The organism is Streptomyces sp. NPDC002463 (assembly GCF_042889835.1).
Classification (GTDB): Bacteria; Actinomycetota; Actinomycetes; order Streptomycetales; family Streptomycetaceae; genus Streptomyces; species Streptomyces nymphaeiformis.
On record NZ_JBIARL010000002.1, the window covers coordinates 52925 to 106869 of the forward strand.

58 protein-coding genes and 1 other RNA gene (1 of these 59 cut by a window edge) are annotated in these 53945 nt (G+C 73.3%); 29 read left to right on the plus strand and 30 right to left on the minus strand.

Annotated elements, in window-relative coordinates; all coding sequences use genetic code 11:
- Positions 1-61 precede the first annotated feature (61 nt).
- Positions 62-1966, plus strand: a complete 1905-nt coding sequence (locus tag ACFYX3_RS05360; RefSeq protein ID WP_389008301.1) for a hypothetical protein — start codon at positions 62-64, stop codon at positions 1964-1966.
- On the opposite strand, the gene ACFYX3_RS05365 is transcribed toward ACFYX3_RS05360, so the two are convergent.
- Both ACFYX3_RS05365 and ACFYX3_RS05370 read right to left on the minus strand, forming a co-directional pair.
- Positions 1963-2598 carry a class I SAM-dependent methyltransferase gene (locus ACFYX3_RS05365; RefSeq protein ID WP_382661229.1) on the minus strand — a complete coding sequence of 212 codons (636 nt, stop codon included), beginning with the start codon at positions 2596-2598 and terminating at the stop codon, positions 1963-1965. The genes ACFYX3_RS05360 and ACFYX3_RS05365 overlap by 4 nt on opposite strands.
- Before the next feature lie 46 nt (positions 2599-2644).
- Positions 2645-3001 carry an ATP-binding protein gene (locus ACFYX3_RS05370; protein ID WP_389008306.1) on the minus strand — a complete coding sequence of 119 codons (357 nt, stop codon included), beginning with the start codon at positions 2999-3001 and terminating at the stop codon, positions 2645-2647.
- Positions 3002-3136: 135 nt separating this feature from the next.
- On the opposite strand from ACFYX3_RS05370, the gene ACFYX3_RS05375 reads away from it, so the two are divergent.
- From ACFYX3_RS05375 to ACFYX3_RS05385, 3 genes are read left to right on the plus strand one after another with little or no spacing between them, the layout of a single operon-like run.
- On the plus strand, positions 3137-3976 hold the full coding sequence (locus tag ACFYX3_RS05375) for a Scr1 family TA system antitoxin-like transcriptional regulator (protein ID WP_389008309.1): 840 nt from the start codon (positions 3137-3139) through the stop codon (positions 3974-3976).
- Positions 3945-4145, plus strand: coding sequence for a DUF397 domain-containing protein (locus tag ACFYX3_RS05380; RefSeq protein WP_389008313.1), 201 nt, complete (start codon positions 3945-3947; stop codon positions 4143-4145). Before ACFYX3_RS05375 ends, ACFYX3_RS05380 begins: the two co-directional genes overlap by 32 nt.
- A 20-nt stretch (positions 4146-4165) precedes the next feature.
- A complete protein-coding gene (locus ACFYX3_RS05385; protein WP_389008315.1) occupies positions 4166-4561 on the plus strand; it encodes a hypothetical protein in 396 nt (131 codons plus the stop codon).
- On the opposite strand, the gene ACFYX3_RS05390 is transcribed toward ACFYX3_RS05385, so the two are convergent.
- The 5 genes from ACFYX3_RS05390 to ACFYX3_RS05410 form a co-directional block, all read right to left on the minus strand.
- The gene (locus ACFYX3_RS05390; protein ID WP_389008318.1) at positions 4548-5369 is read right to left on the minus strand and encodes a hypothetical protein; all 822 of its coding nucleotides are present in this window, start codon (positions 5367-5369) and stop codon (positions 4548-4550) included. The genes ACFYX3_RS05385 and ACFYX3_RS05390 overlap by 14 nt on opposite strands.
- Positions 5370-5401: 32 nt before the next feature.
- The gene (locus ACFYX3_RS05395; protein ID WP_389008321.1) at positions 5402-6007 is read right to left on the minus strand and encodes a DUF1349 domain-containing protein; all 606 of its coding nucleotides are present in this window, start codon (positions 6005-6007) and stop codon (positions 5402-5404) included.
- Between the two features lie 113 nt (positions 6008-6120).
- A complete protein-coding gene (locus ACFYX3_RS05400) occupies positions 6121-6558 on the minus strand; it encodes a hypothetical protein (protein ID WP_389008324.1) in 438 nt (145 codons plus the stop codon).
- A 59-nt stretch (positions 6559-6617) separates the two neighbouring features.
- On the minus strand, positions 6618-7022 hold the full coding sequence (locus ACFYX3_RS05405; protein WP_382661221.1) for a DUF4259 domain-containing protein: 405 nt from the start codon (positions 7020-7022) through the stop codon (positions 6618-6620).
- A gap of 225 nt (positions 7023-7247) precedes the next feature.
- Complete coding sequence (locus ACFYX3_RS05410; RefSeq protein WP_389008328.1) at positions 7248-8132, minus strand: NmrA/HSCARG family protein; 885 nt, start codon at positions 8130-8132, stop codon at positions 7248-7250.
- A 143-nt stretch (positions 8133-8275) separates the two neighbouring features.
- Between ACFYX3_RS05410 and ACFYX3_RS05415 the strand changes: the two genes are divergently transcribed.
- From ACFYX3_RS05415 to ACFYX3_RS05425, 3 genes are all read left to right on the plus strand, one after another.
- Positions 8276-10468 carry an acyl-CoA dehydrogenase gene (locus ACFYX3_RS05415; RefSeq protein ID WP_389008331.1) on the plus strand — a complete coding sequence of 731 codons (2193 nt, stop codon included), beginning with the start codon at positions 8276-8278 and terminating at the stop codon, positions 10466-10468.
- A 12-nt stretch (positions 10469-10480) separates the two neighbouring features.
- Positions 10481-11677 (plus strand): lipid-transfer protein, encoded by a 1197-nt coding sequence (locus ACFYX3_RS05420; protein WP_389008334.1) that lies wholly within the window; start codon positions 10481-10483, stop codon positions 11675-11677.
- Between the two features lie 72 nt (positions 11678-11749).
- On the plus strand, positions 11750-13183 hold the full coding sequence (locus ACFYX3_RS05425) for an MFS transporter (RefSeq protein ID WP_389008337.1): 1434 nt from the start codon (positions 11750-11752) through the stop codon (positions 13181-13183).
- Between the two features lie 31 nt (positions 13184-13214).
- Here ACFYX3_RS05425 and ACFYX3_RS05430 read toward each other — a convergent pair whose 3' ends face one another.
- Genes ACFYX3_RS05430 through ACFYX3_RS05445 form a run of 4 tightly spaced genes read right to left on the minus strand, consistent with a single transcriptional unit; the run spans position 13215 to position 16669 of the window.
- On the minus strand, positions 13215-13820 hold the full coding sequence (locus ACFYX3_RS05430) for a response regulator (RefSeq protein ID WP_376589092.1): 606 nt from the start codon (positions 13818-13820) through the stop codon (positions 13215-13217).
- Positions 13817-14977 (minus strand): sensor histidine kinase, encoded by a 1161-nt coding sequence (locus ACFYX3_RS05435; RefSeq protein ID WP_389008341.1) that lies wholly within the window; start codon positions 14975-14977, stop codon positions 13817-13819. Before ACFYX3_RS05435 ends, ACFYX3_RS05430 begins: the two co-directional genes overlap by 4 nt.
- 10 nt (positions 14978-14987) lie before the next feature.
- A complete protein-coding gene (locus tag ACFYX3_RS05440) occupies positions 14988-15707 on the minus strand; it encodes an ABC transporter permease (RefSeq protein WP_382661214.1) in 720 nt (239 codons plus the stop codon).
- Positions 15704-16669: an ATP-binding cassette domain-containing protein gene (locus ACFYX3_RS05445; protein ID WP_389008346.1), complete on the minus strand. Its 966-nt coding sequence runs from the start codon at positions 16667-16669 to the stop codon at positions 15704-15706. Before ACFYX3_RS05445 ends, ACFYX3_RS05440 begins: the two co-directional genes overlap by 4 nt.
- Positions 16670-16963: 294 nt before the next feature.
- Here ACFYX3_RS05445 and ACFYX3_RS05450 point away from each other — a divergent pair, with 294 nt between their 5' ends.
- From ACFYX3_RS05450 to ACFYX3_RS05460, 3 genes are read left to right on the plus strand one after another with little or no spacing between them, the layout of a single operon-like run.
- Complete coding sequence (locus tag ACFYX3_RS05450) at positions 16964-17818, plus strand: MaoC/PaaZ C-terminal domain-containing protein (protein WP_389008349.1); 855 nt, start codon at positions 16964-16966, stop codon at positions 17816-17818.
- Between the two features lie 33 nt (positions 17819-17851).
- Positions 17852-18928 carry a Zn-dependent alcohol dehydrogenase gene (locus ACFYX3_RS05455; protein ID WP_389008352.1) on the plus strand — a complete coding sequence of 359 codons (1077 nt, stop codon included), beginning with the start codon at positions 17852-17854 and terminating at the stop codon, positions 18926-18928.
- A 16-nt stretch (positions 18929-18944) separates the two neighbouring features.
- Entirely contained in the window at positions 18945-19886 is a 942-nt protein-coding gene (locus tag ACFYX3_RS05460) for a 3-oxoacyl-ACP reductase (RefSeq protein WP_389008355.1), read from the plus strand.
- Between the two features lie 80 nt (positions 19887-19966).
- Here the strand turns inward: ACFYX3_RS05460 and ACFYX3_RS05465 are convergent, their stop codons facing one another.
- Complete coding sequence (locus ACFYX3_RS05465; protein WP_352024811.1) at positions 19967-20089, minus strand: hypothetical protein; 123 nt, start codon at positions 20087-20089, stop codon at positions 19967-19969.
- A gap of 47 nt (positions 20090-20136) precedes the next feature.
- Positions 20137-21273 (minus strand): hypothetical protein, encoded by a 1137-nt coding sequence (locus ACFYX3_RS05470; protein WP_389008359.1) that lies wholly within the window; start codon positions 21271-21273, stop codon positions 20137-20139.
- A 263-nt stretch (positions 21274-21536) separates the two neighbouring features.
- Here ACFYX3_RS05470 and ACFYX3_RS05475 point away from each other — a divergent pair, with 263 nt between their 5' ends.
- The 5 genes from ACFYX3_RS05475 (at position 21537) to ACFYX3_RS05495 (ending at position 26586) form a co-directional block, all read left to right on the plus strand.
- A complete protein-coding gene (locus ACFYX3_RS05475; protein WP_389008362.1) occupies positions 21537-22571 on the plus strand; it encodes an ABC transporter substrate-binding protein in 1035 nt (344 codons plus the stop codon).
- Positions 22572-22646: 75 nt separating this feature from the next.
- Positions 22647-23465, plus strand: a complete 819-nt coding sequence (locus ACFYX3_RS05480; RefSeq protein ID WP_389008365.1) for a Nif3-like dinuclear metal center hexameric protein — start codon at positions 22647-22649, stop codon at positions 23463-23465.
- Positions 23462-24205: a zinc ribbon domain-containing protein gene (locus tag ACFYX3_RS05485; RefSeq protein ID WP_389009430.1), complete on the plus strand. Its 744-nt coding sequence runs from the start codon at positions 23462-23464 to the stop codon at positions 24203-24205. The genes ACFYX3_RS05480 and ACFYX3_RS05485 overlap by 4 nt, the downstream gene beginning before the upstream one ends.
- Entirely contained in the window at positions 24205-25737 is a 1533-nt protein-coding gene (locus ACFYX3_RS05490) for a bifunctional RNase H/acid phosphatase (RefSeq protein WP_389008368.1), read from the plus strand. The genes ACFYX3_RS05485 and ACFYX3_RS05490 overlap by 1 nt, the downstream gene beginning before the upstream one ends.
- Before the next feature lie 51 nt (positions 25738-25788).
- Positions 25789-26586 carry a GNAT family N-acetyltransferase gene (locus ACFYX3_RS05495; RefSeq protein ID WP_389008371.1) on the plus strand — a complete coding sequence of 266 codons (798 nt, stop codon included), beginning with the start codon at positions 25789-25791 and terminating at the stop codon, positions 26584-26586.
- On the opposite strand, the gene eda is transcribed toward ACFYX3_RS05495, so the two are convergent.
- Both eda and yaaA read right to left on the minus strand, forming a co-directional pair.
- Positions 26576-27220 (minus strand): bifunctional 4-hydroxy-2-oxoglutarate aldolase/2-dehydro-3-deoxy-phosphogluconate aldolase, encoded by a 645-nt coding sequence (eda, locus tag ACFYX3_RS05500; RefSeq protein WP_389008374.1) that lies wholly within the window; start codon positions 27218-27220, stop codon positions 26576-26578. The genes ACFYX3_RS05495 and eda overlap by 11 nt on opposite strands.
- Before the next feature lie 66 nt (positions 27221-27286).
- The gene (gene yaaA, locus ACFYX3_RS05505; protein WP_389008377.1) at positions 27287-28054 is read right to left on the minus strand and encodes a peroxide stress protein YaaA; all 768 of its coding nucleotides are present in this window, start codon (positions 28052-28054) and stop codon (positions 27287-27289) included.
- A gap of 141 nt (positions 28055-28195) precedes the next feature.
- Between yaaA and ACFYX3_RS05510 the strand changes: the two genes are divergently transcribed.
- Entirely contained in the window at positions 28196-29638 is a 1443-nt protein-coding gene (locus tag ACFYX3_RS05510; protein ID WP_389008380.1) for an RNB domain-containing ribonuclease, read from the plus strand.
- On the opposite strand, the gene ACFYX3_RS05515 is transcribed toward ACFYX3_RS05510, so the two are convergent.
- Positions 29583-30434, minus strand: a complete 852-nt coding sequence (locus ACFYX3_RS05515; RefSeq protein WP_389008383.1) for a hypothetical protein — start codon at positions 30432-30434, stop codon at positions 29583-29585. The genes ACFYX3_RS05510 and ACFYX3_RS05515 overlap by 56 nt on opposite strands.
- Before the next feature lie 4 nt (positions 30435-30438).
- Positions 30439-31194: a MerR family transcriptional regulator gene (locus ACFYX3_RS05520; protein ID WP_389008386.1), complete on the minus strand. Its 756-nt coding sequence runs from the start codon at positions 31192-31194 to the stop codon at positions 30439-30441.
- 111 nt (positions 31195-31305) lie between these two features.
- Here ACFYX3_RS05520 and rnpB point away from each other — a divergent pair.
- Positions 31306-31703: RNase P RNA component class A (gene rnpB / locus ACFYX3_RS05525), an RNA gene on the plus strand.
- Between the two features lie 72 nt (positions 31704-31775).
- On the opposite strand, the gene ACFYX3_RS05530 is transcribed toward rnpB, so the two are convergent.
- The gene (locus ACFYX3_RS05530; RefSeq protein WP_389008389.1) at positions 31776-32291 is read right to left on the minus strand and encodes a DUF1203 domain-containing protein; all 516 of its coding nucleotides are present in this window, start codon (positions 32289-32291) and stop codon (positions 31776-31778) included.
- Positions 32292-32451: 160 nt separating this feature from the next.
- Here ACFYX3_RS05530 and ACFYX3_RS05535 point away from each other — a divergent pair, with 160 nt between their 5' ends.
- Together ACFYX3_RS05535 and ACFYX3_RS05540 are read left to right on the plus strand one after the other, a co-directional pair.
- A complete protein-coding gene (locus ACFYX3_RS05535; RefSeq protein ID WP_389008392.1) occupies positions 32452-33462 on the plus strand; it encodes an excalibur calcium-binding domain-containing protein in 1011 nt (336 codons plus the stop codon).
- 70 nt (positions 33463-33532) lie between these two features.
- On the plus strand, positions 33533-33856 hold the full coding sequence (locus tag ACFYX3_RS05540; protein WP_389008395.1) for a nuclear transport factor 2 family protein: 324 nt from the start codon (positions 33533-33535) through the stop codon (positions 33854-33856).
- A 16-nt stretch (positions 33857-33872) separates the two neighbouring features.
- Here the strand turns inward: ACFYX3_RS05540 and ACFYX3_RS05545 are convergent, their stop codons facing one another.
- Complete coding sequence (locus tag ACFYX3_RS05545) at positions 33873-34649, minus strand: SDR family oxidoreductase (protein WP_389008398.1); 777 nt, start codon at positions 34647-34649, stop codon at positions 33873-33875.
- A gap of 102 nt (positions 34650-34751) precedes the next feature.
- Between ACFYX3_RS05545 and ACFYX3_RS05550 the strand changes: the two genes are divergently transcribed.
- On the plus strand, positions 34752-36383 hold the full coding sequence (locus ACFYX3_RS05550) for an alkaline phosphatase D family protein (RefSeq protein WP_389008401.1): 1632 nt from the start codon (positions 34752-34754) through the stop codon (positions 36381-36383).
- Here the strand turns inward: ACFYX3_RS05550 and ACFYX3_RS05555 are convergent.
- Positions 36370-37377 (minus strand): Gfo/Idh/MocA family protein, encoded by a 1008-nt coding sequence (locus tag ACFYX3_RS05555; protein WP_389008404.1) that lies wholly within the window; start codon positions 37375-37377, stop codon positions 36370-36372. The two genes, ACFYX3_RS05550 and ACFYX3_RS05555, sit on opposite strands and share 14 nt — an antisense overlap.
- Positions 37378-37453: 76 nt before the next feature.
- Here ACFYX3_RS05555 and ACFYX3_RS05560 point away from each other — a divergent pair, with 76 nt between their 5' ends.
- On the plus strand, positions 37454-38734 hold the full coding sequence (locus tag ACFYX3_RS05560) for a Bcr/CflA family multidrug efflux MFS transporter (RefSeq protein WP_389009433.1): 1281 nt from the start codon (positions 37454-37456) through the stop codon (positions 38732-38734).
- 9 nt (positions 38735-38743) lie between these two features.
- Positions 38744-39727 (plus strand): small ribosomal subunit Rsm22 family protein, encoded by a 984-nt coding sequence (locus tag ACFYX3_RS05565; RefSeq protein ID WP_389008407.1) that lies wholly within the window; start codon positions 38744-38746, stop codon positions 39725-39727.
- Here the strand turns inward: ACFYX3_RS05565 and ddaH are convergent.
- Positions 39724-40554 (minus strand): dimethylargininase, encoded by an 831-nt coding sequence (gene ddaH, locus ACFYX3_RS05570; protein ID WP_389008411.1) that lies wholly within the window; start codon positions 40552-40554, stop codon positions 39724-39726. The genes ACFYX3_RS05565 and ddaH overlap by 4 nt on opposite strands.
- A gap of 153 nt (positions 40555-40707) precedes the next feature.
- Here ddaH and ACFYX3_RS05575 point away from each other — a divergent pair, with 153 nt between their 5' ends.
- A complete protein-coding gene (locus ACFYX3_RS05575) occupies positions 40708-41340 on the plus strand; it encodes a TetR/AcrR family transcriptional regulator (protein WP_389008414.1) in 633 nt (210 codons plus the stop codon).
- Positions 41341-41465: 125 nt separating this feature from the next.
- A complete protein-coding gene (locus ACFYX3_RS05580) occupies positions 41466-42245 on the plus strand; it encodes a bifunctional DNA primase/polymerase (protein ID WP_389008417.1) in 780 nt (259 codons plus the stop codon).
- Positions 42246-42260: 15 nt separating this feature from the next.
- Here the strand turns inward: ACFYX3_RS05580 and ACFYX3_RS05585 are convergent, their stop codons facing one another.
- From ACFYX3_RS05585 to efeO, 4 genes are read right to left on the minus strand one after another with little or no spacing between them, the layout of a single operon-like run.
- The gene (locus tag ACFYX3_RS05585; RefSeq protein WP_389008420.1) at positions 42261-43238 is read right to left on the minus strand and encodes a hypothetical protein; all 978 of its coding nucleotides are present in this window, start codon (positions 43236-43238) and stop codon (positions 42261-42263) included.
- A gap of 16 nt (positions 43239-43254) precedes the next feature.
- Positions 43255-44124, minus strand: coding sequence for an iron uptake transporter permease EfeU (gene efeU, locus ACFYX3_RS05590; RefSeq protein WP_389008423.1), 870 nt, complete (start codon positions 44122-44124; stop codon positions 43255-43257).
- Between the two features lie 18 nt (positions 44125-44142).
- Positions 44143-45417 carry an iron uptake transporter deferrochelatase/peroxidase subunit gene (gene efeB / locus ACFYX3_RS05595; RefSeq protein ID WP_382661188.1) on the minus strand — a complete coding sequence of 425 codons (1275 nt, stop codon included), beginning with the start codon at positions 45415-45417 and terminating at the stop codon, positions 44143-44145.
- A gap of 14 nt (positions 45418-45431) precedes the next feature.
- Complete coding sequence (gene efeO, locus ACFYX3_RS05600; protein WP_389008427.1) at positions 45432-46586, minus strand: iron uptake system protein EfeO; 1155 nt, start codon at positions 46584-46586, stop codon at positions 45432-45434.
- 267 nt (positions 46587-46853) lie between these two features.
- On the opposite strand from efeO, the gene ACFYX3_RS05605 reads away from it, so the two are divergent.
- On the plus strand, positions 46854-47522 hold the full coding sequence (locus tag ACFYX3_RS05605) for a PhzF family phenazine biosynthesis protein (protein WP_389008430.1): 669 nt from the start codon (positions 46854-46856) through the stop codon (positions 47520-47522).
- Positions 47523-47529: 7 nt separating this feature from the next.
- Here the strand turns inward: ACFYX3_RS05605 and ACFYX3_RS05610 are convergent, their stop codons facing one another.
- Positions 47530-48180: a heme oxygenase (biliverdin-producing) gene (locus ACFYX3_RS05610; RefSeq protein WP_389008433.1), complete on the minus strand. Its 651-nt coding sequence runs from the start codon at positions 48178-48180 to the stop codon at positions 47530-47532.
- A 114-nt stretch (positions 48181-48294) separates the two neighbouring features.
- Positions 48295-49152 (minus strand): type I methionyl aminopeptidase, encoded by an 858-nt coding sequence (gene map / locus ACFYX3_RS05615; protein WP_116161309.1) that lies wholly within the window; start codon positions 49150-49152, stop codon positions 48295-48297.
- Positions 49153-49213: 61 nt separating this feature from the next.
- On the opposite strand from map, the gene ACFYX3_RS05620 reads away from it, so the two are divergent.
- The gene (locus ACFYX3_RS05620) at positions 49214-49447 is read left to right on the plus strand and encodes a hypothetical protein (protein WP_116161310.1); all 234 of its coding nucleotides are present in this window, start codon (positions 49214-49216) and stop codon (positions 49445-49447) included.
- Between the two features lie 27 nt (positions 49448-49474).
- Here ACFYX3_RS05620 and ACFYX3_RS05625 read toward each other — a convergent pair whose 3' ends face one another.
- Complete coding sequence (locus ACFYX3_RS05625; protein ID WP_389008437.1) at positions 49475-50779, minus strand: MFS transporter; 1305 nt, start codon at positions 50777-50779, stop codon at positions 49475-49477.
- 66 nt (positions 50780-50845) lie between these two features.
- A complete protein-coding gene (locus ACFYX3_RS05630; RefSeq protein WP_389008440.1) occupies positions 50846-51448 on the minus strand; it encodes a hypothetical protein in 603 nt (200 codons plus the stop codon).
- Positions 51449-51566: 118 nt separating this feature from the next.
- Here ACFYX3_RS05630 and npdG point away from each other — a divergent pair, with 118 nt between their 5' ends.
- Entirely contained in the window at positions 51567-52265 is a 699-nt protein-coding gene (npdG, locus tag ACFYX3_RS05635; protein WP_352024784.1) for an NADPH-dependent F420 reductase, read from the plus strand.
- A gap of 77 nt (positions 52266-52342) precedes the next feature.
- A complete protein-coding gene (locus ACFYX3_RS05640) occupies positions 52343-52525 on the plus strand; it encodes a hypothetical protein (RefSeq protein WP_116161314.1) in 183 nt (60 codons plus the stop codon).
- Here ACFYX3_RS05640 and ACFYX3_RS05645 read toward each other — a convergent pair.
- The gene (locus ACFYX3_RS05645) at positions 52522-53316 is read right to left on the minus strand and encodes a site-2 protease family protein (protein WP_382661182.1); all 795 of its coding nucleotides are present in this window, start codon (positions 53314-53316) and stop codon (positions 52522-52524) included. The two genes, ACFYX3_RS05640 and ACFYX3_RS05645, sit on opposite strands and share 4 nt — an antisense overlap.
- 192 nt (positions 53317-53508) lie before the next feature.
- Here ACFYX3_RS05645 and ACFYX3_RS05650 point away from each other — a divergent pair, with 192 nt between their 5' ends.
- Positions 53509-53945, plus strand: partial view of a BTAD domain-containing putative transcriptional regulator gene (locus tag ACFYX3_RS05650; protein ID WP_389008445.1) — the start only. 2941 nt of this gene lie beyond the right edge of the window; only the first 437 of its 3378 coding nucleotides appear in the window; its start codon is at positions 53509-53511; its stop codon lies beyond the right edge, outside the window.

Here is a 53945-nt window from a genome sequence, read left to right on the forward strand (position 1 = left end):
GCCGGGGGACGGGGGCTTGGGGAAGGGGGGCGGGGCGCCGGGACCGGGCGGGCGCCCCGATGTGACGTCCGCTGCTTCTCCGGGTGCCTCGTCGGGCGCGCCCGAGCCGCCCTGGGCCCCTCCGGCGCCCGCGAGTCCGGCCGCCCCGGGCGCGGGGACGCCCACGCCGGCCTTCGGGCCGCCACCCGGGGGCCCGCAGGTTCCACAGGATCTGCCCACGACGACGCCGGCCGCCGCGGCGGCCGGTACCCCGCCCGGCACTCCGCCCGAGCCCGCGCCGACTGCGCGGGACCTGCCCACCGCCCAGCTCGCCGCCGCGTCCGGGGCCCCGTCCGGGCCCGCCGTCGCGCCCGGGTGGGCCGGGGCCGGGACCGGGCCGCCGCCGCCCGGTGCGCCGCCCGGGTTCGGGCCGCCGGGGTACGGGCCTCCGCCGTACGGGCCGCCGCCCGGGCACGGCCCCGCGCAGCCGCCCGGCGACGCCAACCCGGCTCAGGCCGCCATGATCGGCCTGCTCAACCTCTCCTGCCTCGGTCTCGGCTACGTCCTCCTGCGCAACTGGATCGGCGCCGCGCTCTGCTGGCTCGCCACCGCCGTCCTGCTCGTGGCCGCACTCCCCGCCGACGTCGACGGCGTGCCGTTCGCCCTCCTCGTCGGCTACGGCGTCTTCCTGCTCGCCGTCGCCGCCGACGGCGCCCGCCGCGGACTGCGCGCCACGCTCCGGATCGGCGCCTCCTTCCGCCGCCTGGCACTGCCGCTCGCGCTCGTCCTGCTCGCCGCGCCCGCCGGAGGCTCCCTCGCGTACGGCGCGGCCCGCGACGAGGCGAAGGAGCAGGCGATGCTGGAACTGCTCGCGGCGGCGGACGCGCTGGTGAAGTCCGCCGACGGCCTCGCCTTCGACAAGGCCGAGCCGACCTTCCGCCAGGCGCTCAGCGCCTATGAGGACCTCGGCACGAAGCACGCCGGCTCACGGGCCGGGAAGCTCGTCCCCGACCGCCTCGACGCGTACTACAGGACGGTCTCCGCCCCGTACGGGAAGAAGCAGTACTGCGCGGCCATAGCGCCGCTCAAGCACCTGCGGGAGCTCCCCGCCACCGTGGACAAGGGGCTGCTCGGCTCCCGGCCCGCCAAGACCGACGAGCCGCTGGCCGAGTCGCTCTACCAGTGCGGCACGGCGGCGCTGGGCGTGCAGACGGCGAACCCGCCGGCGAGCGAGAGCCTCAACGACCTCCTCGGCACCTTCCCGCAGTCCGCCCAGGCGACCCGCGTCGAACCGGCCGTCCGGGCGGCGATCAGGACGCGGACGACCGCCCTCGGCGGCTCCGAGCCCTGCGACGCCACCGACCAGCTGCGCGCGCTCCGCTCCTCGCTCGACGCCATGCCGGACCCGTCCCTCGAAGGTGCGGCGAAGGAGGCGGCGGCGGCCGTCCAGAGGGGTGACTTCGCCTGCGGGACGGACCACTTCAAGGACAAGGAGTTCGACACGGCGGCCACGGTCATGACCGACTACGCCAAGGCGTACCCGAACAGCCCGCAGGCCGCCCACGCCCGCGCGATCGCCATCGCCGCCGAGATCGCCGAGGAGGAGCCGGAGGCCGGCCGGCGCCTGCCGCCGGCCGACGTCCCCGGCGGCGCCCGGATGGTCATGGTGGTCAGCAACGACGGCCCCGGCGAGGTCGAGCTCCTCTACACGGGCCCGATGACCGGCAAGGTCACCCTCAAGTCGTGCGGGACCTGCAAGAAGTACCAGACCCCGCTGCTGGTGAACTCCCCGAAGATCAAGGCCTGCACGGGGCCGTCCTCGAAGTACCCGAAGGCGACCCTGCTGCTGCCCGCCGGCGACTACCACTTCCTCCAGAAGCGGTCGGCCACCGGCACGTCGACGGCGGGCGACACCAAGTCGAGCAAGGCGAAGATCGAAGAGGGCTACAGCTACACGAACTGCCTGTACGTGACCTCGCTGTTCTAGGCGCCCCGGCGGCGCAGCACCCGCAGCGAGTCGGTGACCGAGACCTCCTCGAAGTCACCCGACTCCAGGGCGCGCAGGTAGATCCGGTACGGCGCCTGACCGCCGTCCTCCGGGTTCGGGAAGACGTCGTGGATGACGAGCAGGCCCCCGGGGGCGACCTTGGGGGCCCAGCCCTCGTAGTCGTTCGTGGCGTGCTCGTCCGTGTGCCCGCCGTCGATGAACACGAAGCCGAGCTGCCCGCCCCACACCTTCGCGACCTGCGGCGAGCGCCCGACGACGGCGATCACGTGCTCTTCGAGCCCCGCCTTGTGGAGCGTCCGGCGGAAGGTGGGCAGGGTGTCCATCAACCCCACCTCGGGGTCGACCACGGTCGTGTCGTGGTACTCCCACCCCGGCTGCTGCTCCTCGCTGCCCCGGTGGTGGTCCACGGTCACCGCGACCGTCCCGGCCTGCCGGGCCACGTCGGCGAGCAGGATCGTCGACCGCCCGCAGTACGTCCCGACCTCCAGGAGCGGCAGCCCGAGCTTGGCCGCCTCGGCGGCGGCCTCGTACAGCGCAAGCCCCTCCCCGGCGGGCATGAAGCCCTTCGCGGCCTCGAAGGCGGCAAGAATCTCGGGCGCGGGCACGGACATGGTCACTCCTACTGGCGGGTACGCGGCTACGAGCGCCCATCGTGCCCTACGCGTCGCACGCGAACCACACCGTCTTCCCGTCCACCCGCTCCTCGACCCCCCACCGGTCGGTCACGGCCTCCACCAGCACGAGCCCCCGGCCCCGCTCGTCCAGCGGATCGGCGGCCTTCGCGATCAGCGCCCCGGGGACCCCGTCCGCGACCTCGACCCGAAGCCCCTCCGGCTCCCGCAGCATCAGCACGTGACACCGCCGGCCCGGCACGTGCCGGACGACGTTGGCGACGAGCTCGGTGAGCGCGAGGGCCGCCGGGTCGGCGAGGTGGTCGAGCCCCCACCGCGTGAGGAACATGCGCAGGATGCGGCGCATGTGACCGGCAGAGTGCTCACCGACGGTGAACCCCATGCGGTAGCTGTGGGTAACTTCCGCAGGGCAGAGGTCAGTTGCGTCATTCATGTCATCAGGGTGGAGTCTCTTCGTTACGCTCGGCTACGGACTGAACGCAACGCCTCAGCGCGTGAGCTTGGGGGTGACCTCGCCGTGGTCAACATCCGCAACCTGGATCCGAGCGCCTCGCCGCTGGACTACTACGGTTCGGAACTCCGCCGCCTGAGGGAGGAGGCCGGGCTCAACCAGCCGCAGCTCGGCAAGATCCTCTTCTGTACGGCCTCCCTGATCGGCCAGATCGAGACGGCGAAGAAGGTCCCGACGCGGGAGTTCTCCGAACGCCTTGACGCGGCGCTGATGACGAGCGGCTCGTTCTCACGGCTGGTGGGGCTGGTCCTGCGCAGCCAGCTCCCGACGTGGTTCCAGGCGTACGCGGAGATGGAGGCGCGGGCGACGTACCTGTCGACGTTCCAGGCGCAGCTGGTGTACGGCCTGCTCCAGACGGAGGAGTACGCCCGGGCGGTCCTGGGCGTGGAGAACCCGGACCGGCTCGACGAGATGGTGGCGGCCCGGATGGACCGTCAGCGGATCCTGGGGCGGGAGCACCCGCCGGTGCTGTGCGTGGTGCTGGACGAGGGCGTGCTGCACCGGCAGATCGGTAGTGCCGAGGTCATGCGGAACCAACTGGCCCATTTGTTGGGCTTCCGCGACCACCCGTGGGTGCAGGTGCAGATACTTCCGTTCGAGGTCGGTCAGCACCCGGGGCTGCTGGGTTCGTTCACCCTTCTGCGCTTCGACGAAGACCCCGACATCTTCTACACCGAGAGCTATGACTCGGGTCATATGACCGCTCATTCCCAAGTGATCAGGGAGCGGTCCGTCAGCTACGCTCGATTGCAGGCCTCGGCCCTCTCCCGGGAGGGCTCGGCGGCGCTGATCGAACGCGTGACGAGGGAGCGGTATGGACACCAGCCAGGACCTGCGGTGGCGTAAGTCGTCCTACAGCGGCCCCAACGGCGGCGAGTGCATCGAGGTCGCCGACCTCGCCGCCCACATCGCCGTCCGGGACTCCAAGAACCCCGAAGGCCCCGTCTTCCTCGCCGCCCCCGCCGCCTTCACGGCCTTCGTGAACGCCGCCGCCCAGGGGCGTATCGGCCGCTGACCGTGGCGACCCTCATAGGGATGGTGATCCTCGCCGTCGTCCTGCCGACATGGGCGGTGATCACCTACGTCGGGCTGGTCCGGGCCAGGCGGGCCGAAGGCCTCCCCCGCCCGCCCCGCCCCCGTCGCTCACCCGCCAGGAAGGCCGCCTGGATCGCCGGGCTCGCCTACCTCGCGGGCGGCGCGCTGCACCTGTACGGCCTGTCGTACCTGCCGTCCCTCTTCCCGGAAGACGCTTGCTGGTTCAACGCGGGGGCGAAGGTCTACCCGGACTCCAGCAGCGCGCTGCCCGTCAGCCTGGTGTGCCAGGGGGAGGAGATCGTCCCGTGGTGGGTGAACCCGGGACTGCTGGTCCTGGCCGTCACCGCCGTCTCCGCGACCGTCTCCGCAGTCGTCCTCCGGTTCAGGCGCCGGTAGAGGACAGGCGGAGGGTCCAGGTCTCGACCGTGTACTTCGCCGGGTCGGCCGCGTGCGGCTCCGCGATGCTCGCGACGATCCTGCCCTCCCGGTCCTGGTGCAGGGTCCGTATCGCCCGGCCGTCGCCGACGTCCTTCAGCTTTGCGAGGACGGTCGTGCCGAGGTCCCGTCCCACCGCCCGGAGCACCCCGCCGTCGAGCACCAGCACGGTCCCGTCCGGGAGGACGACCGGCTTCGGCGGCTGCGGGTCGGACAGCCGGGGGCCGGGCGTGACGACGCCGCCTGGCAGGAGCCGTACGACCCGGTTCCTCGTCGGGACGTTCCGGTCCGCCTCCACGACCCGGACGCCGCTGCCGACGACGTAGTGCCCGTAGGAGGGCCACCGGTCGGTCTCGTCGCCGTCGCGGTCGTACTCCCGCGTCTCGAAGGTGCCGTAGCCCTCCAGGCCCACCAGGAACCGGCCGCCGCCGCGGGCCGCCCCGCGCGCCCCGCGCAGCTCGGCGACCAGCCGCCCGTCGGCGAGGTCGAGGAGGAGCGCCGGGCCGAGGTGGCCCCACGCCGTGTACTCCAGCGAGTCGGTGGTGACGAGGACCCGGCCGCCCGAGATGTGCGCCGCGTTCGGCCGCCCGGAGAAGGAGTGCGTCCACAGGGTGCGGCCGTCGGTGCCGACGCCGGTGACCGCACAGGTCCGGCCGTGGACGGCGGTCCCGTCCCGGCGGGCGAGCGGCGCGCCGGGACGGGGCCGCTCGTACGGAGGCAGGCCATCGGCCCGCCGATGGTCCAGGATCACCGCACGGATGCTCGACATGGCGGGAGCGTAGCCCCCGCCGGCCGCCGCCGTCAGCGCCCGTCGAAGAGGTGCGGCAAGGTGGTGGGGGAGAGGCGGAGCTCGTCGAAGTCGGCCCGGCAGCCCTCCCCGACGGGCGACTGGGCGCCGACACCGACCCGCACGGGGCCGGGGACCGACGCCGTCCCCAGCGCGAACTGCCGCACCAGACGCCAGGAGCGGCCGTCCTCGGAGGAGTGGAAGGTGAACCGCGCGCCCGTGCGGCTGATCCGCAGCCACAGGGCGTCGGCGGCGACCGGCCCGGCGAGCGCGTCGTCGGAACGCCCGCGCGTCACCACCGAGTAGACGCCCTGGGTGCCGTCCGGGGCCCGCTCGAAGGTGAGCTTCGCCCAGTGGTCGTCGTCGGCGTGAACGACCAGGCCGCCTGCGTCCCACGCGTCGCCGAAGCCGACCCGCAGCCGCGCCGACAACTGCCAGTCGCCGTCCGGCGGCACGGTCAGCGCGAGCGCCGCGTCCCGCCGCCGGGCGCCGTCCAGCGGATCGGTGAAGAGATCGGTGCGGGGAGCGGCGGTGACGGCCAGCACGCCGTCGGCCAGGGACCAGGACGCGGGGGCGGTCACCCACTCCAGGGAGAGGGGGAGAGCGCTTTCGGAGGGCATGACCCCATGATCGGGTCCGGACGGCGGCGGCGCCGCACCGGCGGAGCAGAATCCAACGATCTGCGGGGAAGTCCAAGCGGTCCGGGCCCGTAGCCCCCGCCCGCCGGACGTCCTCAGGGCAGGTCGTCGCGGCCCAGCCACGCCGGTCTGACCGGCACCCCGTCCGCGTACCGCTCGACGTCCGGCTCGGGTTCCGGCTCCATCGCCGCGGACTCCGGCCCCGGAGCCGGAGGTTCGGGCGCGGGCTCCGGTTCGGGCGCGGGCTTCGGCGCGGCGGAGTCCTCCAGCAGCTCCGCCACCGTGAACCGGGTGACGTACGACTGCCACGCTCCGTCCACGACGAGCAGGAACCCGTCGTCCTTCCGGAGGAGCCGACGGCGCTTGGGACTTCGGGGATGCTCCGGTGTGAAGCTTCGCGCCCGGCGCTCCAGCTCCTCCCACGCGTCCTCGCGCGACCCGGAGACGTGCGCCATCACGTAGGCCTCCGTGTGTTTGCGCTCCCCGAGCCCCACGGTCATCTCCATGACCAGCCCCCACGTCCGCACGTCCATGGAACCCCCGTTCTCGTACGTGTGTCTCCCTTCCACAGTAGGCGGACGGGGGCGGGTGCTCAGCCCCCGGCCAGCACGCCCCGCAGCTTCAGGACCCCTGCCTTCCACTCCTCGCCGTCCGACTCCTCCCAGAGCTCCAGGAGTTCGGACGGCTCGGTGAGGATGCGGTCCAGGGCCTCGACCGCCGCCGGGCGCAAGTCCGCCGGGAGTTCGGGCAGGGGCTTCTTCGGGCCGTACGAGGTGGTGACCGGGTCCCCGCCCGGGCACTGTGCCGCCACCAGGGCCGCCGACGCGATGGCCTCCACCGCGAAGTCCGAGTCGAGGTACTCCTCGCCCGTCGCGGTCACCTCGCGGAAGGTCGCGAGGAGCACCTCGGCCCGCTTCTCCTCCGGGGCTTCGTCCACCCGGTACGAGAAGTCGGCGGCGGTGTCGTTGTCGAAGGGGCCGATGTCCCAGGTGCCCATGGCGCGTGCTCGCTCTCTGGAGTCGTTCGGTTCTCCGAGATCGTGGCAGGTGCCACTGACAACGGGGTCGCTCAGTCGTCGACGCCCAGGTCGGTGCGCATGGATCTCTACTCGGCGACAGCGGCTGCGACCCCGGTCAGGCGGTGCTCGCCGTCGGGGGTGAGGGTGAGCCCGCCCGGGGCCGGGCGGGACGTCCAGTCGCCGGCGAGGACGGTGCCAGTCGCGTCAGTGGCGGGCCGGCTCGGGCTCGGCTGCCAGTACCGACGTCCAGTCCTGTGCCCCGGCCCAGTCGTCGAAACCCTGCCAGCCGACCTCGGGGAACTCGCGGCGCAGCCCGGCGACGTCGACGTCCAGACCGGTCGTGGTGAAGTACGCGAACATCGCGGCCAGGTCCGTGGACCGGGTGCGCACATGGGCGAGCGGGACCTCCTCGTACGCGATCGAGCGGCCGATGGCGGCGGCGAGTATGCCGGTCATCTCCCCGGGGGTGCGTTCGTCGGAGGCGATGTCGATGCGGCGGCCCGTGAAGTCCTCGCGGCGCGCGAGGGCGAGCGCGGCGAACGCGCCGATGTCCCGTGAGGAGATGAGGGAGAGCGGTCGGTCGGCCGGCATCGGCCAGGCGAAGGTTCCCTCGCGCAGTCCGTCGGCGGTCCAGCCGCCGGCGTAGTTGTCCATGAACGCCGCCGGGCCGATCACCGTCCAGGGCGTGCCGGAGGCGCGGAGGTGGTGCTCGACCGCACGCTTGCTCTCGTAGTGCGGGACTCCGGTGTCGCGGTCGGCGTGGGCGACGGACGTGAGGACGACATGGCCGAGCCGGGCTGCCGTCGCCGCGTCGACGAGGGACCTGCCCTGCCGGATCTCGGTCTCGACGCCTGCCTCGAAGGAGGTGACGGCGAAGAGGGAGTCGGCGCCGGCGAGGGCCGTGTCGAGGGAGGCGCGGTCGTCGAAGTCCGCATACCTCACCTCGGCTCCGAGGGCGCGAAGGGTGTCGGCGGCGGGCGCGTCGGGGTGGCGGGTGAGGGCGCGCACCCGGTGGCCTGCGGCGAGCAGGCTGCGGGCGGTGGCTCCGCCCTGGGCTCCGGTGGCTCCGGTGACGGCGACGGTGAGCATGGGTCCCCCTGAGGAATCGACTGCGTAGCGCATTCTCTGCGTCACACAGATGACTCTACATGCTTTTCTCTGCGTCGCGCAGCTTTCATCTCATCCGGTTTCTGACCTTCCGTCAGAATGGAACGTGTTCTAGTCTGCGGCGCATGGGCATCGCCATCACGCACGAACAGCGGGAGCTCGCCCGATCCGTCCGGGGCTGGCTCACCCGCGCCGTACCCCCCGAGGAAGTCCGCAAGCACCTGGACGTCCCCGACACCGCCACCGGACGGCCCCCGTACTGGGACGCCGCCGCCGAGCAGGGGATCCTCGGGCTGCACCTCCCCGAGGAGCACGGAGGCGGGGGCGGCGACCTCGGGGACCTCGCCGTCGTCGTGGAGGAGGCGGCGCGGGCCCTGCTGCCCGGGCCCTACCTGCCCTCCGTACTCGCCGCCGAACTCCTGCACCGGTGCGGGCGGCACGAGTCGGCCGGCACGCTCGCGCGGGGCGAGCGGATCGGAGCCGTCGCCCTCGGCGGCACCGGCACCCTCACCGCCGTCCGCACCGCGAGCGGCTGGCTCCTCGACGGCACCGCGCCCCCCGTCCTCGGCGGCGCCCAGGCCGACCTGGTGCTCCTCCGGGCCGCCACCGCCGACGGCTCCGTCTGGCTCGCCGCCGACACCGACGGCCTCGCCGTCCGGCCCCACGAGAGCGCCGACCCGACCCGGCCCACCGCCGAGATCACCGCCCGCGCCGTCCACGTCCCCGCCGAGCGCGCCCTCGACCTCGACGGCCCGAACGGCGAGGGGGCCGCCGCCGTCACCGCCCTCGTCCACGACCTCGCCGCCGTCCTCCTCGCCGCCGACGCCTGCGGCACCGCCGCCCGCGCCGTCGAGACCGCCGCCGAACACGCCCGCACCCGCGAGCAGTTCGGCCGGCCCATCGGACAGTTCCAGGGCGTCAAACACCTCTGCGCCGACATGCTCGTCCGGCTCGAACAGGCCCGCGCCCTCACCTGGGACGCCGCCCGCGCCTGCCACGACGAGGCCCGCTCCCTCACCGCCGCACTCGCCGCCGCCACCGCCCTCGACACCGCGTACACCTGCACCAAGGACTGCATCCAGATCCTCGGCGGCACCGGCTTCACCTGGGAGCACGACGCCCATCTGCTGCTGCGCCGCGCCCTCGTCGCCCGCCAGCTCCTCGGCACCGGCGACCACCACCGGCTCGCCGCCCTCCGGCACGCCGCCGCCGGCGTCCGGCGCGGCCTCCGCCTCGACCTGCCGCCCGAGGCCGACGCGTACCGCCGCGAGGCCCGCGAGGCCGTCGCTCCCGCCGCCGGGCTCGACCCGGCCGCCGCCCGGCGCGCCCTCGCTCCCACCGGCTACGCGGCCCCGCACCTCCCGGAGCCGTACGGGCTCGGCGCAGGCCCCCTCCAGCAGCTCGCCGTCCAACGGGAGCTGGACGAGGCCGGGATCGCCGTCTCCGGCCTCGGCATCGCCACCTGGGTGGTGCCGTCCCTGCTCGCCCACGGCACCCCCGCCCAGCAGGCCGAGCACCTCGCCCCGACCCTCCGCGGCGAGCGCCTCTGGTGCCAGCTCTTCTCCGAGCCCGGCGCCGGCTCCGACCTCGCCTCCCTCCGCACCCGGGCCGAGCGGACGGAGGACGGGCGCTGGCGGATCAACGGGCAGAAGGTGTGGACGAGCGCCGCCCAGTGGGCCCACCACGGCATCCTGCTCGCCCGTACCGACCCCACCGTCCCCAAGCACCAGGGGCTCACGTACTTCCTCGTCGACATGCGGAACACCCCCGGGATCGACGTCCGGCCGCTCAAGGAGATCACCGGGGACTCCCTCTTCAACGAGGTCTGGTTCGACGACGCGATCCTTCCCGCCGACGCCGTCGTCGGCGAGGTGAACGACGGCTGGCGGGTCGCCCGCAACACCCTCGGCAACGAACGCGTCCACATGGCCGACCAGGTCGCCTTCGACACCGGCCTCGAAGCGCTCATCGACCGGGCGGAGGCGGCCGACAGCTCCGTGCGCGTACGGATCGGAGCCCTGCTCGCCGAGGCGCACGCGCTCGCGTGCATCGGCCTGCGCACCACCCTGCTCCAGGTGTCCGGACTCGAGCCCGGCGCGGGCGCCAGCGTCCGCAAACTCGTCCAGACCCTCCACCAGCAGAAACTCGCCGAACTCACCCTCGAACTCCTCGGCCCCGAAGGGGCCGTGCGCGAGGGCCCCGGCGAACGGGCCGTCCACGGCCTGCTCATGTCCCGCTGCCTCACCATCGCGGGCGGGACCACACAGGTACAGCTCAATGTCGTCGCCGAGCGTCTGCTCGGCCTGCCGAGGGACTGAGGGGGACACGCGATGACCACCAAGGCGTACGTCGTCGGCGTCGGAATGACGAAGTTCGAGAAGCCGGAGACCCGGGACTGGCAGTACTGGGACATGGCGAAGGAGGCGGGCACCGCGGCCCTCGCCGACGCGGGCGTGCCCTACGCGCGCGTGGAGCAGGCCGCCGTCGGCTACTGCTTCCAGGCTTCCACCGCCGGCCAGCGTGCCGTGTACGAGCTCGGGCTCAGCGGCATCCCCGTCTACAACCTCAACAACAACTGCGCCACCGGCTCCACCGCCCTGACGACCGCGCGGCAGTTCGTCGAGGGCGGCATCGCCGACTGCGTCCTCGCCCTCGGTTTCGAGAAGATGAGCCGGGGTTCCCTGGGCGGGGGATCGGGCGCCGGGGACTTCGCGACCTCTCCCGTCGCCCGGCACTACGGCATCATGGCCGCCGCCCACGGCTTCGAGATGTCCCCGCCCACAGCCCAGATCTTCGGCAACGCGGCCCGGGAGCACATGGAGCGGTACGGGACGACCGAGGCGCAGCTCGCGGCCGTCGGCGCCAAGAACCACCGGCACTCGGCGAACAACCCGAACGCCCAGTTCCAGGACGTCTACACCGTCGAGGAGATCCTCGCCGCGAAGACCGTCCACCGGCCGCTCACCAAGCTCCAGTGCTCGCCCACCTCCGACGGCGCGGCCGCCGCCCTCGTCGTCTCCGAGCGCTTCGTGGACGAACACGGGCTGCGGGGGAGGGCGGTGGAGATCGCCGGCCAGGCGATGACCACCGACACCGAGGAGTCCTTCGCCTCCGGCTCCTGCATCGACGCCGTCGGCCGTCCGATGTCCCGGGCCGCGGCCCGTCTCGCGTACGAGCGCTCGGGCCTCGGCATCGAGGACGTGGACGTCGTCGAACTCCACGACTGCTTCTCCGTCAACGAACTGCTGACGTACGAGGCGCTCGGCATGTGCGAGGAGGGCGCCTCCGGCAAACTCGTCGAGTCCGGCGCCACCACGTACGGCGGGCGCTGGGTCGTGAACCCGTCCGGCGGCCTCATCTCCAAGGGTCACCCGCTCGGCGCGACCGGCCTCGCGCAGGCCGCCGAACTCGTGTGGCAGCTGCGCGGCGAGGCGGGGGCCCGGCAGGTGGCGGGGGCGCGGGTCGGACTCGCCCACAACATCGGCCTCGGCGGGGCGGCGGTGGTGACGCTGCTCCGGAAGGCGTAGCGCCACAGTCGTACGGGTCCTGGGGCTTTATCCCCATGTACGGGGCGGAGGCGGTCTGCGACCATCACACTCATGCCGCAGACCGACTCCGCCACGAGCACGTCCGACACCCCGTCCGTCCCCAGGAGCCGCGCCTGGACGGTCGTCCTGACCGCCAGCGCGGGGCAGTTCCTCGTCGTCCTCGACGTCTCCGTCGTGAACGTGGCGCTGCCGTCGATGCGGGCCGATCTCGGGCTCACGGCGGCCGGCCTGCAGTGGGTGATCAACGCGTACGCGATCGCCTTCGCCGGGTTCATGCTGCTCGGCGGGCGGGCCGCCGACCTGTACGGGCGGAAGGCGATGTTCCTGCTCGGGCTCGGTCTGTTCACCGCCGCCTCGGTGGCGGGCGGCCTCGCCCAGGAGGGCTGGCAGCTCGTCGCGGGCCGCGCGGTGCAGGGCCTCGGCGCGGCCGTGCTGTCCCCGGCGACGCTGACGCTGGTCACCGGTGCCGTCCCGGCGGGACCCGCCAGGACCCGGGCCATCGCCACCTGGACGGCGGTGGGCGCGGCCGGCGGAGCGGCGGGCGGCTTCGTCGGCGGGCTCCTCGTCGACCTGCTGTCCTGGCGCTGGGTCCTCCTCGTGAACGTCCCGATCGGGGCGCTCGTCCTGGTGGGCGCGGTGTTCTGGCTGCGCGAGAGCCGCACCGGCGGCGGCCGCCGCGTCGACCTGCCGGGCGCCGTCCTCGTCACGGCGGGCCTCGCCACCCTCGCGTACGGCATCGTCCAGACCGAGGCGGCGGGCTGGACCGACCCGGCGACGGTCCTGACGCTGCTCGGCGGCCTCGGGCTCCTCGCGGTCTTCGTGTTCGTCGAGTCCCGCGCGGCGACCCCGCTGATGCCGCTGAAGCTCTTCCGCACGCGGGCGGTGTCGGCGGCCAACGTGGGGATCCTGCTGTGCGGTTCGAGCTCCTTCGGCATGTGGTTCTTCATGACGACGTACGCGCAGAGCGTCCTCGGCTACAGCCCCCTGGAGGCCGGTCTGGCGCTCGTCCCCAGCTCCCTCAGCGTCGTCCTGGGCTCGAAACTGGCGCCGCGTCTGATGCCGTCCGTCGGCGCGCGGAACCTCGCGGTGACCGGGGCGCTCATCGGGGCCACCGGCTTCGCCTGGCAGTCCACGATGACCGCCGACGGCAGCTTCCTGACGACGATCCTGGGCCCGGGGATCCTGATGATGGGCGGCATCGGCCTGGCCACCACCCCGCTGTCCACCCTCGCCACCTCCAGCGCGGCCCCGGGCGACGCGGGCCTCGTCTCCGGCCTCGTCAACACCTCCCGCACCATGGGCGGGGCCCTCGGCATCGCGACCCTGACCACGATCGCGACGGCCGTCACGGGCCCGGCCGCAACCCCCACCGGCCTCACCACCGGCTACGCGGCGGCCTTCCGCGTCTCGACGGCGATCCTCGTGGGAGCGGCTCTGCTGATGCTGCTGTGGCTTCCGAAGGCTCACCCGAAGGCCCGGGCCTAGAGCCGGCCGTGCCGGACCCCCGCCACCCGGCTCACAACCACCCCTGCCGCCGAGCCGCCCGCACCGCCTCCATCCGGTTGCGGGTGCCCGTCTTGCCGATCGCGGACGAGAGGTAGTTCCGTACCGTCGACTCCGAGAGGTGGAGGGTGGCGGCGATGTCCGCGATCGTCGCGCCGTCCACCGAGGCCGCCAGGGCGTCGCGTTCGCGGCCCGTTAGGGGGTTCGGGCCCGCGCTGAGGGCCGCGGCCGCGAGGGCCGGGTCGATGACCGTCTCGCCGCGGAGGGCCTGGCGCACCGCCTCGGCCAGGTCCTCCACGGGGCCGTCCTTCACGAGGAAGCCCGCCGCGCCCGCCTCCATCGCCCGGCGCAGGTAGCCGGGGCGGCCGAAGGTGGTGAGGATGAGGACCCGGCAGTCGGGGACCTCGTCCCGCAGGTCCGCCGCCGCGTCGAGGCCCGAGCGGCCGGGCAGCTCGATGTCGAGGAGGGCCACGTCGGGCCGGGCGACCAGGGCCGCGTCGACGATCTCGTCCCCGCGGCCGACCTGGGCGACGACCTCGATGTCGTGCTCCATCCCGAGCAGCAGGGCCAGCGCCCCGCGCATCATGCCCTGGTCCTCGGCGAGCAGCAGTCTGATCATTCCGTGGGCTCCCCCTCGTGCGGTACGGGGGTCTCCACGGGGAGTTCCGCGGCGACCCGGAACCCGCCGCGCGGAGCCGGTCCCGAGTCAAGAGTGCCGCCTGCCGCGGTGACCCGCTCGCGCAGGCCGCGCAGGCCGCTCCCCGGGGTGCCGGCGGCCGGGCCGCGGCCGTCGTCCGTGACGGTGAGCCGGACCCGGTCGGCGGTGCCGGAGAGGTCGATCTCGCAGCGGGAGGCGCCGGAGTGGCGGACGGCGTTCGTCGCCGACTCCCGTACGACCCAGCTCAGGAGGGCTTCCGTCTGGGGTTCGAGGAGCGGGCCCGAGCGGCGTACGACCGGTTCGATGCCGGCCGAGGACAGGGCGTCCCTGGCCCGGTCCAGCTCGGTCGCGAGGCTGCCCTCGCGGTAGCCGGTCACCGCCTCCCTGATCTCGGTGAGCGCCTGACGGCCCACCGACTCGATGTCCGCGACCTGCGCCAGCGCCGCGTCCAGGTCGCGCGGGGCCAGCCGCCGGGCGGCCTCCGACTTCACCACGATCACCGACAGGGTGTGGCCGAGCAGGTCGTGCAGGTCGCGGGAGAACCGCAGCCGCTCCTTCTCGACGGCCGTCCTGGCCAGTTCCTCCCGGGTCGACCGCAGTTCCCGGACCGTCTCGTCGAGCGCGAGGAGCGTCGCCGTCACCAGGACCGAGATGAACGTGCCGTACACGACGCCGATGGAGCCCCAGTCGTCCTTCCACAGCGTCACCGCCCCGGTCGCGGCGACCAGCGGGAACGCGATCAGGGGCAGCAGCCTGCCCCGCCGGACCACCGCGCCGACCGCGAGGCCCAGGAGCGGGAAGAGGAGCAGCCACTCCCGGCCGTAGCCGATGGCGAGCGCGAAGGCGACCGCGCCGAGGGCGGCGAGGAGCACCCAGGTCGCGGGGGCCTCGCGGCGCCGGCGGTCGAACGCCCGGAAGACGATCGCGATGTACAGGGAGTTGAAGGCGAGGAGGCCGAGGCCGCCGATCAGCGGGTTCGGCGCCTCGCCCGTGATGAGGTGGGAGAGCGCGCCCAGGCCCATGAGGAGCCAGGGGAGGAGGCTCGCTCCGGTCGGCCCCCGGTCGTCCCTCCGCCACCGCAGTGCCTTCACGGGCCGCCCCCACGCGCTGTCGCTCATGTCCACCGTCCTACACCGTCCTCGCCGATCGGCGGTACGAGAACGCCGCGTACGTCCCGAACAGCGCGGCCCAGCCGACGAGGACCGCGAGGGTCGCCCACCCCGGAGCCGTGCCCTCCGCCATCGCCACGCCCAGCTCCGCGAAGCGGTTCGTGGGGGTGAAGCCGGAGACCGTCTGGAGCCAGCCGGGGAAGAGGGCGATCGGGAACCACAGGCCGCCGAGGACCGCGAGTCCCAGGTTGGAGGCGACGTTGACGACGCCGGTGGTCTGGGCCGTGAGCCGGTAGCCGTTGCCGATGCCGAGCAGGGTGAAGGGCAGTGAGCCGAGCCAGAGCGTCAGGGCCACCAGGGCCCACTGCCAGACGGCCATCCGGACGCCGTTGGCGAGGCCGCCCGCGAGCAGCACCCCCATGATGGCCGGGAGGACCACGACCGACCCGGTCAGCGCCCGGCCCGTCACCACCTGGCGGGGCGTCATGGGCGTGATCCGCAGCTGCCGCAGCCAGCCCGTGGACTTGTCCTCCGCCACGCCCGTACCGAGCGACAGGGCGGCGCCGAGCGCTCCGTACGCGGCCATGCCGACCATCGCGGCCTTCTTGTACGCGCTGTCGTCCACGCCGAGGTTGGTGAAGAGGAGGTACATCATGACCGGCACGCCGATCGTGGAGATGACGAAACCGACGTCGCGCAGGGTGCGGCGGACTTCGAGGCGTACGTACGCGGTGATCATCGGACCTGCTCCGAATTCTTGGCCGTCAGGGAGAGGAAGGCGTCGCTGAGGGAGATCGGGGTGACTTCGAGGGACCGGATCGCGTCCCGCTCCGCGAGCGCGCGGACCGTGCCGTCGGAGTCGTCGGTCCGCAGCCGGGCCCGGTCGCCCCGCACCTCGTACGCGCTGACGCCCGGCAGCAGGCCCAGCCACTCCGTCGGGCCGCCCGCGAGGTCGAAGGAGACGAGGCTGCCGCCGGCCGCCCGCTTGAGCTCCTCGCTCGTGCCGGCGGCGAGGATCCGCCCGGAGTCGAGGACGACGATCCGGTCCGCGTGCTCGTCGGCCTCCTCCAGGTAGTGGGTGGAGAAGAGGACGGTGTTGCCCCGGCGGGCGTAGCCGCGCATCGAGTCCCAGAACTCCTGCCGGGCCTCGACGTCGAGGGCGGCGGTCGGCTCGTCCAGGACGATCAGCTCCGGGTTCCCGACGAGCGCGACGGCGAAGCGGACCCGCTGGGTCTGGCCGCCGGAGAGCCGGTCGACGCGGCGGCCGGCCAGATCGGTCAGGCCGGCGAGCGCAAGGGCCTCCGCGACCGGCATCGGCGCCGGGTAGGTGCGGGCGACGAAGGAGACCAGCTCGTGGACGGTGACGCGGGGGACCGGGCGGCCCTCCTGGAGCATCGCCCCGACCCGGCCGGCGGCCACGGCGCGGGCGGGGGCGCCGCCGAGGATCTCGACCTGTCCGGTGTCGGGCTCGTCGAGGCCGAGGAGCAGGGCGATGGTGGTGGACTTGCCGGCGCCGTTGCGCCCGAGGAGGGCGACGGTCTCGCCCCGCCGGACGGTGAGGTCGAGGCCGTCGACGGCGCGGACGGTGCCGAAGGCCTTGGTCGCGGCCCGGAAGGCGACCGCCGCCTCGCCGGAGGGGCGGTCCGCCGTGAGGTCTGTCACGAGGTCTGCCGTGGGGTCTTTCGTGGGGTCCGTCTTCATGGGTACGACGCTACGGAGCGGGGGCCGGGGCGCGGCAGGAGCGGATGTACGGACCTGGCCGTGACAAATGTCCCGGGTGCCCTTCCCCGCGCCCCGCAAGGTTTCTGACGTGTCGTCAGAAGTGTCGGCGGGGAGGGTTCACAACGCCTCCCGCCTCGGCTATACATGGGGTCCACCGACCTAGAACGCGTTCTAGAACGGGCGTGTACGGGACGGTCCCCGCACGGCCTCGGTGCGGCCGACGGTGCGGACGGCCGCACCGAGGTCTTCCAAGGAACGAGGAGCAGCAGCCCGATGCCCATCGACCCCGCCAAGGCCGTCGCCGCCGAACCCCGCAGCGCCGAGATCTCCTGGGACCACAAGGACGTCCAGCTCTACCACCTGGGCCTCGGGGCCGGTGTCCCGGCCACGGACCCGGACGAGCTCCGCTACACCCTGGAGTCCAAGCTCCACGTCCTGCCCAGCTTCGCCACCGTCGCGGGCGCCGGCATGGGCGTCGTCGGTGGGCTCTCCGCCCCCGGCATCGACATCGACCTCGCCGCCGTCCTGCACGGCGGCCAGTCGATCACCCTCCACCGCCCGCTGCCCACCGGCGGCCGCGCCGTCTCCACCTCCCGCGTCGCCGCCGTGTACGACAAGGGCAAGGCCGCCGTGCTCGTGCTGCGCTCCGAGGCCGCCGACGAGGACGGCCCGCTCTGGACCAGCGACGCCTCGATCTTCGTGCGCGGCGAGGGAGGCTGGGGCGGCGACCGCGGGCCCTCCGAGCGCCTCGCGCTCCCGGACCGCGCGCCGGACGCCACCGTCGACCGGCCGATCCGCGAGGAGCAGGCCCTGCTCTACCGGCTCTCGGGAGACTGGAACCCGCTCCACGCCGACCCCGAGTTCGCCAAGCTCGCCGGCTTCGACCGGCCGATCCTGCACGGGCTCTGCTCCTACGGCATGACCCTCAAGGCGGTCGTGGACACGCTGCTCGACGGGGACGTCACCCGCGTCCGCTCGTACCGCACGCGCTTCGCCGGGATCGTCTTCCCCGGCGAGACCCTGCGCATCCGGATGTGGGCCGACGACGGCCGCGTCCAGGTGGCGGTGACGGCCGTGGAGCGCGACGACGCCCCGGTCCTCGCCGACACCCTCGTCGAACACTCGTAGATCTCGTAGACCCACTCCGGAGGGAGCCGCACCATGCGCGCAGCCGTACTGCACGAGATCGGCCAGGACAAACTCGAAGTCCTCGACGACGTCGAGGCGGTGGGCTTCGGCCCCGGAAAGGTGCGGATCCGGGTGCGGGCCACCGGCCTGTGCCACTCCGACGTCTCCGCGATGAGCGGCGTCCTCCCGCAGCCCGCCCCCTTCATCCCCGGCCACGAGGGCGCGGGCGAGATCCTCGACGTCGGCGACGGCGTCACCGGCCTCAGCCAGGGGCAGCGGGTCCTGCTCTGCTGGCTGCCCGCCTGCGGCAGCTGTCCCGCGTGCAAGCGCGGCCAGACCCAGCTGTGCCTGGCCGGCTTCATGAACGCCGGCACGCCCAACTTCAAGCGCCCCGGCGGCGACGTCTTCGGCTTCGCCGGCACCGGCACCTTCACCGAGGAGGTCGTCGTCGACGCGGGCTGCGCCGTCCCGATCCCCGACGACGTGCCCTTCGACATCGCGGCCCTCATCGGCTGCGGCGTCACCACCGGCCTCGGCGCCGCCATCAACACGGCCAAGGTGGAGGCCGGTTCGTCGGTCGCCGTCATCGGCTGCGGCGGCGTCGGCATCTCCGCGATCCAGGGCGCCAAGCTCCAGGGCGCCGCCCAGATCGTCGCCGTCGACCCCGTCGAGTCCCGTCGTGAGGCCGCGCTGAAGTTCGGTGCCACCGAGGCGGTCGCGCCCGACGCGCTCGCCGACGCCAAGCAGCGGATCACCGGCGGCGAGGGCTTCGACTACGTCTTCGAGGTCGTCGGCAAGTCCGCCACCGCGCGCACCGCGTACGAGACGACCCGCCGCGGCGGCACCCTCTGCGTCGTCGGCGCGGGCGCCCTCGACGACTTCCTCCAGCTCAACATGTTCGAGCTGTTCTTCGACGAGAAGCGGATCCTGCCCTCGATGTACGGGGGCGGGGACGTGCTCCGCTCGTACGAGCGCGCCATCGCGCTCTGGCGGGCCGGCCGCATCGACCTGGAGTCGCTGATCACCCACCGGGTGCCGCTGGCGGGCGTCAACGAGGCCCTGGAGCAGATGCGGACCGGCGCGGCCCTCCGTACCTGCATCGAGATCTGAGAGGACGCGATCATCCATGTCACTCCCTCTTGAGGGACTGAGCGCGATCGTCACCGGCGCCGGGCGCGGTCTCGGCCGCGCCGAGGCCCTGGAACTGGCCCGGCTCGGCGCCGCCGTCGTCGTCAACGACTACGGGCAGCCCGGCCGCGACGGCTCCGGCGAGGCCTCCGCCGCACCCGCCGAGGAGGTCGCGGCGGAGATCCGCGCGGCGGGCGGCCGGGCGGTCGCGCACCTCGGCGACGTCTCCGACTTCGAGACGGCGCGGGCCCTGGTCGACCTGGCGGTGGCCGAGTTCGGGAAGCTGGACGTCCTGGTCAACAACGCGGGCATCCTGCGCGACCGGATGGTCTTCTCGATGAGCGAGGACGAGTGGGACTCGGTCATCCGGGTCCACCTCAAGGGCCACTTCAACACCACCCACTTCGCGGCGGTGCACTGGCGCAACCGCTCCAAGGCGGGCGAGACCGGCGTCTACGGCCGCATCGTCAACACCTCCTCGGAGGCCTTCCTCGCGGGCTCGGCCGGCCAGCCGAACTACGCGGCGGCCAAGGGCGGCATCGTGGGCCTGACGACCTCGTCGGCGCTCGCGCTCGCCCGGTACGGCGTGACCGCCAACGCGATCTGCCCGCGGGCCAGGACGCGCATGACGGAGGACGTCTTCGCGGGCTTCGGCGAGCCGGGGGAGGGTGAGCTCGACCCGCTGTCCCCGGACCACGTGGCGCCGCTCGTCGGCTACCTGGCGTCCCCGGCGGCGGCCGGGGTCAACGGGCAGCTGCTCGTCGTGCACGGCGGGATGGTGGCGGTCGTGGACCGGCCGAAGGTCTCGGCCAAGTTCGACACGGCCAAGGAGGCGTTCACGTACGAGGAACTGGACTCCCTCCTGACCCCGCACTACGCGTCCCGCCCGGCGGGCGAGACCTTCGCCGCGGCGGAGGTGCTGGGTCTGAAGAGGGGCTGAGCCACGGGGGTGGCGGTGGGGAAGGCGAAGGGCCCCGGGGGTGATCCCGGGGCCCTTCGCTTCCTGCCGCTTCTTCCGTGCTACTCGGTCTCGCGGCGGTGCCGGCCGTGCGGCGAGGACGTGGAGTCCTCCGCCGGAGACGCCTCGCCGCGGTGCTTCCCGGAGCCGTGCGACTCCGTACCCTGCGTGCTTGCTTCGGACATTCCTGAACTCACCCCGTAGGTCTTGCTCTTGCTGTGCGGCCGTGAGTCTAACGAGCCGGTCCGCGGTCCGTCAGAGGCGCCTGCTGCAACGGCACCGGGCGGCACACCCGGGGCTCCTCGACGACCGCCGCCGGCTCGGGTTCCGGTTCGGGCTCCGGCGGCATCTCCAGACCGGCGAGCCCGCAGGGCACCCCGTCCGTCGCGTACGGCAGCCGCAGCACGCCCTCGGCCGTCCACAGGCCCGCCCCGGCCAGCCACCCCTGGGGCGCCGCCAGCTGGGCCATCCGGCGGGACGAGGGCTGCCAGACGCCCACCCAGCTGCCGCCCGCCGCGTCGATCCGCAGCGCGACCGCGCAGCTCTCCGGCATCAGCACCTGCCCCGGCTGCACCGCGAACGGCGTCACCGCCGCGTCGTCGAGCCGCAGGCACTCGGGGAACCGCACCGGCAGCAGGCTCCCCAGCACCCCCCAGCCCAGCCGGTCGTGACCCGGAGCGTCGGAGCGGATCAGGAGCAGTCCGCTGTCCGGGTCGGCGAGCAGCAGCCGGTCGTCACTGTCCTCGGTGATCTGGAGCAGCGGCGTCACCTCCCCGCCCCGCTCCAGGTCCACGGCGACCGCCTTCACCGGCCCGTCGTCGAGCCGCCGGTCGAGCGCGAGCATCCGGCCGGTGCGGTCGAGCCACACCCCGCCCGTGCAGCGGCCCTTGACCTCCGCCACCTTCTCCGGGCCGAAGGCCCCGCCCGCCACCAGCCACAGCGTCGTGGTGTCGGGGCCGACGCACATCGCGTACGCGCAGATGCCGTCCGGCGAGGGCGGGAGCAGCACCAGGTGCTCGGAGCCGGGCGCCTCCACCGAGCCGAGCCGGAGCTCGCCGGTGGCCGGGCCGGTGGGGTAGAGCAGCGAGAACGTGTTCCGCCGCCCGTCCACGCGGCGGGCGACGAGCACCCGGCCGTCCGCGAGGGGCAGCAGCTGGGTGCCCCGCTCCTCGGGCTGGTCGAGGGGGAGCGGCACGGCGTACGGCTCGGGGCCGTCGAGCGTCCAGCGCTCCACGTACAGGGCGTCACCGGCGCCCGCGAGCCTGGCCGCGTACGCGCCGTTGGCCGTGATCGTGAACCCCGCCGGCCAGGCCGCACCGGGGTCGCGGTCGTCGTCCTCGGCCGTGGTCTCGATGGCACACGCTGTCATCGACTCGTCACCTCCAGCCACGAAGCTAGTTTTCGCACTTCCAGCCGAACAACACGAGCAGGGTCACTTCACACATAAGGGTGGCCGTCCGGCGGTTCGGCTGAGGGGGAGGGGGCGGTTGTGCTGGAGTGGCCCATGGTGAGTAAGGTAAGGCGAACCTAAGTGGAGGCGTCGCCTCCGCTGGGCCGTGCCCGTATGGGCAGTCGGACCGTGCCCGTTTCCGCGTAAGTCCCCGCCAGGACGACCCGTACAGGAGCCTTCTCATGTCCTTCCGCCGCCGCGGCACCGCCGCCGCCGTCGCCCTCGCCGCCGCGCTCTCGCTCGCGGCCTGCGGAGGCGGCGACGGGAGCTCCGACTCCGCGAAGAAGGAGGACACGGCCAAGAAGAAGGACGTCGCCACCGGCGGCAAGGACTTCGGCGACGCCGCCGCCAAGACCGCGGCCATGGGCACCGACGCGAAGCCGGGCCGGTTCCCCCGCACCCTCACCCACGCCCTCGGCAGGACCGAGATCCCGGCCGCACCCAAGCGGGTCGTCGTCCTCGACGTCGGCGAGCTCGACAACGTCGTCTCCCTCGGCGTCAAGCCCGTCGGCTACGCCCCCTCCGAAGGCGACGACGGCATCCCCGGCTACCTGAAGAAGGACGCCGGCACCCCCAAGTCCGTCGGCACCATCAACAACCTCAACCTTGAGGCCATCGCCGACCTCCAGCCCGACCTCATCCTCGGCAGCCAGCTGCGCGCCGCCGACAAGTACGACGAGCTGTCGAAGATCGCGCCGACCGTGTTCTCCATCCGCCCCGGCTTCACGTGGAAGGAGAACTACCTCCTCAACGCCGCCGCGCTCGACAGGACCGCCGAGGCGAAGACGAAGCTCGCCGCGTACGAGACCGAGGCGAAGCAGCTCGGCACGGACATCGGCCCGAACAAGCCGACCGTCTCCATGGTCCGCTACCTCCCCGGCAAGATCCGCCTCTACGCCAAGGCCTCCTTCATCGGCACGATCCTGGAGGACGCCGGCCTGCCCCGGCCGAAGAACCAGCAGGTCGACGAGCTGGCGGCCGAGATCAGCCCCGAGAAGATCGACGAGGCCGACGCCGACTGGATCTTCACCGGCGTCTACGGCGACGCCAAGGCCACCAAGAAGGACACCGCCCAGGCCAACCCGCTCTGGAAGAACCTCGAGGCCGTCAAGGCCGGCCGGGCCAAGGACGTCCCCGACGAGACCTGGTACCTCGGCCTCGGCGTCACCGCGGCGAACAGCGTCCTCGACGACCTGCGCGAGGACCTGGTCAAGTAGGCCCGGACGAGGTTGTCCACAGGCCGGGACTTCGGCCAGAGCGAGGGGGCACGGAGGGCAGGTAGCCTTTCCTCCGTGCCCCGTCTGTCTGAAGTCATCGCCGAGCTCGACGCCCTCTGGCCACCAGAGCGAGCCGAGTCCTGGGACGCCGTCGGCACCGTCTGCGGTGACCCCGACGCCGAGGTCACCCGCGTGCTCTTCGCCGTCGACCCCGTCCAGGACATCGCCGACGAGGCGATCGCCCTCGGCGCCGACCTGATCGTCACCCACCATCCGCTCTACCTGCGCGGTACGACGACGGTCGCGGCCGGCCACTTCAAGGGCCGCGTCGTGCACACGCTCATCAAGCACGACATCGCCCTCCACGTCGCGCACACCAACGCCGACACCGCCGACCCCGGCGTCTCCGACGCCCTCGCCGGCGCGCTCGACCTCCGGGTCACCGGCCCCCTTGTCCCCGAGAACAACCTCGGCCGGATCTGCGAGCTCGACCGCCCCGAGACCCTCGCCGAGTTCGCCGCCCGCGCGGCGAAGCGGCTGCCCGCCACCGCGCAGGGCATCCGGGTCGCCGGCGACCCCGGCATGACGGTCCGCCGCGTAGCCGTCAGCGGCGGCTCCGGCGACGGCCTCTTCGGCGCCGTGCGCGCCGCGGGCGTCGACGCCTTCCTCACCGCGGACCTGCGCCACCACCCGGTCTCCGAGGCCACCCAGCAGTCGCCCCTGGGCTTGGTGGACGCCGCCCACTGGGCCACCGAATGGCCCTGGTGCGAGCAGGCCGCCGCCCAGCTCGACGAGATTTCCGACCGCCACGGCTGGGACCTCCGCGTCCACGTCTCGAAGACGGTCACCGACCCCTGGTCCTCCCACCACACCTCTCCTGGAGCCCCCAACTGAACGCCGCGCCCGCCGACCAGATCCGCCTCCTCGACGTCCAGGCCCTGGACGTCCGCCTCCAGCAGCTCGCCCACAAGCGCCGCTCGCTGCCCGAGCACGCCGAGATCGAGGCGCTGACCAAGGACCTCACCCAGCTGCGCGACCTGCTCGTCGCCGCGCAGACCGAGGAGAGCGACTGCGGCCGCGAGCAGACCAAGGCCGAGCAGGACGTCGACCAGGTCCGCCAGCGCGCCGCGCGCGACCAGCAGCGGCTCGACTCCGGCGCCGTCTCCTCCCCGAAGGACCTGGAGAACCTCCAGCGCGAGATCGTCTCCCTCGCCAAGCGTCAGGGCGACCTGGAGGAGATCGTCCTCGAGGTCATGGAGCGCCGCGAGTCCGCCCAGGAGCGCCTCACCGAGCTGACCGAGCGCGTCGCCGCCGTGCAGACCAAGGTGGACGACGCCACCGCGCGCCGCGACACCGCCCAGGCTGAGCTGGACACCGAGTCCGCGGCCGTCGGCAAGGAGCGCGAGCTCGTCGCCGGCGCCATCCCCGAGGACCTGCTCAAGCTGTACGACCGCCTGCGCGAGAAGCAGGGCGGCGTCGGCGCGGCCCGGCTCCACCAGCGCCGGTGCGAGGGGTGCCGCCTGGAGCTCGACATCACCGAGGTGAACGAGATCCGCGCCGCCGCGCCCGACAAGGTCGTCCGCTGCGAGAACTGCAGCCGCATCCTGGTCCGCACCGCGGAGTCCGGCCTGTAATGCGCGCGCTCGTGGTCGAGGCGGACGGCGGCTCCCGGGGGAACCCGGGACCCGCCGGGTACGGCGCGGTCGTCCTCGACCCGGCGACGGGGGAGACCCTCGCGGAGGCCGCCGAGTACATCGGCGTGGCCACGAACAACGTCGCCGAGTACAAGGGCCTGGTGGCGGGCCTGAAGGCGGCCCGGGAACTCTTCCCGGACGCCGCCGTCCACGTCCGGATGGACTCCAAGCTGGTCGTCGAGCAGATGTCCGGCCGCTGGAAGATCAAGCACCCGGACATGAAGCCGCTGGCCGCCGAGGCCGCCCGTGTCTTCCCGCCGGGACAGGTCCGCTACGAGTGGATCCCTCGCGAGCGGAACAAGCACGCGGACCGGCTCGCGAACGAGGCCATGGACGCGGGCAAGCGCGGCCGCCAGTGGGAGCCGTCCGCCTCCACGGCGGGCCTGGACGCAGCAGCAGCCCGCAACGCCGCGACCCCGCCCCCGTCGGGTCCGCCCGGCGACGCGACGGCGGGCGCGGCGATGGCGCGCGCGGCGCTGACGGGCACGGCTCCGTCGGTCTCCACCACGGGTACGGGCTCGGGCCACGTGGCCCCTCCGGGTACGGGCTCCGGCGCCTGGCCGGGCGGCGTGTCGCGCCCGACGGCCCCGGACACCGCCCCCGACGACGGCCTGTTCGCCGCCGAGGAGGCCGTCGCGGCCTCGGTCGCCTCCGGCGACTTCGAGGCGGAGGCGGGCGCACTGGCCCCGGTGGGCCACGCGGCCCGAGCCGAGGCCCGGGGTGCGACCGCGGGAATCGCCGAGGTCGACGAGGCCGCGGACGGCGCCGTAGCCGCACCCCCCGCGCCCGCCCAGGCTCCCGCCCCCGCCTCTGCCGCCCCCCGCCAAGGCTGGGCCGGCCCCGACATGGGCGCGCCCGCCACCTTCGTGCTGCTCCGGCACGGGGAGACCGCGCTCACGCCCGAGAAGCGGTTCTCGGGGAGCGGGGGGAGCGATCCCGAGCTGTCGGCGGCCGGGATGCGGCAGGCCGAGGCCGTCGCCGAGGCGCTCGCCGCGCGCGGCACGATCCAGGAGATCGTCAGTTCGCCGCTGGCCCGCTGCCGTCGGACCGCCGGCACCGTCGCCGCCCGGCTCGGTCTCGACGTGCGGATCGAACAGGGCCTGCGGGAGACCGACTTCGGCGCCTGGGAGGGCCTGACGTTCGGTGAGGTCCGCGAGCGGTACCCGGAGGACCTCGACGCCTGGCTGGCCTCGCCGAAGGCCGCGCCGACCGGCGGAGGCGAGAGCTTCGCGACCGTCGCCCGTCGCGTCGCCGCGACCCGGGACCGGCTGACCGCCGCGTACGCGGGCCGTACGGTCCTCCTCGTCACCCACGTCACGCCGATCAAGACCCTGGTCAGGCTCGCGCTCGGCGCCCCGCCGGAGTCGCTGTTCCGGATGGAGCTGTCGGCCGCCTCGATCTCGGCCGTGGCCTACTACGCCGACGGCAACGCCTCCGTACGGCTCCTCAACGACACCTCGCACCTGCGGTAGGCGAGCGAAACCGCTGGCGCGTCCCCCCGGCCCCGTACCACCATCTCCCGCATGACGTGGTCCTTCACCGACAGCGCCGCCGCCTTCCGGGCAGCCGCCGCCGAGCATCTCGCCGCCGACCCCGCCCGCAACACCGCCGTGCTCACGCTCATGGACGCGGCGGGGCGGCTCGGCTGGTGGGAGGAGGCGGACGGCCGGGTCACCGGCGTCCTCGTCGTGTCGCCGCCCGGCGTGTCCGCCTTCGGGGCCATGACGGAGGAGGCCGCCCGGGTGCTCCGGTTCCCCGGGAGCCAGGAGCCGACCGAGGTGCGCGGCGAGACGGCCGCCGTCGAGGCGTACGCGGAGGCCACCGGCCGCCCCTGGACGCCCACCGCCCGGATGAGGCTCTTCCGGCTCGGCGAGCCGACCCCGCCGGACCCGGCCCCGGCCGGCCGCGCACGGCTCGCCGCCGGGGCCGACGTCCCGCTCGTCGCCGCCTGGACGCGGGAGTTCGCGGTGGCGATCGGGGACGAGCCCGCCGAGGACTACACCGGCTTCGTCGCCGAGCGGATCTCGGAGGGACGCCTCTGGCTCTGGGAGGGGCCCGACGGCCGCCCGGTCTCGATGGCCGCCGTCTCCCGCACGATCGAGGGCCAGGCCCGCGTCCACCTCGTCTACACCCCGCCCGCCGAGCGCGGCCGCGGGTACGCGGCCGGGGCCACCGATGCCGTCGGCCGGGCCGCGCTCGACGCCGGCACGGCGCAGGTCCTGCTCTTCACGGACCTGGCCAACCCCACCAGCAACGCCCTCTACCAGCGCCTCGGCTACCGCCCCGTCACCGACCACCTGGGCGTCACGTTCACCCGCTGACCTCCGCCCCCAACCCCGCGGCTCCGCGCGCGAGGGACTCCACGCGCCCCCAGTCGCGGGCGGCGAGGGCGGCGGGCGGCAGCATCCACGTACCGCCGACGCAGCGGACGTTCGGCAGGGCGAGGTAGGCGGGGGCGGAGGCGAGGGAGACGCCGCCCGTCGGGCAGAAGCGGGCCCGGGGCAGCGGGCCCGCGAGGGACTTCAGATACGGGACGCCGCCCGCCGCCTCCGCGGGGAAGAACTTCATGTCCTCCACCCCGCGTTCGATCAGGGCCACGACCTCCGAGGCCGTCGAGACCCCCGGCAGGAACGGCAGGCCCGAGTCCCGCATCGCGCCGAGCAGCCGCTCGGTCCACCCCGGGCCGACCAGGAACCGCGCCCCGGCGCCCACCGCGTCCGCGACCCCGGCCGGCGAGACGACCGTGCCCGCGCCGACGACCGCATCCGGCACCTCGGCCGCGATCGCGCGGACGGCGTCGAGCGCGACCGGGGTGCGCAGGGTGACCTCGATCAGCGGGAGGCCGCCGGCCACCAGGGCCCGCGCGAGGGGCACGGCGTCGGCGGCGTCCTCGATCACGACGACGGGGACGACGGGGCATTCCGGGGCGAGGTCGAACACGCTCGTCGAGGACATGGGCGTCATCCTGCCCAGGGCGAGCGTGACCCGCAACGAGCGTTGCGGAGGGTGCAACGAGAGTGGCTAGTGGATCTCGTCCACCAGCACGTCCAGCGCCCCCGCCTTCCCGCCCTCCTCCACCACGTACCGCAGATCCCGCAGCGCCTCCGCCAGTTCCGCCGGCGAACCCGGCTCCGCGCCCGCCTCCAGGAGACTCCGCACGATCCGGCCCTTCGTCGCCTTGTTGAAGTGGCTGACGACCTTCCGCGTCGGCGCGTGCAGCACCCGCACCGTCGCCGTCCGGGCCGCGACCTCACCCTTCGGCTTCCACGCCGACGCGTACGCCGAGGAGCGCAGGTCCAGGACGAGACCGTCCCCGGCGGCCTCCGGCAGCACCGAGGCCATCGCACCGCGCCAGTGCGCGCCGAGCGCGCCGAGCCCCGGCAGCTTGACCCCCATCGAGCAGCGGTACGACGGGATCCGGTCCGTCACCTTCACCGCGCCCCACAGCCCCGAGAACACGAGCAGCGTGCTCTCCGCCCGCTTCCCGGCCGCCGCGTCCAGGGTCGCCAGACCCAGCGCGTCGTACAGCACGCCCGTGTAGATCTCCCCGGCCGGACGCGCGCCCGCCGTCCGCAGCTCCGTGTTCTTCGCGACCTCGCCGCGCAGCCCCTCGCTCAGGCCGAGCACCTCGCGCGCCTTCTCCTCGTCGGCGGCGCACAGCTCGACCAGCTCGTCCAGGACCGCCGCGCGCGCCTCCGCGAGACCCGGCAGGGACAGCGACTCCGGCTTGAGCGGCGCCCCGCGCCCCGAGGAGGCCTTGCCTTCGGAGGGCGGCAACAGCACGAGCACGGTGGTTCTCCTTCGTCCGTACGGGGATGGGGATGCGGCCCCGACGGTCCAGCGTACGAGGTCCGGGACACGGCCCCCGCCCACGGACGCGGTCCCCGCCCACGAGGTGCCGCACTCCGCCCCACCTCGTACGCTCGGTCCATGCCCCGCCGCCACCTCCACGTGACCGGCGCAGCCGAGGCTCCGCTGCGGGCCGCCCTGCGCGCACTCCGCACCGAGCTCGCGATCCCCGAGGGCTTCCCGCCCGCCGTCCTCGCCGAGGCCGAGGCGGCCGCGAAGAACCCCCGCCTCCCCTCCCGCGACGCCACCGACATCCCCTTCTTCACGATCGACCCGCCCACCTCCACCGACCTCGACCAGGCCATGCACCTGGCCCGCCGCGCCGACGGCGGCTACCGCGTGCACTACGCCATCGCCGACGTCGCCGCCTTCGTCACCCCCGGCGGCGCGATCGACGCCGAGGCCCACCGGCGCGTCCTCACCCTCTACTTCCCCGACGGGAAGGTCCCCCTCCATCCGCCCGTCCTCTCCGAGGGCGCCGCCAGCCTGCTCCCCGGCGAACCCCGCCCCGCCCTGCTCTGGCGCATCGACCTCGACGCCGAGGGCCGGAGGGTCGCCACCGACGTCCGCCGCGCCCTCGTCCGCAGCCGCGCCAAACTCGACTACGAGGGCGTGCAACGGCGCATCGACGACGGCACGGCCGAGGAACCCCTCGCCCTCCTCCGGGACATCGGCCGGCTCCGCGAGGCCCTCGAAGCCGAGCGCGGCGGCATCTCCCTCAACGTCCCCGAGCAGGAGATCGTCGAACGGGACCACACGTACACCCTCGAATACCGGGCCCCGCTCCCCGCCGACGGCTGGAACGCGCAGATCTCCCTCCTCACCGGCATGGCCGCCGCCGATCTCATGACCGCCGCCGGCACCGGCATCCTGCGCACCCTCCCCACCGCCCCCGACGGCGCCGTCGCCCGGCTGCGCCGCTCCGCCCACGCCCTCGGCGTCGACTGGCCGCACCACGTCTCGTACGCCGACGTCGTCCGCTCCGCCGACCCCACGAACCCGCGCCACGCCGCCTTCCTCCAGGAGTGCACCAGCCTGCTGCGCGGCGCCGGCTACACCGTCTTCACCGACGGCCACGTCCCGACCCCGGCCGTGCACGCCGCCGTCGCCGACGAGTACACGCACGCCACCGCGCCGCTCCGCCGCCTCGTCGACCGGTACGCGGGCGAGCTGTGCGTGGCGGCGGTCGCCGGGGACGAGCCGCCCGAGTGGGTACGGGCCGCCCTGCCCGCCCTGCCCGACGAGATGGCCACCGGCGCCCGCCGCGCCAACACCGTCGAACGCGAGAGCGTCGACATCGTCGAGGCGGCGCTCCTGAAGGAACGGGTCGGCGAGATCTTCGACGCGTACGTCATCGACGTGAAGGAACGCGGGCCGGCCGTCGGCACCGTCCACCTGGAGGATCCGGCGGTCGTCGCCCGGATCGAGGGCGGGGAGGCGAGGCTGCCGCTGGGGGAGTGGCTGCGGGTCAGGCTGTCGGAAGCGGACCCGGGGACGGCGAAGGTCCTGTTCGCACCCGCGTGAGCGCGTCGTACAGGGCCTTCGGCTCATCGGCGTGCAGGCGGACCAGACGGACGGGGCGGGGTGCGCCGAGCAGTCGGGGCGCGTCGACCGGCTCGGTCAGCTCGATCGTGACGGAGGTCTGGGAGCCGACGGCGAGGTTCAGCTCGCCCTCGGCCTTCTCGTGCGAGAAGACGAGCTCGCGCCGGACGGCCGCGATCCGGTCGAGCGGCACCCGTACGTCGATGTGCGCGTGCTGCCGCAGCCTCAGGACGGTCCCGGTGAGGGTGTGCGGGCGGGTCACGGAGGCGGCGTGCAGCCCCAGGACGAACAGCACGGTGTAGACGTCCAGGACGAGGAAGACCGCGTGGAGGACGGGCCACTCGCCGAGCAGGAACGACATGCCGACCGTCTCGACCACGGTCACGAACGCGAGGCCGTACATCATCGCCGCCTGGTCCCGCGCGTGCGGGAACACGCCGTGCGCGCCCGCCACCCCGTGCGGCCGCCGCGCGACCCACCGCCCCAGACTCGCCATCAGCCGCAGCTCGTGCCCGACGATCCGCAGCACGGGCTCGGGCACCAGCTCGCCCAGAGCCTCCCGGGCGGACAGCCCCCGCCGCCGCAGCCGCACCCAGAGCAGGCCCTCGGCGGCGAGCACCCCCAGGACGAGCAGCTCCCCGGCGAGCAGCACGCCGCCGGGTATCCGCACCCCGGCCAGCAGGCAGACGAAGAGCACCAGCTCACCGGGCAGCGCGGCGTACGCGACCCCGCGCAGCAGCCGCAGCCGCGGCCGTCGTGGCGTAGGCGTGTCCGTCATGGGTTCAGCCCCTCTCCTCGAAGCGTCGCCGTTCAAGCACCAGCCCGATCGCCCGCCGTACCGCCGCCGACTGGGCCGGGGCCAGGTCCGCGAAGAAGGTGTCGGCGAGGCTCCCCGCGCCCTCCTCGGGCAGCTCCACCGCCATCCCGTCCGGCAGGACGGCGGCCAGGGCGCGTGCGGCCTCGTCCACCCGGGGATCGTCCGCCGCCGCGTCGGCGAGCGCGTCGAGGAGCCCGTACACCTCCCCCGCGCTGCCCGCCGCCCCGCGCATCAGCTCCATCAGCCGGGCCCGCTCCGCCTCGGGGACGACGACGTCGAGCAGGGTGAGGATCTCCCGGTCCTTCGCCGCCATCGGCGAGCCGGGCAGCTCTCCCACGCCCGCGAGCAGCGCCGCCAGCTCCGGCGACACGGGCCCCTCGGCGGGCAGGCGGCCCGCCCGGGCCTCGGCGAGCAGCGGGGCGAGGCGCCGCCGGCGCTCCCGGATCACCGCCTCCTGGCGGGCCAGGTCCTCCGCCAGTTCCTCGAGCACTTCCACGAGCCCCCGCCCCTCGTCGTCCGCGAGTACGTCCCGTACCTCGTCGAGCCCGAGCCCCAGCTCGGTCAGGCGCCGGATCCGGGCGAGCAGCACGGCGTCCCGGACCCCGTACTCCCGGTACCCGTTGGCCCGCCGCGCGGGCTCGGGCAGCAGCCCCGACTGGTGGTAGTGCCGCACGGCCCGGGGGGTGACCCCGACGAGCGCGGCGATCTCGCCGATCCGCATGCGCCCAGTAGAAACCCTGACGCCGCGACAAGGTCAAGCGGTCACTCCGGGGCCCGTACCAGGTCGGCCGATTTCCTCCGCATCGGCAGGTAGCATGGTCGGCACGGCAGACGAGCCGGGCGGACGGCCGCGTGGAGATCCCAGATCTTCCCGAGGAACGTCCGGGCTCCACAGAGCAGGGTGGTGGCTAACGGCCACCCGGGGTGACCCGCGGGACAGTGCCACAGAAAACAGACCGCCGGGGACCTCGGTCCTCGGTAAGGGTGAAACGGTGGTGTAAGAGACCACCAGCGCCTGAGGTGACTCAGGCGGCTAGGTAAACCCCACCCGGAGCAAGGTCAAGAGGGGACACCCCGGTGTCCCTGCGCGGATGTTCGAGGGCTGCTCGCCCGAGTCCGCGGGTAGACCGCAGGAGGCCGGCGGCAACGCCGGTCCTAGATGGATGGCCGTCGCCCCGACGACCGCGAGGTCCCGGGGCACAGAACCCGGCGTACAGCCCGACTCGTCTGTCGGCCCACGTGGGAAGGGCCCCGATCAGGTTTCGACCTGGTCGGGGCCCTTCTCGTGTGCGCCGGCGGGCGTCAGGGGCGGCGGACCTCGAAGTGGAAGCAGCCGTACTCGACGGCCCGGACGTGCACCAGGGCGACGGCCGGGTCGGCGAAGGCCTCGGCCAGGGCCTGGTCGAAGCCGGCGGCGGGGGGCTCGGGGAGCTCCAGGAGGCGGCCGCCGACGATCCGGCCGGCCGCGTCGTAGCGGCGGAGGGTGCGGAGCGCTCCCGTGCGGGAGAAGGGGTACGTCTCCGAGGGCGCGGGGCCGCCGCAGTCCTCGGCGTGGACGAAGACCGGGCCCTGCTCGTCGTACGCCCCGGGCTCCGCGCCCGTCTCGGCGGCCCAGCGGCGGAGGGGCGCGTACGAGACGAGGGCGATCCGCTCGCCGGGTACGGAGAGGCGCAGGCAGCAGCGGAGGGGGTGGCCGCCGTCGGTGGCGGTGTACGGGGCGCAGGGGCGGCCGGCGTCGTCCGTGGCGCGGAGCCCGGCGAGCGCCGTGGGAGGGATGGGGCGGGCCGCGTACGCCGTGGTGGCGGTGTCGGTGGTCATGAGGTCAGGGTGCGCCGGTGGCACCCCGTAGCGCTGGCGCAATTCGGACGCCGTGCTGACCGGACCGAGACGTTCCACCCTGGGCGCCGGTGGCGAACACCCAGGTCATACCCTGTGTGCCGCTGAGGTGTCATCAGGAAAGGGGCGGGATCGAGTGGGCGTGTCGCTGGACAAGGGGCCGGTGCGGGAGGTGCCGTGGTGGCGGCGGCCCGGGTTCGTCGTCTTCTGTCTCGTCCTCATGCCGCCCGTCGGCATGATCCTCGCCTGGCGGACCCGGTGGTCGCCGGGGCGGAAGGTCCTCGCGACCGTCCTGTCCGGCGTCTGGTTCGTCGCCGTGGGCACGAGCGACGGACCGGCGGACAAGCCCGCGGTGGCCGACGGCAAGCCGCGGGTCGCCGCGTTCCCGTCCTTCACCCCGTACACCCCGCCCACCCCCACCCCGCGCCCCGTCGTGCGGCGGGTGGTCGCCGACTACACCGGCCAGAACCTGGAGACCGCGTCGCAGGCCGCGTACGAGGCGGGGTTCCGCGCGCGCTCGCACGACGCCACCGAGGCCGACAAGATGCAGCTCGTCGACCGCAACTGGAAGGTCTGCTTCCAGGAGCCGGCCGCCGGTGAGACCGCCTCGGCCGAGGAAGGGCGGCGCATCAGGATCGAGTTCGCCGTCGTCCAAAAGAGCAGCCCCTGCCCGGCGCGGGACGGCGAGGCCGTCGTCTTCCCCAAGGTGCCGAACGTGGTCGGCAAGACCTTCGCGGCCGGCTCCGCGATGCTCCGGAAGGTGGGCCTGAGCGACATCCGGGGCGCCAGTGTGTACACCGACGTCGACCTGGCGGCCCGTCACGACGACTGGCGGATCTGCTTCCAGGACCCGGAGGCGGGCGAGGACGTCGACGGGCCCGAGTACATGTCCGTACGCCTCTCCCTGGCCCGGCCCGGACTCTCCTGCCCGAGCGAGGACTTCGCCCGGCTGCGTCCCGATCCCGACCCGGACCCCGATCGCAACGGCTCCGGCTCCGGCTCCGGCTCCGGTGGTTCCGGCGGCGGCCTCGCCTACTACAAGAACTGCGACGCCGTCCGCGCCGCCGGCAAGGCCCCCATCTACCGCGGCCAGCCCGGCTACCGCTCAGGCCTCGACCGCGACGGCGACGGCAAGGCCTGCGACTGGTCCTGACCGGCCGTCGGAGGGACCCCGCGGCCCGGGTGTACGGGGGGCGGGGTCCCACGGGTGTACGGGTGGGGGCATGACCATTCCCGTGAACCAGCTCAGCGACCCGACCGTGCGCGCCTTCGTCACGGCCCTCAACGCCAACGACCAGGCGGCCCTCTTCGACGTCCTCGCGCCCGGTGCCACCATGTCCGACGACGGATCCGACCGCGACGTGCGGGACTGGCTCGACCGGGAGGTGTTCTCCTCGAACGGGCACATGGACGTCGAGTCCGAGGCGGACGGCGGGCGCGCTCTCGTGGCCGACTACCGCAACGACACCTGGGGCGCGATGCGGACCGCGTGGAGGTTCACCGTCGGCGGCGGGAAGGTCTCCCGGTTCGAGACCGGGCAGGCCTGAGCCCCCGGCCGGGGGCTCACCCCCGGCCGATGTACGGCATCGCCGTCGCCATCACCGTCGCGAACTGCACGTTCGCCTCCAGCGGCAGCGCCGCCATGTGCACCACCGTCGCCGCCACGTCCGCCGCGTCCATCACCGGCTCCACCGCCGTCTCGCCGTTGGCCTGGAGGATGCCGGTCTGCATGCGGGCCGTCATCTCCGTCGCCGCGTTGCCGATGTCGATCTGACCGCAGGCGATCCGGTACGCGCGCCCGTCGAGGGACAGCGACTTCGTCAGGCCCGTCATCGCGTGCTTGGTCGCCGTGTACGCGATCGAGTGCGGGCGCGGCACGTGCGCGGAGATCGAGCCGTTGTTGATGATCCGGCCGCCCTGCGGGTCCTGCTCCTTCATGGTCCGGAAGGCCGCCTGGGCGCACAGGAACGCGCCCGTCAGGTTCACGTCGACGACCGCGCGCCAGGTCGCCGGGTCCAGGTCCTCGACGGGGACGCCGCCGCCCGCGAACGTACCGGCGTTGTTGAAGAGCAGGTCGACGCGGCCCCAGTGGTCCCGTACCGACGCGAAGAGGGCCGTCACCTCCTCCTCGGAGGTCACGTCCGTCGGGACGCACAGGAACTCGCCGGAGGGGAGGACCGCGGCCGTCTCCTCCAGGGCCTCGGCCCGTCGGCCGGCGAGGGCCACCGACCAGCCGGCCGCCGCGAGGGCCAGCGCCACGCTCCGGCCGATGCCCGAACCGGCTCCCGTCACCACTGCGATGCTCATGGGCGCGCAGCGTACGCGAGACGTGTGCCCCATGAACTCATCCGTCCGACACGTGGATGTTCTGTACTCGACAAGGGGAAGTCGCCCCGCCCCCCTCGAATGACGGACGGACAGCATCCGTCTGGGGAGGGGAACATGACCCACGTACAGCAGCATGCCGACGAACTCCGCGCCGCCGCACGCCACTTCGGGCGCCGGCGCTTCCTGACCGCCACCGGAGCGGCCGCCGCGCTCGCCTTCGCCACCCAGCTGCCCGCGGCCGGAGCGGCGGCCGCGGCCGAGCTGGACGCCCGGCGTGTCACGGAGGACCCGTTCACCCTCGGGGTCGCCTCGGGCGATCCCCTTCCCGGCTCCGTGCTCCTCTGGACCCGGCTCGCGCCCCGCCCCTTCGAGCCCGACGGCGGACTGCCCGCGAACCGGGTCGCCGTGCAGTGGGAGCTCGCCCGCGACGAGCGGTTCACCCGGATCGTCCGGCGCGGCGTGGCGACCGCGCACCCGGAGTTCCGGCACACCGTCCACGTCGAGGTCGCCCCTCTCGACCCGAGCCACGTGTTCTTCTACCGCTTCCGCGTCGGGGACTGGACCAGCCCGGTGGGGCGGACCCGTACCGCCCCGTCCCCCGCCGCCCGGATCCGCGAGGTCAAGCTCGCCGCCGTCTCCTGCCAGGCTTACCACGACGGCTACTTCACGGCCTACCGCCACCTCGCGGACGAGGACGTCGACGTCGTCTTCCACCTCGGCGACTACCTGTACGAGTACGCCGTCGACGCCACCGGCGGCGCCCGTGCCTACACCGACCGCACGCTCCCGGCCGTCTTCAACCGCGAGACGCTCACCCTGGAGGACTACCGGCTCCGCTACGCGCTCTACAAGACGGACCCCGACCTGCGCGCCGCGCACGCCGCGCACCCCTTCGTCGTCACCTGGGACGACCACGAGACCGAGAACAACTACGCGGGCGACACCTCCGAGGACGGCGTCCCGCCGGAGGAGTTCCTGCTCCGCCGTGCCGCCGCCTACCGCGCCTACTGGGAGCACCAGCCGCTGCGCCGCCCCCAGCTGCCCGAGGGCCCCGACATGAAGCTGTACCGGCGGCTGCGCTTCGGGAAGCTGGCCCAGTTCGACATCCTCGACACCCGCCAGTACCGCTCCGACCAGGCGTACGGGGACGGCTGGCAGGTCCCGGGGCCCCTGCTGGACGATCCGGCGCGCACCCTGACCGGCGCCGCGCAGGAGCGCTGGCTGCTCGACGGCTGGCAGGCCTCCCGGGCCCGCTGGAACGTCCTGCCGCAGCAGGTCGTGTTCAGCGAGCGCCGCGACCGGCCCACCGCCGACTTCACGCTCTCCATGGACGCCTGGGACGGCTACGCGGCCTCCCGGCGGCGGATCCTCGCGGGCGCGCAGGCCGCCGGTGTCGAGAACCTGATGGTGCTCACGGGCGACGTCCACGTCGGCATCGGCCTCGACATCAAGGCCGACTTCCGCGACCCGGCCTCGCGGACGGTCGGCACCGAGATCGTCACCACCTCGATCACCAGCGGCAAGAACGGCGCCGACCGGCCCTCCAACCACGACCGGATCACCCAGGCCAATCCGCACGTGAAGTTCTACAGCGGCCGGCGCGGATACGTGACGGTCGCCCTCGGCCAGGAGAGCGCCCGCGCCGACTTCCGTACGGTCCCGTACGTGACCCGGCCCGACGCCCCCGTCGCCACCGCCGCCTCCTTGGTCACGGAGGCGGGCGACCCGGGCCTCAAGCCCGTCTGACGGACGTCTCCTGCGGGTAGCGGACGCCGATGCGGTCCCGTACCGCGTCGAGCGTCCGCATCACCGCGAGCGAACCGTCGTGGGGGACGAGCGGGGACTCGGTCTCGCCCGCCCGCAGGCAGCGCATCACCTCGGCGGCCTCGTACCGGAAGGAGTGCGGGTCGTCCGCCGTCAGGAACTCCTCCGGTTCCCCGCCGTTCCGCAGGAGGGTGAAGCGCTCCGGGGCGAAGAAGCCGCGCGGGATGTCGATCCGGCCCTCCGTGCCCGTCACCGAGGCCGTCAGCGGCGTGTCCGACCCGAGCGAGCAGGACAGCAGCGCAGAGGCGCCCGAGTCCCAGCCCAGCAGCATGCCGGTGTTCAGGTCGACGCCCTCCGGCGAGAGCAGCGCGTGCGCGTGGACGGTGGCCGGCTCGCCGAGCAGCAGGTGCGCGAACGACACCGGGTACACCCCCAGGTCGAGCAGCGCCCCGCCGCCCGTGGCCGGGTCCCGCAGCCGGTGGCCGGGGTCGAAGGCGCCCGCGAGCCCGAAGTCCGCCTGGACGGTGCGGACCTCGCCGATCGCGCCGTCGCGGACCAGTTCCGCGACCCGGCGGATCAGCGGGTGGCAGTACATCCACATGGCCTCCATCAGGAAGAGGCCGCGGTCCCGGGAGAGCGCGACGAGTTCCGCCGCCTCGCGGGCGTTGAGCGTGAGAGCCTTCTCGCAGAGCACCGCCTTGCCCGCCTCCAGGGCGAGGCCGGCCGCCGTGCGGTGCGCGTGATGCGGAGTCGCCACGTACACCACGTCGACGTCCTCGTCGGCGAAGAGCCCGGCCCACTCCCCGTACGCCCGCGGAATCCCGAACCGGTCCGCGAAGGCCTTGGCCGACGCCTCCGTCCGGGACGCCACCGCGACCACCTCGGCGCCGTCCAGCGTCGACAGGTCCGTGGTGAACCGTTCCGCTATGCCGCCCGTCGCCAGGATTCCCCAGCGCACCGTCCCGTTCGCGTCCATCCCCACCCCATAAAGGTCTCGACCATGCCGGTCGAGCTGAGAGCATAGGCAAGGTTTCAACGAAATGGAGCAGTCGATGCCGGAGAGCGGCCAGAAAACAACACAAGGGAACATAACCGACAGCCCCGTCGTCACCGCCGCCCGGCGCACGGGGCTCCTCGTCACCCTCGTCCTGGGCGGGCTCACCGCCCTCCCCCCGCTCTCCATGGACATGTACCTCCCGGCACTCCCGGAGGTCACCGGCGCGCTGCGGGCCCCCGCCGCCACCGTGCAGCTCACCCTCACCGCCTGCCTCGCGGGCATGGCCCTCGGCCAGCTCGTCGTCGGCCCCATGAGCGACAAGTGGGGACGCAGGCGCCCGCTGCTCACCGGCATGGCCGTGTACGTCCTCGCCACCGCCGTCTGCGCCCTCGCGCCCACCGCCGAACTGCTCATCGGCTTCCGGCTGCTCCAGGGCCTCGCCGGCGCCGCCGGCATCGTCATCGCCCGCGCCGTCGTCCGCGACCTCTACGACGGCGTCGAGATGGCCCGCTTCTTCTCCACCCTGATGCTGATCTCCGGCGTCGCCCCGATCATCGCCCCCCTCATCGGCGGCCAGATCCTGCGCATCACCGACTGGCGGGGCGTCTTCTACGTCCTCACCGTCATCGGCGTCCTGCTCACCCTCGTCGTCTGGCGCTTCCTGCACGAGACCCTGCCCCCCGAGCGGCGGCACGAGGGCGGGGTCGGACAGGCCCTGCGCACCATGCGCGGGCTCCTCGCCGACCGCGTCTTCACCGGCTACACGCTGACCGGCGGCCTCACCTTCGCCGCCCTCTTCGCGTACATCAGCGCCTCCCCGTTCGTCGTCCAGGAGATCTACGGGGCCTCCCCGCAGACCTTCAGCCTGCTCTTCGGCCTCAACTCGATCGGGCTGGTCGCCGTCGGCCAGATCAACGGCAAGCTCCTCGTCGGCCGCGTCAGCCTCGACAAGGTGCTCGGCTGGGGCCTCGGCATCGTCCTGCTCGCCGGCCTCGCGCTGCTCCTCATGACTTCCGGCGTCTTCGGCGAGACCGGGCTCGCGCCCGTCGCCGCCGGACTCTTCGTCCTGATGTCCGCGATGAGCCTGGTCCTGCCCAACACCAACGCCCAGGCCCTGATGCGCACCCCGCACGCCGCCGGATCCGCCTCCGCCCTCCTCGGCACCTCCTCCTTCCTCGTCGGCGCCGTCGCCTCCCCGCTCGTCGGCATCGCGGGCGAGCACACCGCCGTGCCCATGGCCGTCGTCCAGCTCGGCAGCGCCCTCCTCGCCCTCGTCTGCTTCCTGGGCCTCTGCCGCCCCTGGCGCAGGGCGGAGCAGGCCGGCGCGCCCGCCTAGACTGTCTCGGTGAACGCCTCAGCTCCCTCCGCCGCCTCCCTGCGCGCCGCCCTCGCCGCGCTCCTCGACGGGCTGCCGCCCAACCGGGCGGCGCAGGCCGTCGAGCGGCTGATCGCCAACTACCGGGGCACCACCCCGACGGACGCCCCCGTGCTGCGCGACCGCTCCGACGTCGCCGCGTACGCCGCGTACCGCATGCCGGCGACCTTCGAGGCGGTACGGGGCGCCCTGTACGCCCTCCGGGACGCCGCGCCCGACTGGGCGCCGGGCACCCACACCGACGTCGGCGGCGGCACGGGCGCGGCGAGCTGGGCCGTCGCCGAGGCCTGGGAGGAGGAGCCGCCCCGCACCACCGTCCTGGACTGGGCGGAACCCGCCCTCGCGCTCGGCCGCGAGCTGGCGGCGGGGATCGTGGACGCCGAGTGGCGGCGCGAGCGGATCGGCTCCGCCCTGAGCCTCGCCGACACGGACCTCGTCACCGTCTCGTACGTCCTCAAGGAGCTGACCGAGGCCGACAGGACGGCGCTCGTCACCGAGGCGGCCCGCGCCGCGCAGGCGGTCGTGATCGTCGAGCCCGGCACCCCCGACGGCTACGAGCGGATCATCGCGGCCCGCACCCTGCTGATCGACGCCGGCTTCACCGTCGCCGCGCCCTGCCCGCACAGCGGGGCCTGCCCGATCGTGCCCGGCACGGACTGGTGCCACTTCTCCGCCCGGGTGAGCCGCTCCTCGCTGCACCGGCAGGTCAAGGGCGGGTCGCTGCCGTACGAGGACGAGAAGTACGCGTACGTCGCCGCCGTACGGTTCCCGGCGACCCCGACGACCGGACGCGTCGTCCGCAGGCCGCAGATCCGCAAGGGGCAGGTCCTGCTCGAACTCTGCGCGCCCGAGGGCCTGGGCCGCGAGACCGTCACCAAGCGGCACGGGCCCCTGTACAAGCAGGCCCGTGACGCGGAGTGGGGCGACTCCTGGCCGCCGGAGGACGAGGGCTAGGGCCGCAGCTCCTGGGTGCAGCACTTCACGCTGCCGCCGCCCTTGAGGAGTTCGCCCAGGTCCATGCCGATCGGCTCGAAGCCGCGGGCGCGGAGGGGCTCGTAGAGGCCCACCGCCGCCTGCGGGAGCAGGACGTTCCGGCCGTCGCTGACCGCGTTGAGCCCGAGGGCCGCCGCGTCCTCGCCGCTCGCGATCAGGGCGTCCGGGAAGAGCCGGGCGAGCACCGCGCGGCTGCCGGGGGAGAAGGCGTCCGGGTAGTACATGACCTCGTCCCGGGCGTCGTCCAGGACGCACAGCGCCGTGTCCAGGTGGTAGTAGCGCGGGTCCACCAGTTCCAGGCCGATCACCGGGCGGCCGAAGAACTCCTGCGCCTCGTCGTGGGAGAGCGGGCTGGAGCGGAAGCCGCGGCCGGCGAGGATCCAGGAGGCGGTGACGGCGAAGTCGCCCTCCCCCTCGTTCACGTGCTCCGGCTCGCGCACGGCGTCGTACGCCCAACCGTTTCTCCGGAACCAGGACACATGGGCGTCGGCCTCGCGGGCCCGCTCCGGGTGGGCGAACTTCGCGCCGAGGACCCGGCCCTCGACGACCGTCGCGCCGTTCGCCGCGAAGACCATGTCCGGCAGCGCCGGGTCGGGCTCCAGGAGCTCCACGGTGTGGCCGAGCGAGCGGTAGCGGTCGCGCAGGTCCTCCCACTGGGCGAGGGCGAGCGCCAGGTCGACCGGTTTCGTGGGGTCCATCCAGGGGTTGATGGAGTACGTCACCGTGAAGTGCGCGGGTGGGCACATCAGATAACGGCGGGGCGAGGACGTGCGCGGAGTGGGGCGCAATGAAGGCTCCTCACTGGAGAGCTGCGGTGATGGGTGGATTCATGGTCCGCTCTCGGCGGCCTTCGCGCTGTGGACCGTTCGGGTGGTTCGAGCCCGTTCGGGAGGGCGGGATGTGGCGAGACGTCTCGTCTCGCCGACTGTTAGATTGGGGCCATGACCGAGACCAGGCCCCCCAAGGCCGCCCCCGACGCCTCCCGCCGCAGCGAGCGCTCCCGCCGTGCCATCTTCGACGCCGCCCTCGCCCTCGTCTCCGAGGCCGGCTACGCGAAGACCACCGTCGAGGGCATCGCCGCCCGCGCCGGCGTCGGCAAGCAGACCATCTACCGCTGGTGGCCCTCCAAGGCGGCCGTCCTCCTCGACGCCTTCCTCGACCTCGCCGCCCGGGCCAACGAGGCACTCGGCGGAGACGCGAACAGTGAGATCCCCGACACCGGAGACCTCGCCGCCGACCTCAAGCACGTCCTGCGCGCCACCGTCGACGAGCTGACCGACCCCGCCTTCGACGGACCCACCCGCGCCCTCGCCGCCGAGGGGATCGTCGATCCCGAGCTCGGCGCCCGCTTCACCGAGGCCCTGCTCGAACCCCAGCTCCAGTACTACGTCCGCCGCATCGAGGCCGCCCGGGCCAAGGGCGACATCGACCCCGGGACGGATCCCCGCGTCGCCGTCGAACTCCTGGTCGGACCCCTCCACCACCGGTGGATCCACCGCACCCTGCCGCTCACCCACGCCTACGCCGACACCCTCGTCGACCTCGCCCTGCGCGGTCTCGCACCCCGCGACTGAACCCGCGCCGACCCCCGCTCCCGGCAGCTGTGAGCAACCCCCTTCCGCACTCCGGTCACCCGGAGCCCAGGATGGTGGGACCATGGGCAGAGCCGAACGGGCGAGCACGAGGTGTGAGGGGATAGATGGGCGACGGCATCGGCCGCTACCGCGGCACGGAGAGCAGACTCGCACAGTGGCTGCGCAGGCGCCCCAAACGCACCGCGGCCGACGACGAGAACGACCGCGAGAAGCTGCTCCTGGCCACCGCCGCCGCCGGGCTGCCCCTGGCCCCCGCCGCGTACCCCGTGGGCTACAGCTGTTCCTGTGAGCGGATCGGCTGTCCCACCCCCGCCCGGCACCCCGTCTCCTTCGCCTGGCAGACCCAGTCGACCACCGACCGCGCGCAGATCGAGCGCTGGGCGCGGAACGAGCCCGAGGCGAACTTCATCACCGCCACCGGCATGGTCCACGACGTCCTCGACGTGCCGCTGGCCGCCGGCCGCGCCGCCCTGGAGCGCCTCCTCGCTGAGGGCGTCGAGGTCGGGCCCGTCGCCGAGTCCGCCGACGTCGACACGGTCGGCGGGCGGATGCTCTTCTTCACCGCCACCCGCGGCACCCCCGAGGACGAGGACGAGTGGTGGCCGTGCGAGCTGGACTGCCACCCGGAGACGATGGACGAGCACCCGGGGCTGCGCTGGCACTGCCGCGGCAGCTACGTCCTCGTACCGCCGGCCCGGCTCCCCGGTGACGAGGACGCCCACCCGGTCGTCGCCTGGGTCCGCGGCCCCGAGCACCCGCTGCCGGACCCGCTGAACCTCCTGGAGGCCCTCCAGGACGCCTGCGCCCGCCACGCGGCCGAGCGCGAGGCCGACGGGGACGGGGAGCACACGGCCCACGAGATCGCCTGGCCGCTGACGCGGTGACGGGCCCCCGGAGGGTTACGAGCCCTCCGCGCCCACCACGCCCTGGAGCCGGCTCGCGACCGTGACCCCGTCCCGGTCCGTGCCCGCCGGCTTCACCAGGACCGCCTGGCTGGACACCCACTCCCGGGTGACCGTGTTCCTGATCTCGCCGGTCAGCAGCGCCTTGGTGTCGGGGCCGACCTTCGGCCGGTAGCCCTTCGCCGCCGTCTGCCGCTCGAAGTACCGGGTCGCGAAGAAGACGAGCGCGCCGCCGTCCTTCGTCCGGAGACCGAGCGGCGCGAAGTCCCCCTGGTCCGTGACGCGGTCGATGTACTGGGTGGCCATGCCCGGCCGCTTGGCGGCCTTCTGCCGCTCCGCCCGCCACTGCGTGGTGTGCGTGCCCGGCGCGAACGGCCCCGGCCGCCCGTCCTTCAGGTACGCGACGTACTCCTTGCCGAGGTCCTCGGGCGCGACCGCGAGCGCGTCGGTGTCCGCGGCGACCGGCACCGCGTACCCCTCCTCCTCGGAGAACTCGGGCACATCGCCCTCGGCGAGGATCGTGAGGTAGGCGACCTCCCACAGCTTCTCCGGCCCGTTGCGCATGAAGACCAGGAGCCAGCGCTGGTCGCCGGCGCCCCGGTTGGAGGCGGTGTCCGCGACGAACCAGCGCGGCCAGCCCGCCTTCCGGGGCAGCACGAACCGCGCGTCGCTCAGCACGAGGGGCTTGTGGTCCGGGTTGCCGCCGGGGGTGTTGATCTGCCGCGCGCGCAGGCCCGACTGGTTGATCTCCCCGAGCGGGCCGGTGACCCGGTCCGAGTCGAGGGCCGGGTCATAGGCCTTGTCGGCCCGGTTGTAGGCGGTCGTGAAGTCGGCGAGGGCCTGCGCCGCCTCGGTCTTCGTCGCCGGCGGCAGCAGCGCCAGCTCGCCGTGCACGGTGACGCAGCCGCTCGCCGTCAACGTCAGGACGGTCGCCGCCGCCGTCGCCGCGAGGAACCTCGCCGGCCGGCGGTCCATGGAGGGCGACCACCGCTCAAGCGCTCGCCTCAGCCTCAGCCTTCTCATCGGTCGCCTTCTGCTTCTTCACCCGCACGGACGGACCCGACACTATCGGGGCGAGGAACAGCGCGAGCGTCGGGATCAGATACAGCGCCCACACCGTGACCTGAAGGACCGTCGGATCCGGCTGGAAGTTGAAGACGCCCTTGAGGAGCGTGCCGTACCAGCTGTCCGGCGGGATCGTCGCGGAGATGTCGAAGGCCTTGTCCGCGAGGCCGCCGAGGAAGTTCGCCTCCTGGAGGTCGTGCACGCCGTACGCGAGCACGCCCGCCGCCACCACGACCAGCATCCCGCCGGTCCAGGTGAAGAACTTCGCCAGGTTGATCCTCAGCGCGCCCCGGTAGAACAGCCAGCCGAGGAGGACGGCCGTGAGCAGGCCCAGGACGACGCCGATCAGCGGCGCGTACGAGCCGTCCGAGGAGGCCCGGACCGACGCCCACACGAAGAGCGCCGTCTCCAGGCCCTCGCGGCCCACCGCCAGGAAGGCGGTGGCGACCAGCGCGCCCGTGCCCATCTGCAGGGCCGCGTCCAGCTTGCCGTGCAGCTCCGTCTTGAGGTGCCGGGCCGTCCGGCGCATCCAGAAGACCATCCAGGTCACCAGGCCCACGGCGAGGACCGACAGCGAGCCGCCGAGCGCCTCCTGCGCCTCGAAGGTCAGCTCCTGCGAGCCGAACTCCAGGCCCGCGCCGAAGGCGAGGGCCACGCCGACGGCCACGCCGATGCCGATCCAGATCGGCTTCAGGGCGTCACGGCGCCCGGTCTTGACCAGGTACGCGATGAGGATGCAGACGACCAGGCTGGCCTCCAGGCCCTCACGCAGGCCGATCAGATAGTTTCCGAACACGTCGGTTCTCCTCCTCGGTTACGCGAACAGCGCCCGGCCCCACCAGTCGTCCTTGTCGCGGACGCCCGGCGGGACGGCGAACAGCGCCGAACCCACGTGCTGTGTGTACTCGTTGAGCGCGTCGTGCTTGGACAGCGAGGTCTGCACCGGGATGAAGCCCGTGCGGACGTCCTTCATGTACGCCAGGAAGAACAGGCCCGCGTCGAGCCGGCCGAGGCCGTCCGTGCCGTCCGTGAACGAGTAGCCGCGGCGCAGGATCGTCGCCCCGTTGTTGCTGTCCGGGTGCGCGAGCCGGACGTGCGAGTCCGGCTTCATGGCCTTCAGGAACGGCTCGTCGTGCTCCTTGGCCTTGCCGACCGGGGCGCCTTCCTTCTTGTCCCGGCCGAAGATGTCCTCCTGCTCGGAGAGCGGAGTGCGGTCCCAGGTCTCGACGTTCATGCGGATGCGGCGGGCGACCAGGTACGAGCCGCCGTCCATCCAGGCCGAGGCGCCCTCGGCGTCCTTGCCGGAGACCCACACGTGCTTCGCGAGCCGCTCGGTCTCGGTGCCCGCGATGTTCCGCGTGCCGTCCTTGAAGCCGAACAGGTTGCGCGGGGTCTGGGCGTCCGGGGTCGTCGAGGACGTCTTGCCGAAGCCGAGCTGCGACCAGCGCACCGCGACCTTGCCGAAGCCGATCCGGGCGAGGTTGCGGATGGCGTGCACGGCGACCTGCGGGTCGTCGGCGCAGGCCTGCACGCAGAGGTCGCCGCCGCTGCGCGCCGGGTCCAGGTTGTCGCCCGGGAACTTGGGCAGGTCCACCAGGGCCCCGGGCCGCTTGTCCTTCAGCCCGAAGCGCCCGTCGAAGAGCGAGGGGCCGAAGCCGATCGTGAGGGTGAGCCGGGAGGGCTTGAGGCCGAGGGCCTCGCCCGTGTCGTCCGGCGGGGCCTCCGGCAGGCCGCCGTAGGCGCCGTCGCCGACCTCGGCTCCGGCCGTCATCCGCTCGGCGGCCCGCGTCCACTCCTTGAGGAGCTGGATCAGCTCGTCGCGGTCGGTGGTCTTCACGTCGAAGGACGCGAAGTGCAGCCGGTCCTGCACGGCGGTCGCGATGCCGGCCTGGTGCGCGCCGTGGAAGGGCACGGCGCCGCCGCTGTCGGCGACCGGGGCGGTGTGGTCGCCGTCGCGGGTCAGCGCGACGGCACCGCCGGCCGCGGCGGCACCGAGCGCGAGCCCGGCTCCGCCCCAGCCGATGACCTTGCGGCGGGAGGGCGCCTGCTCCGAGGCGGCCTGCTCCGTGGTGGTGGTCTCGTCGGTCATGGTGCTTCCCCCTGCTACTTCACGACCGCGGCGGCGAGCTTGGAGAGCGGCTCGGCCAGGGCGTTGACGCCGTCGGACAGTTCCTTGCGCTCGGGCTTGCCGACCTTCTCGTACGAGGTGAAGACGTAGCCGCTCTTGTCCGTGCGGTACTTGTCGAGCAGCGTGTTCAGCGCGGCGAACTGCTTGTCGAGTTCGGCGACGAGCTTCGGGTCGTTCTTCGAGGCGACCGGCTTGAGCAGCTCGAAGGACTTCTGCGCGCCCTCGACGTTCGCCTTGAAGTCGACGAGGTCGGTGTGCGAGTAGCGCTCCTCCTCGCCGGTGACCTTGCCGGTGGCGACCTCGTCCAGGAGCTCCTTGGCGCCGTTGGCCATGGAGGTCGGGGTGATCTCGGCCTTGCCGACCCGCTTCTGCCAGTCCGCGAGGTCCTTGTCGAGGAGGTCGGCGAGCTGCTTCTCGCGGTCGCCGATCTTCTTGTCCTGCCAGAGCGCCTTCTCCAGGCGGTGCCAGCCGGTCCAGTCCTTCGCCGGGTCCTGGCCGTCCTCCAGGCCGTCCTCGCGGACGTCGACCTTGGGGTCGATGTCGCCGAAGGACTCGGCGACCGGCTCGGTGCGCTCCCAGCCGATGCGGGACTCGGCGTAGGCCTTCTTCGCGGCCTCGATGTCCCCGGCGCGGACGGCGTCGGTGAAGACCTTCACCTTGGGGAGGGTCGCGTCGGCCTGCGCCTGGACGTACTGGCGGTAGACGGCGACGGCGGCGTCCATCTCGGGGGAGCGCTTGGCGGCGGCCTTGCCGCCGGTGGCCTTGACGGCCTGGCGGATGCCGTCGCCCTTCATGCCGGGCTTGCAGGCGATGAAGTAGTCGCCGGACTTGAACTCGGCGGTGATGGTGGCCTTGGTGCCGGGGCCGATGTTCTCGCGCTCGGTGACGATGCGGTCGTCCGGGAAGAGGACGTACACCTCGGTGATCTTGGAGCCGCGGTTCTCGACGGCCAGCTTCACGTGCCCGGCCGGGAACTCCTTCTTCGAGACCTCGCAGGAGTCGTCCTTGGCGACGACGGTGATCGCGTCGTCGCTCGCCTTGGAGTCGCTTTTCTCGGCGCAGCCCGTGACGGCGGTCAGAGCAGCCGCTGTCGCGGCGGCGGTGACGACGGAGAGGCGTACGGCTCGCATGAGAACTCCAGGAACGCGGGGGACGGACTGAGGCGGACCTAACTTAACCGAGGCTTACCTCAGCAATACCCACGCGTCCAGTGATTCAGCTCTCAGGCCGGGCGTACCGGACACGGTGAGATCACGGAGTCGCCATGGGGACCTCACGGTTTGGTCAAGGGAGGGTCAAGGAGGGGGGATTGTCCTGATTCTCGTTACGCTCCGGTACGGGCGCGGGGAAAGAGCGGTACGGCCCTGCCGGCGTGCGGCGGGTGGTTGAATTCCGCCATGAACACGACCGCCACTGACATCGACGTCCTCCGGGTCTTCTGTGCGGGCGACGGCCGGCACGGCAACCGTCTCGGAGTCGTACGGGACGCCCGTACCCACCCCGACGAGTCGTCACGGCAGGCGCTGGCCAAGGAGCTCGGTTTCAGCGAGACGGTGTTCGTGGACGACCCGGAGCGCGGGATCGTCGACATCTACACCCCCGGCGTGCGGCTGCCGTTCGCCGGCTACCCGCTCGTCGGCGCCGCCTGGCTCCTCGACCTGGAAGTCGTCCGTCCGCCGGCCGGTGAGGTGTGGGTGCGCGGCGACGGCGAGTTCACCTGGATCGAGGCGCGCGCCGAGTGGGCGCCTCCCCGCACCCTGCGCCAGTACGGCTCCGCCGCCGAGGTGGACGCCCTCGAGGTGCCCGAGCCCGGGGAGTGGATCTACGCCTGGGCCTGGGAGGAGGAGGCCGCGGGCCGCGTCAGGGCGCGGGGCTTCCCCGGGCGCGGCGACGGCATCGACGAGGACGAGGCGACCGGTGCGGCGGCGCTGCTCCTCACGGCGCAGCTGGGGCGGGCCCTGAACATCATTCAGGGGCAGGGCTCGCAGATGCTCACCGCCCCCGGCCCCGACGGCATCGTGGAACTGGGCGGCCGGGTCCGCCTGGAGGGAACGCTCGCGCTCTGAGGGTCCCTCACGCGCTGAGGGGGTACTCCAGGCCCAGCTCGCGGAAGACCGCGGTGTTGAAGTCGAAGGCGCGCCGGCACTCGTCGACGATCCGCTGCTTCTCCAGGTCGTCGGCGGCCACGCCGTCGAGCAGCTCCCGGTACCCCCGCTTGAACGCCGCCGGGTTGGGGATCTCCTCGAAGACGTAGAAGCGGACCCCGTCGCCCTTGCGGTCGAAGCCCCAGGTCCGCTCCGCCCGGTCGCGGATGATCTGACCGCCCGACAGGTCGCCCAGGTAGCGCGTGTAGTGGTGGGCCACATAGCCGGCGGGCCAGTCGCGGGCGCACTCGGCGACCCGCTCGGCGTACGCGGCGGTGGCGGGCAGCGGGGAGACGCCGGCGCGCCAGCCGGGGCCGCGCAGATGGGCGAGGTCCTGCTCCAGGGCGGCCGTGCGGAACAGCTCGGGCTGTATGAAGGGCCCGGCGACCGGGTCCTCGCGCAGCGCCTCCGCGCCCTCCTCCAGGGCCCGGTACACGAACCACAGCTGCTCGGTGTAGCGGGCGTACGCGTCGACGGCCAGCTTCCCGCCGAGGAGGTCGCCCATGAAGGACGAGGTCTCCGCCTCCGTGTGCTGCGCGTGCGAAGCCGTACGGATCAACGTGGAGAAGGGCGTGTCCAAGGCGTGCCTCCGAGACCGATGGGCGGGAACCAGTGACGATCCTGCCTACTTAGGCTTACCTAAGTCAACTGGTTCCCGACGTCCTGTCGGTAAAAACGCTACCCGTTCGAGCGGTCAGGGCAACGTAAGGATTTCGGCCCCGTTCTCGGTCACCACGAGCGTGTGCTCGAACTGCGCCGTCCGCTTCCGGTCCTTGGTCACCACGGTCCAGCCGTCGTCCCACATGTCGTAGTCGTGGGTGCCGAGCGTCAGCATCGGCTCGATCGTGAAGGTCATGCCGGTCTTGATCTCGGTGGTGTGGTGGGGCGAGTCGTAGTGCGGCACGATCAGGCCGGAGTGGAACGACGAGTTGATGCCGTGCCCGGTGAAGTCGCGCACGACCCCGTAGCCGAAGCGCTTGGCGTACGACTCGATGACCCGCCCGATGATGTTGATCTGGCGGCCCGGCTTGACCGCCTTGATCGCCCGGTTCAGGGACTCCCGGGTGCGCTCCACGAGCAGCCGCGACTCCTCGTCGACGTCGCCGCAGAGGTACGTGGCGTTGTTGTCGCCGTGGACGCCGTTGATGTACGCGGTGACGTCCAGGTTCACGATGTCGCCGTCCCGCAGGACGGTGGAGTCCGGGATCCCGTGGCAGATGACCTCGTTGATCGAGGCGCACAGCGACTTCGGGAAGCCCCGGTACCCCAGCGTGGACGGGTAGGCGCCGTGGTCGCACATGTACTCGTGCGCGACCCGGTCGAGCTCGTCGGTGGTGACGCCCGGGGCGATGTGCTTGGCGGCCTCCTCCATCGCCCGGGCGGCGATGCGGCCGGCGATCCGCATCCGTTCGATGGTGTCGGAATCCTGCACCTCGGGCCCGGTGTACGGGGCCGGTGCGGGCTTCCCGACGTACTCGGGGCGGCGGATGGAGCCCGGAACGGAACGATGGGGGGAGAGCTCCCCCGGTACGAGAAGCGACTGGCCAGACATGCCAGCGAGTCTAACGACCGGGTCTGGGGCAGCATGGTCCCGAAGGAAGGAGCCGAGGACGATGCCGCTGTTCAAGAAGAGCGCCACGGGCAAACCGGGCGAGTGGTACTACTGCCTGGAGCACAAGAAGGTCGAGGAGGGCCCCGAGTGCCCGGCGAAGAACCGCTTCGGCCCGTACGCCAGCCGTGAGGAGGCCTCCCACGCCATGGAGACCGCCCGCGAGCGGAACCTGGAGTGGGAGACCGACCCCCGTTGGCACGACGCCGCCGGGAAGGACCGGACGGACGACGAGTAGCGCCCCCGCGGAAGCGGCCGGGACCCGTCAGACGGTTCCGGCCGCCTCCGGCCGGGCTCCGTCGAAGGCCTCCTGCTGGGCCTTGCGGCGCAGCGAGTCCTCGTCCGTCGCGGAGTCGTACGAGAGCAGCTTCGGCAGCGCCAGGCAGAGCAGCCCCACCGAGGCCACGCACGCCACGCCGCCCGTCCAGACGGCCGCCCGGGTGCCGGTCCAGCCGGCCATCGCACCCGCCCGGACCTGGCCCAGCTGCGGGCCCACGCTGTAGGAGAGCACCTCGATGCCGGCGAGCCGGCCGCGCAGCTCCTCCGGGATCGTCTGGTTCCAGATCGTGGCGCGACCGAGCCCGCTCAGCATGTCGCCCGCGCCCGCGAGGGCCAGGCACAGCAGCACCAGCCACACGTTCCCGAACCAGCCGGCCGCCGCGATCGCCAGACCCCAGCCCGCCGCGCCCCCGGCCACGAGCAGCCCGTGCCGCCGCACCCTCGACGTCCAGCCGCTGGTCAGGCCCAGGACCAGCGAGCCCACCGAGCCCGCCGCGTACATCAGACCGAGCGACCACTCCGCGTCCAGCTCGTCCGCGAGGAACGGGAAGATCGTGTTCGGGAACGCGAAGAACATCGCCGCGAGGTCGATCGCGTACGTGCCGAGCAGCACCGGCCGCGACCAGGCGTAGCGCGCGCCCTCCGCGATGCCCCGCAGCGAGGGCTTGTCCGCGTCGTGCGCGGGCGGCGCGGGGGACAGACGGAGGCACATCAGGACCGAGACCGCGAAGCAGGCGACCGTCAGCCCGTACGCGGACGCGTGACCCGCGTACGCCACCACCAGGCCGCCGAGCGCCGGGCCCGCGATCGAGCCGACCTGCCAGCGCAGCGAGTTCAGCGCGGCCGCCGCCGTCTGCTGGTCGTGCGGCACGATCCGGGCGAGCAGCGAGTCGAGCGCCGGACGCTGGAGCCCCGCGAGCGCCGACACCCCGGCCGCCACCACGTACAGCGGCCAGAGCATCGGATCCGGGAGCAGCGCGTTGAGCAGCAGGAGCAGGGCGAGCAGCCCGAGGCCCGCCTCCGTCCAGACGATCACCTTCCGCCGGTCGACCGCGTCCGCGAGCGCTCCGCCGTACAGGCCGAACACCACCAGCGGCACCAGCTCGACCGCGCCCATCGCACCGACCGCGAACGGTGAATCCGTCAGCTCCTTGATCTGCAGCGGCAGGGCGATCATCGCCATCGCGCTGCCGAAGTACGTGACGAGCCCCTGCACCCACAGGAGCCGGAAGTCGGGGGAGGAACGCCACGGGGCCAGATCGGGCAGCAGGGCGGTGAGCTTGGCAGACACAAAGGGTCATGCTCCGGCCGCCGGATGCAGGGGGCAACCGAATTACGGGGCGGTACGGGGAGAGACCTACCAGCGGGCCGGCGGCGGGGCCGTCAACCGGTCCGCGAGCCCCGAGAGCCGGTCCCGGAAACGGCGCCCGCCCCGCGGGGGCGGCAGGCTGTTCTCCCCGGCCGCCGCGCTCACCAGGTGCTGCACCGTGTCCAGGTCCACCTCCGCCCCCGCCGCCACGGTGAGCCTCTCGTGCGCGAGCCCCAGGACCTCCTCGTCGCCGCCGTCGAGCGACAACACGGTCGCCCCCGCCCGGCGGGCGTCGTGCACCCGCTGGAGCACCCCCGCGTCCGGCCGCTCCGGCGCCACCATCAGCAGCGTCGCCCCGCGCCCCGCCGCCTCCAGGCGCCCCAGGCCCACCGCCAGATGCGCCGGGGCGCCCGGCCGCACCCGGTGCCGGACCAGCGTCGGCGCCAGCTCCGGCAGCCCCGACCAGGCGGACTCGTCGACCAGGTGCGCCGCCAGATGCCACGGCTCGTACTCCTCCGTGCCCACCAGGAGCAGTCCGCCCCGGTGCGGCACGACCGACGACCGGAGCGCGCCCGCGAACCGGCGGGCCGCCGCCGGCCACTCCGTCCCGGCGAGCACTTCCCGCAGCAAAGCGACCCGTACGGCATCCATGCGCCCGCATCCTGCCCCAGCAGGGCCCCGCGCGAGGCCGGGTCGCGGCAGTTCCACCCGTACGAGAACCCGTACGGGAGAGGTCCGACGGACCCGACCGGTCGGTAATGTCGGGGCCATGACTACGACTGACAGCAAGCCCGCCCCGAAGGACCCGTGGGACCTCCCCGACGTCTCCGGTCTCGTCGTCGGCGTCCTCGGCGGCACCGGCGACCAGGGCCGCGGCCTCGCCTACCGGCTCGCCAGGGCCGGCCAGAAGGTGATCATCGGCTCCCGCGCCGCCGAGCGCGCGCAGGACGTCGCCGCGGAGATCGGCCACGGCGTCGAGGGCGCCGACAACGCCGAGACCGCCCGCCGCAGCGACGTCGTCATCGTCGCCGTGCCGTGGGACGGCCACGCCAAGACCCTGGAGTCGCTGCGCGAGGAACTCCGCGGCAAGCTCGTCGTGGACTGCGTCAACCCGCTCGGCTTCGACAAGAAGGGCGCCTACGCCCTCAAGCCCGAGGAGGGCTCCGCCGCCGAGCAGGCCGCCGCGCTCCTCCCGGACTCCCGGGTCGCCGCCGCCTTCCACCACCTGTCCGCGGTCCTCCTCAAGGACACCTCCATCGAGGAGATCGACACGGACGTCATGGTCCTCGGCGAGGAGCGCGCCGACGTCGAGATCGTCCAGGCCCTCGCCGGCCGCATCGCCGGCATGCGCGGCGTCTTCGCCGGCCGGCTGCGCAACGCCCACCAGGTCGAGTCGCTCGTCGCGAACCTGATCTCGGTGAACCGCCGCTACAAGGCGCACGCGGGCCTGCGGGTCACGGACATCTGAGCCGGTCCCGTCGCGGATCGGGGCATGGGGGACACTGGACGGGCACGAAACGCCGCATCCGGACAGGAGCCGACCCCATGCCCCGCCTCGCCCTCTACGCCCTCGTGGTCTGCGCCCTGGCCGTCGCCGCGGCCGTCGTCTCCTTCGTCCAGGGCAGCTTCCTCGGCGTCGTCTGGGTCCTCCTCGCCGGCCTGTCCTCGAACATGGCCTGGTACTACGTCCGGCGCGCGAAGGCCGAGAAGGCCGCCGCGGAGGCCTAGACCCGGCAGAACTCCGGCGTCTCCTCCCAGAACCGGAACAGCTGCGAGCCGCAGTACCGGCTGAACTCGGGCACCCCGAGGCCGCGCATCAGGGCGTCGATCGCGTCGAAGAAGGCGTTGTTGATCTGCGGGACGAACAGCAGCGCGATCACGATGAAGAAGCCGTACGGCGCGTACGGCTCGATCTGCCGCTTCACCTTGTACGACAGCCAGGGCTCCACGACCCCGTAGCCGTCGAGTCCCGGCACCGGCAGGAAGTTCAGGAGCGCGGCCGTCACCTGGAGGAACGCCAGGAACGCCAGCGCGTACCGGAAGGCGAGCGGCACGCCGTCGAGCGCGTCCAGCCAGAACGGCGCCGTGCAGACGATCGCGAACAGCACGTTCGCCAGGGGGCCCGCCGCCGAGATCAGGCTGTGCTTCCAGCGGCCCTTGATCCGCCCCTGCTCGATGAAGACCGCACCGCCCGGCAGACCGATCCCGCCCATGATCACGAACAGCACCGGCAGGACGACGCTCAGCACGGCGTGCGTGTACGCGAGCGGGTTCAGCGTCAGGTAACCCTTCGCGCCCACGGTGATGTCGCCGCCGTGCAGGGCGGTCCTGGCGTGCGCGTACTCGTGCAGACAGAGCGACACGACCCAGGCCGAGGTCACGAACAGGAACACCGCGAGACCGGGCGAGGCGGCGAAGTCCGTCCACACCGCCCAGCCGGTCACGGCCATGACGGCGAGGATCGCCAGAAAGACGGGACTGACCCGCCGTTCATGGCGCCGAGCGGCGGCCGTGGTCATCACGAGGGCTCCCAGGGGTACGGAGGGCAGGTGCCGAGGAAACGTACCGCCACCGGACCGAGTTCCGCCGTTGTGGGCATGCGTTCCGCCGGGGCGAGGGGAGACCCCCCTCGCCCCGGCGGGACGATTGCCCACACGAGGGCGGGCCGGGGCACCGCCCCGGCTGGTGGGGGATCACGCGAGAATGGGGCCGTGCGCTACTCCGTCCTCGGTCCCACCCTCGTCCGCACCCCCGACGGCACCGACGTCGCCATCGGCGGCCCCCGGGTCCGCGCCCTGCTCACCGTTCTCGTCCTGCGGGCCGGCCGGATCGTTCCCGTGGCCGACCTCGTCGACGAGGTGTGGCACGGCGACGAGCCGCCCGCCGACGCGCCCGCCGCGCTCCAGGCCCTCGTCGGGCGGCTGCGCAGGGCCCTCGGCCGGGACCGCGTGGTGTCCGCCGAGGGCGGTTACCGGCTCGACGCCCGGCCCGAGGACGTGGACGCCCGCCGTTTCGAGCGGCTCGCCGTCGAGGGCATGGCCGCGGCCGACCCCGCACGCGCCGCGGCCCTCCTCGACGAGGCCCTCGGTCTCTGGCGCGGGCCCGCCCTCGCCGACCTGCCGGACCGGGACGCGGAGGTCGCCCGCTG

Excerpts from the sequence above, each read along its gene's own strand:
- ACFYX3_RS05365 (WP_382661229.1), bottom strand. The coding sequence starts at position 2,598 with ATGTCCGTGCCCGCGCCCGAGATTCTTGCCGCCTTCGAGGCCGCGAAG.
- ACFYX3_RS05370 (WP_389008306.1), bottom strand. The coding sequence starts at position 3,001 with ATGGGGTTCACCGTCGGTGAGCACTCTGCCGGTCACATGCGCCGCATC.
- ACFYX3_RS05380 (WP_389008313.1), top strand. The coding sequence starts at position 3,945 with ATGGACACCAGCCAGGACCTGCGGTGGCGTAAGTCGTCCTACAGCGGC.
- ACFYX3_RS05385 (WP_389008315.1), top strand. The coding sequence starts at position 4,166 with ATGGTGATCCTCGCCGTCGTCCTGCCGACATGGGCGGTGATCACCTAC.
- ACFYX3_RS05390 (WP_389008318.1), bottom strand. The coding sequence starts at position 5,369 with ATGTCGAGCATCCGTGCGGTGATCCTGGACCATCGGCGGGCCGATGGC.
- ACFYX3_RS05395 (WP_389008321.1), bottom strand. The coding sequence starts at position 6,007 with ATGCCCTCCGAAAGCGCTCTCCCCCTCTCCCTGGAGTGGGTGACCGCC.
- ACFYX3_RS05400 (WP_389008324.1), bottom strand. The coding sequence starts at position 6,558 with ATGGACGTGCGGACGTGGGGGCTGGTCATGGAGATGACCGTGGGGCTC.
- ACFYX3_RS05405 (WP_382661221.1), bottom strand. The coding sequence starts at position 7,022 with ATGGGCACCTGGGACATCGGCCCCTTCGACAACGACACCGCCGCCGAC.
- ACFYX3_RS05410 (WP_389008328.1), bottom strand. The coding sequence starts at position 8,132 with ATGCTCACCGTCGCCGTCACCGGAGCCACCGGAGCCCAGGGCGGAGCC.
- ACFYX3_RS05415 (WP_389008331.1), top strand. The coding sequence starts at position 8,276 with ATGGGCATCGCCATCACGCACGAACAGCGGGAGCTCGCCCGATCCGTC.
- ACFYX3_RS05420 (WP_389008334.1), top strand. The coding sequence starts at position 10,481 with ATGACCACCAAGGCGTACGTCGTCGGCGTCGGAATGACGAAGTTCGAG.
- ACFYX3_RS05425 (WP_389008337.1), top strand. The coding sequence starts at position 11,750 with ATGCCGCAGACCGACTCCGCCACGAGCACGTCCGACACCCCGTCCGTC.
- ACFYX3_RS05430 (WP_376589092.1), bottom strand. The coding sequence starts at position 13,820 with ATGATCAGACTGCTGCTCGCCGAGGACCAGGGCATGATGCGCGGGGCG.
- ACFYX3_RS05435 (WP_389008341.1), bottom strand. The coding sequence starts at position 14,977 with ATGAGCGACAGCGCGTGGGGGCGGCCCGTGAAGGCACTGCGGTGGCGG.
- ACFYX3_RS05440 (WP_382661214.1), bottom strand. The coding sequence starts at position 15,707 with ATGATCACCGCGTACGTACGCCTCGAAGTCCGCCGCACCCTGCGCGAC.
- ACFYX3_RS05445 (WP_389008346.1), bottom strand. The coding sequence starts at position 16,669 with ATGAAGACGGACCCCACGAAAGACCCCACGGCAGACCTCGTGACAGAC.
- ACFYX3_RS05450 (WP_389008349.1), top strand. The coding sequence starts at position 16,964 with ATGCCCATCGACCCCGCCAAGGCCGTCGCCGCCGAACCCCGCAGCGCC.
- ACFYX3_RS05455 (WP_389008352.1), top strand. The coding sequence starts at position 17,852 with ATGCGCGCAGCCGTACTGCACGAGATCGGCCAGGACAAACTCGAAGTC.
- ACFYX3_RS05460 (WP_389008355.1), top strand. The coding sequence starts at position 18,945 with ATGTCACTCCCTCTTGAGGGACTGAGCGCGATCGTCACCGGCGCCGGG.
- ACFYX3_RS05465 (WP_352024811.1), bottom strand. The coding sequence starts at position 20,089 with ATGTCCGAAGCAAGCACGCAGGGTACGGAGTCGCACGGCTCCGGGAAG.
- ACFYX3_RS05470 (WP_389008359.1), bottom strand. The coding sequence starts at position 21,273 with ATGACAGCGTGTGCCATCGAGACCACGGCCGAGGACGACGACCGCGAC.
- ACFYX3_RS05475 (WP_389008362.1), top strand. The coding sequence starts at position 21,537 with ATGTCCTTCCGCCGCCGCGGCACCGCCGCCGCCGTCGCCCTCGCCGCC.
- ACFYX3_RS05490 (WP_389008368.1), top strand. The coding sequence starts at position 24,205 with ATGCGCGCGCTCGTGGTCGAGGCGGACGGCGGCTCCCGGGGGAACCCG.
- ACFYX3_RS05495 (WP_389008371.1), top strand. The coding sequence starts at position 25,789 with ATGACGTGGTCCTTCACCGACAGCGCCGCCGCCTTCCGGGCAGCCGCC.
- eda (WP_389008374.1), bottom strand. The coding sequence starts at position 27,220 with ATGTCCTCGACGAGCGTGTTCGACCTCGCCCCGGAATGCCCCGTCGTC.
- ACFYX3_RS05510 (WP_389008380.1), top strand. The coding sequence starts at position 28,196 with ATGCCCCGCCGCCACCTCCACGTGACCGGCGCAGCCGAGGCTCCGCTG.
- ACFYX3_RS05515 (WP_389008383.1), bottom strand. The coding sequence starts at position 30,434 with ATGACGGACACGCCTACGCCACGACGGCCGCGGCTGCGGCTGCTGCGC.
- ACFYX3_RS05520 (WP_389008386.1), bottom strand. The coding sequence starts at position 31,194 with ATGCGGATCGGCGAGATCGCCGCGCTCGTCGGGGTCACCCCCCGGGCC.
- ACFYX3_RS05530 (WP_389008389.1), bottom strand. The coding sequence starts at position 32,291 with ATGACCACCGACACCGCCACCACGGCGTACGCGGCCCGCCCCATCCCT.
- ACFYX3_RS05540 (WP_389008395.1), top strand. The coding sequence starts at position 33,533 with ATGACCATTCCCGTGAACCAGCTCAGCGACCCGACCGTGCGCGCCTTC.
- ACFYX3_RS05545 (WP_389008398.1), bottom strand. The coding sequence starts at position 34,649 with ATGGGGCACACGTCTCGCGTACGCTGCGCGCCCATGAGCATCGCAGTG.
- ACFYX3_RS05550 (WP_389008401.1), top strand. The coding sequence starts at position 34,752 with ATGACCCACGTACAGCAGCATGCCGACGAACTCCGCGCCGCCGCACGC.
- ACFYX3_RS05555 (WP_389008404.1), bottom strand. The coding sequence starts at position 37,377 with ATGGACGCGAACGGGACGGTGCGCTGGGGAATCCTGGCGACGGGCGGC.
- ACFYX3_RS05560 (WP_389009433.1), top strand. The coding sequence starts at position 37,454 with ATGCCGGAGAGCGGCCAGAAAACAACACAAGGGAACATAACCGACAGC.
- ACFYX3_RS05575 (WP_389008414.1), top strand. The coding sequence starts at position 40,708 with ATGACCGAGACCAGGCCCCCCAAGGCCGCCCCCGACGCCTCCCGCCGC.
- ACFYX3_RS05580 (WP_389008417.1), top strand. The coding sequence starts at position 41,466 with ATGGGCGACGGCATCGGCCGCTACCGCGGCACGGAGAGCAGACTCGCA.
- ACFYX3_RS05585 (WP_389008420.1), bottom strand. The coding sequence starts at position 43,238 with ATGGACCGCCGGCCGGCGAGGTTCCTCGCGGCGACGGCGGCGGCGACC.
- efeB (WP_382661188.1), bottom strand. The coding sequence starts at position 45,417 with ATGACCGACGAGACCACCACCACGGAGCAGGCCGCCTCGGAGCAGGCG.
- efeO (WP_389008427.1), bottom strand. The coding sequence starts at position 46,586 with ATGCGAGCCGTACGCCTCTCCGTCGTCACCGCCGCCGCGACAGCGGCT.
- ACFYX3_RS05605 (WP_389008430.1), top strand. The coding sequence starts at position 46,854 with ATGAACACGACCGCCACTGACATCGACGTCCTCCGGGTCTTCTGTGCG.
- map (WP_116161309.1), bottom strand. The coding sequence starts at position 49,152 with ATGTCTGGCCAGTCGCTTCTCGTACCGGGGGAGCTCTCCCCCCATCGT.
- ACFYX3_RS05620 (WP_116161310.1), top strand. The coding sequence starts at position 49,214 with ATGCCGCTGTTCAAGAAGAGCGCCACGGGCAAACCGGGCGAGTGGTAC.
- ACFYX3_RS05630 (WP_389008440.1), bottom strand. The coding sequence starts at position 51,448 with ATGGATGCCGTACGGGTCGCTTTGCTGCGGGAAGTGCTCGCCGGGACG.
- npdG (WP_352024784.1), top strand. The coding sequence starts at position 51,567 with ATGACTACGACTGACAGCAAGCCCGCCCCGAAGGACCCGTGGGACCTC.
- ACFYX3_RS05640 (WP_116161314.1), top strand. The coding sequence starts at position 52,343 with ATGCCCCGCCTCGCCCTCTACGCCCTCGTGGTCTGCGCCCTGGCCGTC.
- ACFYX3_RS05645 (WP_382661182.1), bottom strand. The coding sequence starts at position 53,316 with ATGACCACGGCCGCCGCTCGGCGCCATGAACGGCGGGTCAGTCCCGTC.